We start from the raw sequence: 54,813 nt of genomic DNA, 5'->3' as shown, positions 1-54,813 counted from the left end.
CATGCAACTTGAAAAAGGGGAGTGGGCCCATGGCAAATGCGTTCGGCCTGCGAGACTGGCAGCAAGAATGCCGTGAGCGGTACCATAGCCGTTCAGGCGGCACCGACGGCAACTTCCTCGTCGTCGCAACTCCGGGCGCGGGGAAGACGACCTTTGCCCTCACTCTGGTGCAGGACCTCATCAGCCGCGGTGAGATTTTCAATACGATCGTCGTCGTACCGAGCGCGCACCTACGTCGCCAGTGGTCGGAAGCCGCGTCCCGAATGGGCATCCAACTTGATCACACCTTTGTCAATCGTAACGCTGTCGTAAGCTCGGACTTCGACGGAGTCGCGGTTACCTACCAAGCTGTCGCTACAGAGCCGACGCTCTGGCGCACGTTGTGCTCCCGCAAGAGGACTCTCGTGATCTTCGACGAGATCCACCACGCTGGCGAAGGAGACGAGCAGAGGTGGGGGCCAGCGCTGAAGAGTGCGTTCGAGCCTGCGCACCGTCGACTACTCCTCTCCGGTACCCCTTTTCGCACCGACGGGACACCAATCCCGTTCGTTGAGTACCATGATCGCAAAGCAGTTCCTGGCTACAACTACGACTATGGCATGGCCTTGGCCGACGGAGGCGTAGTCCGGCCCGCCGTCTTTCCATCCATGGACGGCGAGTCCAAGTGGCGCCGTGCGGGCGACAGGGCCATCACATCGATTGCGTTGACTGACACAGATGAGCAGACTGTTCCGCCGGCTCTTCGAGCAGCACTTGACCCGGCCGGCCAATGGATTCCATCCGTCCTACGGGAAGCGAACAACGCGCTGACCAACGCCCGGATTGACACCCATGACGCAGGCGGTCTTGTCGTCGCATTCGACCAAGATGCTGCCAGAGCGTATGCTCAGATTCTTGAACAAATCACAGGCGAGAAGCCCGCAATCGCAACGTCTGACGATCCGACGGCTTCCCAAGTGATCAAGAGTTTCACATCGTCCACAAGCCGATGGATCGTTGCAGTACAGATGGTCGCCGAAGGCGTGGACATCCCAAGGCTCGCGGTCGGGGTTTACGCGTCCCGGGTTCGCACCAAAATGTTCTTCATCCAGGTCGTCGGAAGATTCGTCAGGATGCGGGGAGAGGAGGATGAAACCACTGCCCGCCTGTTCATCCCATCCGTCGAACCTCTTCTGTCACACGCTCGGGAGATTGAGAAGACAGTAGACGCGGTCATCGCCGACCAGGAAAAACGAGTCCGGGAGATACAAGACAGCGACGGAGATACCGCCGCGCAGACCTCCCTTCTACCAGCCTTCGAAACCGTCGGCTCATCCGAGGCGGTCCATCATTCAACCATCGCAAATGGAGAATTCGTTACGCCGGATGAAATGAACTATGCACAAACTGTCATGAGTCGGACGGGCCAGCCACCGCGCGGCATGACCGTCGAGTACGTAGCACTCCTTCTCCGAACCGCCGGAGCACAGCTTCCAGAGCAGAGGAAGGATTCGCGGGTTACGGAGAAGCCCCTAGCCGACCAAAAGCAAGAGGTTCGCCGGCTCCTACAGCGAAAGGTCGGCAAGTACTCAATCACAACGGGCAAGCCACACGAATACATCCATGCAGCCCTCAACCGCCACTTCGGCGACATTGTGAAAACCGCCAAGATGGATACGCTTATGAAGCGTATCCAGTTGATCGATACCTGGCAGAGAGAGGCAGAAGCATGAACACCTCAGACGGCAACGCGGTTCTAGTCAACGCCCTCAGCTCGTCACTACGTTCCACATTGAACGGGCTGGACTCCATACCTGGACTTATCCGACAAGTTCTAGAGGAGGGTTCGTGGCGGAACTTCACAACTCCGCGGGGTGAACAGGTTAGTCACTCAAACTTTGAGTCATTTCTAACAGAAGCCCCCTCAAGAGGGCTCGGCAAGACCGTCAACGAGCTCGTGCGTATTCTTGAAGGGGATATTGAGTCATTGGCCCTCCTGGCAGATGCACTAGGCACATCAGCCACAAGGCTCCCAGCCTCAGACCAGGGCAAAGTTGATCCAATTACTAAAGATGCACAAGATTTCGGCACCTATGCGCGAAACGGAGGATGGATCTTCGGCCTAATGGTCGCCCGTAGCGTTCGGCCTAACAAGCGAAGCGGTCGAAGCAGATCAGGCAAAGACGCAACTGCGACGGAAACTTCGGATACATACAGCAATGAGAAGGTCTCTGCAGGAGAATTCGCCCTCAAAGCCGGATGCTCCCGTGAAAGAGTCATGCGTTTCTACCGTGCCTGGGCTCGTGCTGCGGACGCGCAGGTGGTCCAGCCAGCAGAAGATCTAGTACCGGGTCAGGTTGTCGAACTACCAGATCCGGAGGGATGGGCTGAGTACTTCACGATGTATGAACAGAGCACTGATCGTCGCGAGAACATCGCGCAGCAAGCTGAAGCTTCAGGAACAAGCTACACCGAGGCTTTGAAGGTCACAAAACACCCTTCCGCAATGCGGACAGCAATTCTCGCCGATGCCAAGACCGCAGAAGCAGCCAGAGCAGCCCTCGCCGACCGGATGCAGGATGATTCGGATCTACGAAAAAGCATGGCCATGACTATGGCAAAAAGCCCAGAGTTCCGCAAGGATATTTCTACTCAAACTCGACGAGCGGAGCAAGTAGAATATATCCGCCAAGCAGCTGAACTGGGGAAGGCGAGAACTCCAGGAGGACAATTTATTGAGCTGACCAACGAAGCCAAAAAGGAGGCCACAGAACACCTTTCAAAAGTCAACGACCTGGATATTGCGGAAGAAGAAATAGAAGCCGCCTACGGTGCTGTTCGTGAAATTATTTCTTCGACCATCGAAGCAGATCCAGAAATTCTTACCCGCGAGCAGCGAAGCAAGTTTCGCAAAACTCTCAATAGCGCAGTAAAGAATATTGAATCAATCGACCCTGGCGACCTTATCGTGGTCGCTGACGACGAACTGCGTGCATCAATAGCCGCTGTGCAGAAAAAAATCAACGAGCTTGCCGACTTGCTTGGACACCAACAAGAGAACCACCTACGTGTGATCTAATCCCGCGGAACCCGCAGCAGGCCCCGCAACGCCGCCAGTCAGCCCGTCTAGCAGCCCATACACCGCGCGTTCTCCGCCCGCTGGATGAGCCGGCCTGGTGTTCTTGGTGCGGGGGTGAGCTTCAGAAGCGCTACACCACCCCTGCCCATGACACGACCTGTACTGCATTACTTCACCGTGCCCGAACGTTTGCGATCAACGTGGACGGCGCCCGTTAAGCTTGGACGCCACCCGCAACCGATCAGCCAACCGCCAACCGGTACACATCGCCGATGGGGTAGCCGGGAACATGTGCGATTGGTTGTGATCGCCCCTCGGACACGTACCGTTCCCCCATGGTGGTGATCATGGGTAGGGGCCAACCGATCCGGATCGAGGTTCACTTCGGTCCGGATTTCGTGTTTTCCCAGGTCGTAGGTGAGGCGTAGGGCGAGGCTGCGGTACAGGTCCTGGCGGTCTTGGTGTGCGGAGTCGTGATCGGTTGGTGCGGAGCCTCCAGCCCGCTTGTCGGCGTGGGGTGAGTTCACGTCCGGCTGCCGGTGGTCAGGCGCCGGATCAGGGTGGTCGCCGCCCTCCGGGTGCCGGCCCCAGGCGCAGGGCGAGCATTGACCTGTTTCGGTGGTGGCGCGGGAAGGTCGCGTAGCCAGCGCTCGTAGCGGTTATCGAGCTCGTTGGGCAGGGAGTCCCGGTCATCGCCGGGGGTCGCTTTCCTTGGCTTCGTTGGCCCGCGCGTCGTAGCGGCACTCCGGTAGACGAACTCCACGAACCGGGAGTCGGGTCGGTCGATCTGGCAGATGATCGTGGCGACGACGATGATGTCGATCTCATGACGCCAGTACCGGCGCGGCCCGGACCCCTCACCGCCCTTGTCGGTGCCCATCCGGAAACAGGTCAGCAGTCCTTTGTCCGCCCACCGGGCCAGCGCTGCCACCGACGCCCCTGTCATGACCGACGCTTCTCCCGGGCGCAACCACTTGAACTCCCCAAGCACAAAATCACCACGCATGAGAATCCACGAACTCCTTCCAGAAAAGGGGGGTGAGCCAGGGCCGGACGAGCGCCGGCATGGGGGTCACCTGGAACCGTGCCGGCCGTTCCTGCCGGTTACTCCCTGAGCCGGGCCCACACCCATTTACCCGTGGGCGCGGTGGGCGTGTGGCCGCACTGGTGGGCCAGGGCGGTGATGATGCCCAGGCCGTGGCCGCCGTTGTCATCGAAACGGGCCGGGTCCAGGTCCAGCGCCGCCAAAGACGGCTCGGCCGTCGGCCGGCGGACGGGCACCGCCGGGCTGGCGTCCCATACCGCCAGCAGGACACCGGTCGACTCCCGGTCGATCCTGACCGTGATGCGGCCGCCGGGGGTCGCGGTGACGGCGTTGGTGGACAACTCGCTGACCACCAGCAAGGCGTCCTCGACCAGGGAGTGGGATGCCTTCCAGCGGGTCAGGCGCACCTGGGTGAGGTCACGCACCAACCCGACCGAGGCCGGCACCGCCGCAACACTCCTTTCGAACCGGTACGGGTGATGCGGTCGGGTCATGGGGGTCTGCGTCATGATGGGCCATCACTTCATCGTGGGGACATCTACAGCGGGACCGGTGAACAGCCCGCCCTGGGGGTTCGCTGGCACGCAGCCGTCCGGGTTCATTGCGGTTGCGGCCAGGTCGACCTGGCCGGGGGCACTCACGTGGCTCGAAGGGGCACGCCCAGGAGGCCGGTCTCATCGAGGTGCTTCTCCAGCGCGGTTTGCTTGGTGAGCCGCTGCTTCAGGTCATCTGGGGTGGTGGAGAACAAGGTCTCCTCCAGGCCGTGCTTGTTGTCCTGGACGGTCAGGGGCCGGCCGAGCCGGGTCGCGGCCCATCCGGGGAACTCGCCGTCGAACACGCGGGGCCGCCAGACCTTCCACCCGGGAAACTGCCCGGCCAGGTCACGCAAGGCCTGCGCGGGGTCCAGGGGCAGGTTGATAGCGCGAGAGATCATTTGCTCGGCTCCTTCGGAGCTTTTCGGAGGTGAGGCGCAGCAGGGCCGGAGGCGCAATCCCGGCAGGGAATGCGTCGGGGCTGCGCGGGGACAGCGGAGCTCACTGCCGGATCAGCAGCGGTTTCTTCATGACGCCCTCGCCGGTGAGCACCTGCTCCAGGGCGTCCTGGCCCTTGACCAGGGCCTCCAGGGCGTCGGCGGTATCGGCGTGCACCGTTGAGCGAAGACCGCGGCGGTGTTCCTCGCGGGTGGGAAGCCGCTGGGCACCACCCCGCGTCGCATACCAGGGGACGGCGTCCCCGTCGAACACGAGGGGCAGCCAGAACCGCCAACCGGGCCACCGCTCGACCAAGCCGCGCAAGGCTGCGTCAGGTTCATTGGAGGGAACAGTGTGGTAAGAGGTCATTTTCGGTTGCTTCGTTCAGGAGTTGTCCGGGACGGGACTTGACAGCGTGTAAGCGGTGCCACTGATCCATCACGCGTTCCACCGGTGAGTTGACTGTGAGTGACTACGATCTAACGGCTTCAGCCCGGTGCGGCGCGTCCCCAGGGGACCAAACCGTTTGTCACCCGCCTCGTGGACTCTGACCTGGCCTGATGCCATGAAGGCGATGGAAAGTACTCACGCGGAGCGCTGTGAGACCTCAATGTTCAAGGTAGGGGCGGGTCACACTGGCCAGTAGAAACGCTCTTTGAGCCAGCAGGGGGTACAGATGAGTCCGCCGAAGCCGGGAAGTCGCCCTTACCTCAACCAACTACAGGCGCGCCTTGTCGTACTGGGGTTCGATGATTCGCACATCGCCGAGCAAATCGCCCAGGATCTCATGGTGCGGTGCGGGAAGCGCCCACGTGAAGCATGGCGCCTCGCCTGTGGCCTTACCTTGGAGGCCGTCGCCAGCCGGTTCAACGCCATTCGAGGTGATGATCGCGCAGCAATGCGCAAAAGCCGGATTTGGGACTTCGAGCAATGGCCCCGCAGCGGAGCACGCCCAACGATCATGACCTTGCGCCTTCTGGCGCAGATCTACGGCACGACCTGGGACCGGCTGATCGACCTACATGATCTCGATCAGATGCCCCCCGAAGACCGCGACGCCTACCACGGCGTGCTCGCGGCGCGGCACCGCAATGCCACGTCCCTGGCCGCCAAGCGCGTGCTCGTCCCGGAGCGGGAGCCGGCCTATGAGGAGTCCTCGCGGGAGAGCCTGTTGGAGCAGGCCGCCGAGGAATCGGCCGATCTCGCCGCCTGGGCTGGAACGAGCAACGTCGATGAGGAGATGCTGGCCGAACTCAACCGGCGGCTGCGCTCGCTGGCGCACGCCTACGTCTGCGGGCAGCCGTTCCCGCTGCTGGTACGCACCCGGCAGCTGCGTAATCGCGTCTCGCGGTTACTCCAAGGGCGCCAGAACTGGCAGCACACCCGAGATCTGTACCTGCTCAACGCGCGGTCCTGCACGTTGCTGGCGTGGATGACGGGCGACCTGGGCAACTACCTGGCCGCCGGTGACCATGCCAGCGCGGCGTGGCTGTGCGCCCAGCTGGCCGACCATGACGGAGCCCGAACGTGGGTGCGCGCCACCCAGAGCAAGCTGGCCTACTGGAGCGGGGATTTCGTGGAGTCCGCGCGGCTGGCCGCTGACGGCCTGACCTACCGCAGCTCTGACTCCTCCCAGGTACTGCTCGCGCTTCTCCAGGCGCGGACCAACGCGCGTCTTGGCCGGGTCGCCGAAGCCGAGACGGCCCTCGGCCTGTGGCGTGACGCGCGTGAGCAGGTTCCCGGCCCGGACGAGGTGGGTGGCGTGCTGGGGCTCACCCAGGCGCAACAGCACTATCTCGCCGGGAGCACGCACCTGGAACTCCGTCAGCCGGCCGAAGCCCTCGCCGAAACCACTCGTGCTCTTGAGCTGTTCGAGGGCACCCCGGTGGAAGAGAGGTTCTACGGCGCGGAAGTCCTCGCCCGCATCGACGGCGTGCAGGCGCATCTCCAGGGCGGCGAGCTCGACGGAGCAGCCGACGCGATGGAACCGGTGTTCACCGTGGACCCCGATCAACGCCTCGACACGTTCGTCCAATCCATGAAACAGGTACGGCTCCGCCTCGCGCACCCGCAGTACCGAGGTAGCCCGGCCACCCAGAAACTGCAGGAACGCATCGAGGAATACGCGGTGACCGCCATCGGCCGAAGCCTGGAACTGCCCCGATGACCCATGTCCTCATCGTCGGCGCAGGGATCATCGGTACCGCTCTGGCCGACCGGCTCGCCCCTCATGCGCGCGTCACCGTCATCGACGCGCACCTGCCCGGCCAGGGAACCACCGCCACCAGCCTCGCCTGGTTGAACGCCAACAAGACCATCGACCCTGGTTACTTCGCTTTCCGCATCGAGGCGTTGCGCGCATGGTCCCGCCTGGCGATCGAATTCGGCGACCCGCCGTGGTACGTCCCCACCGGAAACCTCACCTGGGCCCAGACCGAGGAGGCGGTGGCCGAGCTGTCGGCCCGGGTCGAACGCCTGCAAGCACGCCGCTACCCGGCCCGGTTCCTCACTCACGACCAAGCACACTCGATCGAACCCGGGCTGGTGATGCCCGCAGACGCGCTGATCGCCCACTTTCCCGGCGAGGGTTTCGTCCACGGAGCCCAGGCCGCCCACGCCCTCATGGGCCGAGCCCAGGCTTCAGGCGCCCGGCTGCGTACCGGAGACCGTGTCGTGCATATCGTCGGGGACGGAGGCCAGGTGCGCGGTGCGCACCTGGCCTCGGGCGACACCGTCGCCGCCGACATCACCATCTGCGCGGCGGGTTGGCGTACCCCTGACGTGCTCGCCACCGCGAACACCGGTGTCCCGCTGCTGGACGCCAAAGAGCCCGGGTCGGCCGCCCCTTGCCTGGTCGCGACCACCACCCCCATACCCAAGGCGCTGCGCGGAATCGTCCACGCTCCCGGCATCTACGCCCGGCCGGCCTGGGACGGCGGCCTTCTCCTGGAAGCCGGTGACCTGGACGCCATCACAGACATGAACACCCCTCAAGCCGACCTCGACACCAGCGCCGCCGATCTACTCACCCGCGCCCGTGAGATCATCCCCGCCCTCTCCCAAGCCCAGATCTCCCACGCACGTCGCTGCATCAGACCCATGCCCACCGACGGGTTCCCGCTCATCGGCTGGCGCCAAGAAGGGCTCTACGTCGCCGTCACCCACAGCGGCATCACCCTCGCCGCCCACCTCGCCGAACTGATCACCCGCGAAATCCTCCACGGAACCCGCCCCGACGAACTCGCCCCCTACCGGCCGGACAGAACAGCCAAGCTCCCCTGACAGGGAACCCGCCGATTCCTCATCACCTCCAGACCTGGGCACCTCAGAAACTCTCCCTCCAAAGATCCGATTTCATAGAGGCGAAGATGCGCCACCTACTCGCCGCTGAACCGCCCGTTCCCGAAAAGTTGGCTACTTACCAGATCATGTGTCGGATGCCCCGCTATGACACGCACACTCCGTCCGACCTGAATGCGTATTGTCTTCACTCCAACCCGGCCCGGAAACGGGCAGTTAGAGAGTTCACCGATTACATGATCGACCTGATCGGTCTACGGCCTCGTTGACAACAAGAAATCGGCCTGTGGTGGCTCGGCAACATATGCGAACACCCAGTTTCCAGGAGAGCCCCGATGACCCGACTGAGCCAGTCCGTCGACCGCGCCACCACCCTGCTCAAGAGTGCGGATCTCTCGGTCGACGCCACCGTGCGCGAGTTGCTGGCCGAGACCACGCAGCGCCGCGGCCTGGACCTGTCGGACCTGCCTCCGGCCGAACAGGCGGCCCTGATCGCCGCCCGCTCCCAAGAACTCCAGCCCTCCGCCGACGCGCTGGCCGAACGGATCACCAAGGCCGGCGAGCAGGGCCGACGGTTCATCGCCAAGTTCGGCATCGACCCCACCGGGCACGAGGTGCATCTGGGGCACACCGTGCCGATGCTCATCCTCAGCCGCTTCCAGCGGATGGGCCACTAGGTCGTGTTCATCGTCGGCGACATGACCGCCAAGATCGGTGACCCCTCCGGCCGCTCGGACGACCGTCCGGCGCTGACCGACGAGGACATCGCCCGCAACCTCGCCACCTACCGCGAGCAGGTCACCCCGTTCTTCGACTTCGAGCGCGCCCAGTTCCGCCACAACGGCGACTGGCTGCGTGAGATCACCCTGCCGAGGATCATCGAGATCACCGCGCAGATCCCGGTGTCCATGCCGCTGCAGCGCGAGGACTTCCGCAAACGGCTGGACGCCGGACAGGGCCTGTCGCTGGCCGAGCTGATGTACTCGGTGGTCATGGCGCTGGACTCGGTGGAGACCAACTGCGACCTCGAAGTCGGCGGGATCGACCAGTTCCTCAACATGCAGATGTGCCGCAAGGTCATGGACATCTGCGGCCAGGTCCCCGAACTGGTGGTGGCCACCTCGCTCATCGAGGGCACCGACGGCACCGGCGTCAAGATGTCCAAGTCCAAGGGCAACTACGTCCCGCTCACCGCCCCCGCGGCCGAGATCTTCGGCAAGATCATGTCCGTGCCCGACCGGGTGGTGGAGCAGTACTTCCGGGCGCTGTCGGAATGGCTCGACTCGGAGCTGGCGGTCGTCGGCGAGCGGGTGCAGGCCGGATCGCTGCACCCGATGGACCTGAAGAAGGTCCTCGCCGGCGAGGTCACGGCCGCCGTCCACGGCGTCGACGCGGCGATGAAGGCCCGCGAGGAGTTCGTGGCGCGTTTCTCCAAGCGCACCTTCGGCGAGGTCGAAGACCTGCCCACGGTCGCCGACCTCGGGCAGCCCGTGACCGAGGTGGTCAAGGCGCTGGGCTTCGCCAAGAGCAACGGCGAGGTCCGCCGCGTCGCCCAGCAGAACGGCCTGCGCCTGGTGGTCGAATCGGCAGGCGACCAGGAACAGGTGACGCTCAGCGCCGACGAAGCCCGCGAACCGCTGGCGACCGTGGTCAAGGACAAACTCGACGGCCGGACCGGTGAGGTCTACCTCAAGGTCGGCCGCAAACTCGCCCGCATCACGTCCACCTCCTGACCGGCCCGTGGACGCGGTGGTACTCGACCTCTTCGGCACCCTCGTCGCGGCCCCCACACCCCAGGAGCGGGCCCGCGCGGCCGCAAGGTTGGCCGCGGTGGCCGGCTGCGACCCGGCGGCGGTCGAGCGTTACTTCCGCGCCACCTGGCTCGTCCGCCACGACGGAACGCTGCCCACACCGACCGACCTCGCCACCCACCTGATCCGAGCCGTCCACGGACCGGATCAGGCGGTCGGGCCGGTCACAGACGAATTGCTCGCTCTCGGGCAGGCTCGCCTCCGGCCCGCCCCTTCGGTCGTACACGCGTTGGAATCGCTGCGCGGCAGGGGGTTACGGCTCGGCATCCTCAGCGACGCCAGTGCCGAGATCGCCGCCGCCTGGCCGAAAAGCCCGCTGGCCGCGCTAGCGGACGCGGCGGTGTTCAGCTGCCAGGCCAAAGCGACCAAGCCCGACCAGCGGCTCTACAGCCGCATCCGCGCCGAGCTGGGCGTGCCAGCGCATCGAACGCTGTACGTGGGAGACGGCGGCGGAGACGAACTGCATGGCGCGCTCGCGGCGGGCATGGCCGCCGTCGCAGTCCGCCGCAGAGGACCCGCCAACGCCCTCGCCTTCGGAGACACCGACTGGTCCGGCCCCATCCTGGACAGCGCGGAGCACGTGCCCGCCTACCTCGCGGAGCAGGCATGAAGGCATGGGAGATCCGGGCCAGCGAACTGAGCCTGCGGGAAGTCGAACCGGTTCCCCCGGCCGAGGGCGAGACCATGGTCCGCGTCAGCCACACCGGCCTCTGCGGCAGCGACCTACCGAAACTGGTCCATCCCAGCGGCTTCGCCCTGCCAGAACCATGGCGGCCCGGCCACGAGATCGTCGGCACGGACCGCACCGGCCGCGCCGTGGTCGTCGACCCGCTCGTGCCGTGCGGCACTTGTCCGCGCTGCGCGCAGGGCAACACCCACCTCTGCTCCGGCCTACGGCGGCTCGGCTGGGACCTTCCCGGCGGGCTCGCGGAACAGGTGGTCGTGCCCACCACGAACACGCACCCGTTACCGGACGGCCTCGACCGGCTGCACGCCGTGCTCACCGACCCGGCCGCCGTCGCCGTCCACGGCCTGCGCTGCAACCCGATCGGGGCGCCCGGACGACTGGCCGTCATCGGCGCGGGCACGATCGGCCTGCTCACCGCGCTCTACGCCCACCGGCAAGGCTGGGAAGTCACCATCGTGCACCGCGACGGACGCGCACCTCGCCCGGTCGTGGCCGACGCCGTGCCCGCTGCGTTCCGCTCGCCGACGACTCTGCGCACCGACGAGACCTTCGGCGTGGTGGTGGACGCGGCCACCGGAGCCGACCCGGCACCGCTCGACCTCGCCCTGCGAATCGTGGACGACGGCGGAACCATCGTCGTCCAGAACGCCTACCACCCCGGCGTCCGCCTGCCGACACCGCTACGTGATGTCTTCCGCCGATCGATCCAAGTGACCGGCTCGTTCTCCCACTGCCGCCGCGCGCACCCGGACGACTTCACCCTGGCCCTGAACCTGCTACGCGACCACACCTCACAAATGGCGAACCTGGTCACCGAGGCCGGCCGGCTCACCGACCTGCCCACCGTGCTCTGCGGCCGGTCGGCGCACTCCATCCGGCAGGCTCTCGCCGCTCCTACCTCATGATGTTCGGTCCGAATCGGCCCGCTAGACCCGGGGCGATGAGGACCGGGTCCTGGACGCTCAACACTTCGGAGTGACCCATGTTGCGACCCCTCGCAGGGGCGATGAGGACCCGGGGACGAGCCCGCGGACGGGCTGGTGGACCTGTAGTCGATCACGTCGCCGTCGGTGGCCGTGATCCATCGTCCTCATTGCCCCTGCGAGGGGTCGCAACCGCCGGGCGGTTCCCTCACCCTCGTCGTCCGGCGACGTGTCGGGCGGCGAGAAGGTTCCGCAGGAGGACCACTGACCCTGTTGCGCAGCCACCATCCATCACCGTTCTCCTGACCAGAGGCCTTCATGGGACTGTCGCCGCCACCTGATCGTCCGACCGGGGAGCAAGTCGGGGAGCAAGTCTCCGAACGATCCCGGGACCCGCTGCTGGAAGGCGACGACGCCGACGCCTTCGGGTGCGGCGGCCGGAACTCCTATTCGACATCGGTGAACGGCCTGCGGTCTCTTACTGGTTCTTGCTCAGCCACGTCTCCAGGGTCAGCAGCTCCGGGTATCGCTCGCGGAGCATGGCGATATCGGCCTGGTACCCCTTCTCGTTGAACCAGTCGAACATGTTCGCCACCTCCTCGGCCTCGACTCGCAGCTCCTCGATCGGCTGTCGCTCGAAGCGAGTCGGGATGCTGTCGACCTTGGTGAACACCTCGGCGATCTGCCGCGCGGTCAGCTCGTCGCCGGCGATCTCGATCTTCTTGCCGATGAAATCGGCCGGCTTGTCGAACGCGTCCGCGGCGATCCGGCCGATGTCGACCAGCGCGATCATCTGCAGCGAGGTGTCCGCGTCCAGCGCGATCGAACCAACCCGCTCACCGTTCTCCGCTTTCGGCACCATGTACAGCCAGTTCTCCATGAAGAACACCGGCCGCAGCACCGTCGCGGGCACGCCGATGGCATCGATGTGCGCCTCGATCTCCTCCTTGCTCTCGAAGTGCGCGACGCCGGACTCGCACCCGGCGGCGCCAACGGAGCTGTAGACCAGGTGCGCGACGTTCGTGGCTTTGGCCGCGTCGGCGACGTTCTTGCCCCGCAGCACCTCGACTCCGGGGTGTGGGTCGGCCAAGTCGGCGGGCTGCACGCTGAAGACGCCATGCACGCCCTGCGCTGCCGCGCGCAGCGAATCGAGGTCGTCGAGGTCACCGGTGACCAGTTCCGCGCCGAGTGCCTTGACGTCCTTGGCCCCCTGCTTGTCCGGGTCACGGACAAGGGCGCGCACCGCCCAGCCGTCGTCGAGCAGCCTGCGGGCAACGGCGCCGCCCTGGCCGCCAGTCGCGCCCGTGACCAGGATGGTCTCCTTGTTCGACACTGCGAGATCCTTCCGATGATGTCATGGTGAAGCCGGTTCCGTGGGAGCCGACGGATGGGGGCATGCTTCGAGTGAGCCGATCAGAGGACCGCCCCGCGGCGCATCACCCCGGTGACCTCGTGGCCGCGCGACAGTGCCTCGACCACCACTCGGCTGCCCGTGTTCGCGACCGCTCCGAATACGGTGACACGCATAGTTCTCAGCTCCCTCGGCGTTCCAGCGCCCACAGCACGAACATCCCGCAGGCCAGCACTCCCCCTAGGACGCACACTGCCGTCCAGCCGCCACGCACCCACGCCACCGCGGCCAGCGCCGAACCTGCGGCGCCGCCAGCGAAGAAGGCTGTCATCAACGCGGAATTGAGCCGGTTGCGGATCTCCGGGCTCAGCGCGTAGATGACGTTCTGGTTGCTGTTGAGCACCGCCTGGTGCGCCACGTTGAGAACGATCACCCCGCCGAGGAGCCACCCAAGCGAGCCGTCGCCCGCACCGATCAGCAACCAGGACGCGGCCAGCGCGGCGCTGCCGATCCCGGTGACCCATTGCACGTAGCCGCGGTCGGCCAGTCGGCCGGCGACCGTCGTCGCCACCGTGCCCACCACACCCACCAGCCCGAGCAGCCCGATGGCCGCCTCGGACCAGCCGTACCCTGGGCCGGCGAGCAGGAAGGTCACCGCCGTCCACAGCACGTTGAACGATGCGAGCGACAGGGCGGCGATGCCGGCCCGCCACCGCAACACCGGCTCGTGGCGGAACAGCGCGATCGTCGAACGCAGCAGTGCCAGGTACGACAGCCCGAGCGGGGTGTGCAGGGGCGGCAGGAAGCGCCACAGCAGCACTGTCACCCCAGCGACGAGGATCGCGCTCACCCAGTAGACCGTCCGCCAGCCACCGAGTTCGGCGAGGCCTCCCGCGACCGTACGGGACAACAACGCGCCCAGCATCAGCCCGCTCGTCACCGTGCCGATCACCCGGCCGCGCTGCGCCGGTGCCGCGAGCGTGGCGGCGTACGGCACCACGACCTGGGCCGCCACCGAGGTCAATGCGGTGAGCGTGGTCCCGGCCAGCAGCAGGGCACCGTTGGGCGCGGTCGCCGAGACCAGCAGGAACACCGCGGTGGCCGCGTACAGCACGACGGCGAGCCTGCGGCGTTCCACCAGGTCGCCGAGCGGGACCAGCAGGATCAGGCCCAGCCCGTAACCGACCTGCGCGGCCGTCACAATCATTCCGGCCCTCGTGGTGCTGAGCTGCAGCTCCCGGCCGAGCAGGTCCAGCAGTGGCTGGGCGAAGTAGTTGTTCGCGACCGCGAGCCCCGTGGCCGCGGACATCAGGAGCAGCAGCCCGCGGCTCAGCGGCTTGCCGCCGTCCGGCTTCTCGGTGGCCTCGTGGTGCGCCGTAAGGCGCGGAGTGGCTGACCCGGCCGTGTTCGTCATGCCCTCTAGCCTCGGACAGTGACGATCAATGAGTCCAATACATACTTGTCACACCAGCGATCGTGATTCACGATGGACTCGTGGAGCTACAGCAGATGCGCTATGTGGTCGCGGTGGCGGAGACGGCGAACTTCACCCGTGCCGCCGAGCGCTGCCGGGTCGTCCAGTCCGCACTGAGTCACCAGATCGCCCGGTTGGAACGGGAGCTGGGCGCCCGGCTCTTCGACCGCACCAGCCGCCGGGTCAGGCTGACCCCCGCCGGCGAAGCGTTCCTGCCCGCCGCGCGGCAGGCTCTCGACGCCGCCGAACGGGCTCGCGCCGAGGTGGCGGCGGCCTCCGGGGAGCTTCGCGGCCGGCTCGCCATCGGCGCCATCCCCACCGTCACGGCGGTCGACCTGCCGAACGCGCTGAAGAGCTTTCACGTGCGCCATCCGCAGGTGCGCATCACGCTGCGCGTGGGGTCAAGCGACGAGCTGGCCGAACAGGTACGGCAGGGCGCGCTGGACATCGCGTTCCTCGGGCTGCCGCCGAGCGTACAGCCGAAGGGCGTCCAGGGGCGCGCCCTGGCGCGGGGTGAGCTGGTCGCGGTGGTGGCGCCTGGCCATCCGCTGGCCGACATGGCCGGCGTGGATCTGCACCGGCTGGCAAAGGAGGTGTTCGTCGACTTTCCCGCCGGTACGGCCGCGCGCGCTCAGTCGGACGAGGCGTTCGCCGCTGCCGGCGTCAGCCGTGAGGTGGCCTTCGAGATAACGAACGCCGACCTCATGGCGCGACTGGTCCGGCTGGGCCTGGGTATCGCCATGATGCCCGCCGCCTTCGCGCCCGAACTCCGCGACGTGCAGGCCGTCGAGCTCAGTGATCCACCCACCCGGGTAGAGCACCTGATCTGGAGCCGCCTGCGCCCCTCACCGGCCGCCGCCGCGTTCCTAGGTGTCCTGGACATACGGGAAGATCAACTGCCCGAGGGACAAAGGCCGCACGATCGCTCAGCTCTTGAGGGGTAGATCGGGCATCAAGCCGGCCATGCGCGGTCGGGTGCAATCCCCAGGGGCGCGAACCAACCGCACATGTCGACGGGCAGGCATATGCGCTGCTAGACAGCGGGCACGAACGGCAGCACGTCGGCGATGGTAACGGCGTTTGGGGTTTCGGTTTTCGGACACAAAAGTTGTACATATCCGGATGTTTCCGGGCAGGGTCGATCGTCACCCGAGGTCAGCTCCGGCTGAACTCGGGTGTTTGCTTTTCGCGGGTGCGCCTCGCCTCCTCTCACCTAGTGCGTCGTGGTGATTTAACTGGTCTGGCGGTCGACGATGACCCGTGTCGCTCCAGGGAGGTCGGCTCCCAGGGAGCGGGCCTGCGGGTCGTAGACGAGTTCGATGTGGCGGACGCGGAGCCATCCGATGATGTCCTCAATACCGGGCATTGGTGCCTCCGACAGGTCGGCCGGATCTGCGGCCAGGAGCAGGTACAGGGCCGGTAGGCGGGCGAGGAGATGGCCCTCGCGCACATAGAGGTTCTTCGGCCGCCCATCCGGTCGGGAGGCGCTGGTGTGGCCGTGGCGGCGACGGTAGGCGGCCCGGTCGTTGGACCAGCAGGACTCCAGCCGCCGCTCGCACAAACCGCAGCGCAGCAGGCCGGCCAGGAGATAGCGACGGCCGGGATGGCCTCGGCGGGTGCGGAGGTCCTGGACGGCGACGAAATCAGCTTCGCTGACCAGAGCCTCGTGAGCAGGGTGGGCGGAGATCGCCCAGTCCTCGGGCAGGCTCCAGCGCTGCACCTGGCGGTGGCCCAGACCGGTGTTGCCCGGGTCGATCAGGTCGTGGGCGGCGGGCTGGCGGTTCCCTACCTCGCGGCCGGTGTAGCGGGGGTTGGTCAGGATCGACCGGACCGTGGTCACCGTCCACCTCTCGCCGGAGCGGTGCGGGTTGCGCGCTGGATCGGCCGCGGACGGGCAGGGGACCTGCATGTCGTTGAGTGCGCGGGTGATCCGGGCCAGGCTCTTCCCCGCCAGCCGCTGGGCGAACATCCATCGCACGATCGGCGCGGTCTGCGGGTCCGGTTCCAGTCGATGTGCCCGGCGTCCCCACGCTGCATGAGCCCGGTTCGGGTGCGGGCCGGCATCGGCCAGCCGATACCCGTATGGCGGACGACCGCCCTGATAGCGGCCCTGGGCTCTCACCTGGGCGGCCATGGCGGTCATCACCCGCATCCTGGTCCGGGTGATCTCCCGCTTCGATTGCACGCCCAGCGAGACCATCAACTGTTCGTGGCCCTCGGCCTGGAAATCGACCCGGCCTCCCGCCTCCGGCAACCACAACTGAACCCCGTAATGCTCGAACAGCGGAGCCATCAGATCGAACTGGCCGCCGTAGAACGCCCGCTCGTACTCCCCCACCACGATCGCGTCGAACGCCCGATCGGGATCGGCCATCGCCAACACCAACGCCGCCGCCCGAGTACGCCGCGCCCATGGCAGCACCCGGCTCTCCCCCACATCGAAGAACTCCGCCACGATCCGCCCGAGCCCCGCCACCAGCGTCTCGGCCTGACCACGCTGGCGCACCCGGGACGTCACGGGGTCCTGGTAGTCCTCCGTCGAGACCCGACCGTAGAACGCGAACCGCAACCCGCCTCGCCCGCGCAACGGCGCCGGCCGACTCCTCGAACGCTCCACCCACCCCAGCAGCCCACCACCCGCACTCACCTCAGGCAGCACCACGACTTCTCCTTTCGGAGCAAAAGCACCCACCTTCAAGATGACCAGAACAGAAGAAACAAATTCGGTAAAATCACGAAGTTCCACCCATGTCACCACCACGCCACATGGACAACCTGCCATAAATCGCCACATAGATGGTCATATCAATTTTGCGCGTCGCGTCAACGTTTCGGTCACTGCAACTCTTCCTTGGGCAGCGTCATCAAGGTGGCGGTGAAGGCGATGGCGAGTAGGCCGAGTCCGAGCACGGACGGATTGACATAGGCGGGGATGACCGCCTCGATGGTGCGGCCATCGCTGGTGCGGCAACCGAAGTGGAGCGGGATGAACGACGGCTCGTAACCGGTCAGCCGGCCACCGACGGCGGCGCGGCATTCCTGGGCCAGCGCGTAGTCGTCGAGGAGGAACAGGTGCAGAGTTCCCCAGGTGTACATGCCGACCGTCGCGGCCCAGGCCAGGCTGGCCGCGGCCTTGACCATCGGCCTGTCACCCTTCGTCCGGCACGCGCGGATGAGCAGCAACACTCCGTACAGCACCAGGAAACCGGTGGCGATGACGCCGAACCCGATCACCAACAGCAAAACGACGGGATTGTGCGTCGCGTAGGGTTCATCGCCGGACACTGTTCTCCCTAGGCTCAATTCTGTGAGATCGAATTACATTTCTCCATCACATAGTATGGGCCCAGCTGTTTGCGCACTTCGGCGAAAGTGGGCTCAGCGGGTCCTTGATAGCGTCGGAGAACCTGGTAAATCTCGGTGTCGGTGTAGTTTAGACTCGGCCGTCGTAGGGCCGGTGACATGCCTCTCGTCTCGTACATCGTGATCACGAGTTCCCAGGCTGCCTATTTTCGTTTGCAGGAACCGGCCATGCCGGCGACCTGCTCATCAGAGAGAAATTCAAAGGGCATAACCCCAGAACGTACGGGCCCTCACCAGGGCAAACCCGCCCTATCACCGAAACGAAGATCGGCTCCCTACCGCTGATTTCTGCACTCAGCTTCCTTGCGGGCCGTACACGACCACCGACACCGACCTGGCGAACCCATGCGGTCACAGCGCCGGCTCGGCCCCGCACGGCTGCATCAGGCTGGCGGGCCGAGCTCGGCGGTGACCATGTCCGAGAGGCGTTGCGCGGTGGCGAAGTCGGGGGTGAGGCGGTTTTTGGTGACTGCGAACGACGTTCCCGTGGTGGGGTTGGCGTAGGCGTAGCTGCCCCCTCCGCCGGGCCAGCCGAATATGGTCGGCGCCTCGTCCGATGGGGCGCCGACGCGACCAAGCGGGTAGCCCATGGCCAGCCGTGCGGGGTTGCCGGAGACCTGGTCGGTTCCCTCGAAGGCGACCTCCGACAGCTCCGCCAGCTGGTCCGCGGCGATCAGCCGGCCGTCCAGGATCGCCGCGTACACGGTCGCGATCCCCCGTGCGGTGAAGATGCCCACTGACGGGACGTCGGCCTGGAGGAAGTCGGGGCTGTTGCCCATCGACGCCCGGGGTTGCCGTTCCCACGGCGCCAGGATGCGGTCGTGCTCGGCCGGTTCGGCCGGATGCGGCTCGGCGTCCTCCAGCCGGGCGATCCGGGCGAGCTCGGTCGGGGGCACGCCGAAGTACAGCTCACCGGCGATCCCGAGGGGCACGGCGACCCAGTCGTGCAACAGCCGCCGCACCGGCTGCCCGGTGACCCGGCGCGCGATCTCGCCGACCAGGAAGCCGAAGGTGAAGGAGTGGTAGCCGGTCCGGGTGCCGGGTGGCCACCGCGGTTCCGCCCCGGCGATCGCCGCGCAGGCCCGGGGCCAGTCGGTCAGGTCGGTGAGGCCGAGTCCGCCGGGCATCGCCGGCACTCCCACCGTGTGCGTCAGCATCTGCCGCAGGGTCGCGGTCTCCTTGCCGTGCGCCCCGAACTCCGGCCACACCTCCGCCACCGGCGTGTCGTAGCCGATCAGGCCGTTCCTGACCAGCAGGTGGGCGATCAACGCGGCCACGCCCTTGGCGGTAGAGAAGCTGAAGAACAAGGTCTGCGAGGTCACCGGCCGTCCGGTCGTGCCGTCGGCAACGCCGGCGACGACGTCGACGACCCGATGGCCCCGGTGGTGGACGGCGACCTGCAGGCCGGTCTCGGCCCCGGTGGCGACCAGTTCGTCCAGGACGCCCTGGACCCGGTGCTGGAGGGTCATCAGAGCTCACCGCGCAGCACGGCGTGGCCGGTGTCGGCGTCGAAGGGCACCGACGCGTGCTCGTGAACGATCGTCCAGGCGCCGCCCTGCCGGCGGAGGCAGCTCGTCGCGCGCACCCACATGCCGACCTCGGTACCATCCCGCATCGTGCCGCTGATCCGGACCAGGAAGTGGCAGAACGCGAGATCGGCTCCGGCGGTGATTTCCAGGTCGCGGATCTCGTGCCCGATCCCGGTGCGGTACAACGCGATCCACCTCTCCAACCGGCCGGTCGGGTCCTCACCGCAGCGGACGAACGGGCCGACCACGTCGTACAGCACGAGGTCGTCGTCGTAGTCGGCGGCCGCGGTCGCGGCGTCCCGGCGGCCAAGCGCCCGGGTGCGGGTCTTCAGCAGCTCGCGGATCTGCCGGTCGCTGTCCGCCATCATCGCCGGGCCACCTGACAGCCGAGGGCGTCCAGCCAGTTGCCCGTGCCCTGCTCGCGCCACTCGGGCTGTTCCCGGTCGTCCAGGAAGGTGCCCTGTTCGGTGAGCACCAGGCGGGTCCCATCGCCGTCGCGGGCGAACCGCACGGTGGTCAGCGACACGGTCGACAGAATCCCGTCGGTGAACAGGGACGTGGTGTAGACGATGCGCTCGTCGGCGACGATGTCGTGGTATTCGCTCCTCGCGACGAGGTCGACCCCGTCGTCGCCGTGCACGGCCTCGGTGCCGCCGACCCGGAAGTCCAGCGAGTAGCGGCCGTCCTCGGCCGCGAACCACTTCGCCTTCGTGTCGCGGTCGGACCAGGCCGCAAAGACCTCGGCGGGCGAGACGGCGTAGGTCCGCTCCAGTGTGAACGTGCTGTGTTTCACCGAGTGGTCGGTCATGATCCTTGCTCCTTCGTCTGGTCATCGAGGACTGCGCCAAGGCGGTCCAGGCGGTGCTCCCACGCCGTGCGCTGGCGCTGCAACCACGCCTCTGCGTTGCGGAGGCCGGCCGGATCGATCTGGCAGGTGCGAACCCGCCCGACCTTCTCCGACCGCACCAGCTCGCTGTCCTGCAGCACCCGGAGGTGCTGGACCGTCGCGGCGACGGTCACCCCGAGCTGGGCCGCCAGCTCGCTCACGGTGGCCGGGCCGCGGGTCAGGCGCTCGATCACCGCCCGCCGGTTCGCGTCCGCAAGCGCGTGGAACACCCGGTCCGCCGCCCCCACCTCATGCTTAAGCATGCACTTAACTTTAATCGCCGGGCGCACAAAGTCAAGTAGAGACTTAAGTTTCTGGTCCATCCGGTGCCCGCCGCAGCCGGCGCGGCCGCCACCCGCGCTGAGCTTCTGTCGGCCCTGCGCACGCGGGCATGCTCCCTCAGCGATCCCGTACGCGCTCTCCCATGCCTGGTTGGCCCCGTGCGTACGGGTGCTCCCTACTCCCGGGTGATGCCGTCCGGCTTGCCTCTGCCGGGGTCCTCGCCCGGCTCGCGCAGCGGCGGCCTGGCCCGCACGCGGGGATACCCCTCCCGGCCACCACACCGCCCCCGCCTATGGCACGAGCCCGTGTTGCGTCACTTCACCGTGACCGACCATTTGCGATCAGCGCAGACAGTGCCCATCAAGCTCCGACGCCGCCGCAACCGATCAGCCGACCGCCAACCGGTACACGTCACCGATCGGGCACCACGTCGGCCATGTGCGGTCGGGTGCGCTCGCCCTCGGACACGTACCGTTCCCCCATGGTGGTGATCATGGGGTGGTGGCCAGCCGAACCGGATCGAGGTTCATTTCGGTCCGGATTTCGTGTTTCCGGGGTCATAAATTCGGTGTGCTGAATCGTGATCGGTCGATGCGCAATCTCCCACCGCCCCAGCAGCACCATGTGGGTTCATCTCCGTGTGCCGGTGAGCAGGCGCCGGATCAAGATGATCGCCGCCTTCCAGATGCCGGCTGCGGGTGCAAGGCCCCTTGCTGTGGTGGTGGGGGATGCCGCGTAACCAGCACTCGTGCTGATGAGCGGATATCAGAGAGCGTCGATGGTCGAGAGCAGCGGGATCGTCATGGGCACATGGTGGTCGGCACATGCGATCCGCAGTCGATGCTCTGTCTGCTACCGCGAGCGGGTGCGTTCTCTTCCTCGCCGCGGCAGGAGTGGATTCCCCTCGAAGTAGGAGTCCCTGCTGAGGACGACGATCTACCGGAGGCCGGGCATCATTGACCTGAGATCGATCACTTCGATGTTCGCGGCTGTGGTGAACTCGGAGACCGTCATGGTCTCGGTCAGTCCCGGCGCGTCTCGGATTCGAAGTGGGCCCTTCGACAGCGTCTTGACCGCGTTGCGCTTGCTTGTCGTGAGGAAGGCGACCGGCAGCTCGCCAATGACGAAGACCTGGCGTCGCCGATCGGTCGCGTCGAGAGACAGCCCGACAACGTCGGCGAACAGTCCGCGCTGGCGCGTGCCGTCGTGGCCTTTCCACGACGAGAGCTTGAACTCGGCGACTCGATGGGTGGTCTCCAAGTCGAATACGCGTCCGGGGTCGTTGCCTGCACCGAGCGATGGCCGCTTCGTGACCACCTCGTCGTCCTCGAGAATCATCGCCAGCGCCTGAGTGATGACGGCGGCATGGATCAGTGTGTCGAGCATTCCCACCCGCTCACGCACAACGAGCGCGGCGTCAACCAGGTCCTCGTCGAATCCGGTGGTCTGGACGAGATCAGCGGCGGCCGCTTTGCCGATCCCGTCCAGCTTCGCCTCCAGCACTGCGAGCGTCGGTGTCAGGGCGTTCGACGCGAGGAAGAGGTCCAGCCGGCGAAAGGCTTCGAGTGCATCCTCGCCAGTGTGTGGTGTCATTGGGCTTGGGACAACCTGCTGCGGGACCTGCGGGATCTTGCCCGGAATCGAGCTTGTCGCGAATCCTAGGCGCTGAAAGACGCGCAGCGCGAAGTGGCTGATGAAGGGCTCGTCGGTCAGACCAGTGGCGACCCGAAAGGCTTGCTTCGGTGGCCAACGCCGGCCGTCGATCTCGACCCAATGAGTACGAATCGGCTCAGGCAGGTTCGGCCGGACCCGGGCCCGCACGGTAGCGGCATCGAGTTCGACGATCCGGCCGTTGAGAACGAAGTTCATTCGCCATCGTCCCAGTGTCGGAGGTTCTCGGGTAGAGGCAGCCCGTACTTCTCGGCCAGATAGAGGGTCTGGGCGTAGAGGCGAGCCTGATGCACGATGTCGCCAAGGACGTATGCGTTGGTACCTGCTCCGGCGAACACGGCAACCACCGGCATGGCTTTCGTGACTTTTTCGACTGGAACCGCGCGCCCGTTCGCGAACTGTTTCATGAGTTTCTCGACCGCTGCCATCATCTTGTGGTCGTCTCGCAACTTCTGGCTCCATCGCACCCGGTCCTTGGCGGCGTTGAACGCCGCGCCGGCCTTCCGAGCGGCCTCGGCCTTCGGTGCTTGGTTTCGGTAGGCGCGCATGACCATTCGATCGACAAGGTGGCTCATCTCGTCGTCGGTCACATCAAAGCCGTAGGCGTAACAGACGCGCGTCGCGACGGCCGTGCTCAGCACATGCATCGCCACCATGTCCAGGGTGATGGCTGCGAGGCCGCCCGCATACGGGACCATCGCGAGCACACCCATTGCTCCACCTTGAAGCGCCCCGCTTGTGCGCCACTTCAGGGCCATCGTCCGGGTGAAGTCGTCGAGATGTTTGAGGTCGAGCTCCTTGAGATCCTCCAGCTTCGCAACGTCGCGTCCCGCTGCCCGGTGATGCTCTAACACCTTCTCGGGATCCATGAGCTCAGTCGTCCAGTCGGTCACGAGTTCGAGCAGGTGAACTGCTCCCTGGACGGCAGGGGTCAGTGCCGCATCGGTCACCTTCTCCATGCCGTCCTTGATGACCGGAGGCGTTACATTCGAGACAGCCTTGCCGGCCTTCCGGGCGGCATCCTTGACTTGGTCACCGGCTTCACCGAGCGCGGCTCGGGCCTTCGGGGGGAGCAGTTGGCGGCGCTCGGCCTTCTTCGCCCAGTGTCGCTGCAGATCCCCCCAACGCCGCTCCTCGTATGGGGACATCGCGCGGACTTCCTCGGGAATTTCATTCACACCTGCAAAGGCTAGGCGAGAGAGCCGACATTAATCGCCGGTTCGGGCATCACCGCTCGATTTCCCGGGCGAGGTCGGCTCGGGAGAAGGCGTCGGCGTGGTTGGGTAGACGCATCGGTCTGCCAGGTGGCGGAAATCGCCTTACGAATCATTGATCAGGTCACCCTGGACACCCCGCTCCACGGACGTGCGGAGTTGAGTGTGCTGGAGTGGCTCCCCGATGGGGCCGTTCGTAGGGTGAGCGGGTGATTGATACCGATCATGTTCGGTTGGGGCGGATCGAGCGCAAGCTCGCGGTGGCGCGTGCCAGGCCCCTGCCAGCGAATGCCTTCGGTGTGGAAGCGCATGGGTTCGAGCTGGGGGCGCCGCTGCCCGAGGCCGTGGTGGCCGAGTTCGAGGAACGGCACGAGGTGACGCTTCCCCCGGCGTATCGGCTGTTCATCACCGAGCTGGGCAACGACGGTGCCGGGCCGGGCGTCGGGTTGTGCAACCTCAGCAAAGCTTGCCCTGCGCACTGCCGGTCGCCGCACCTGGCCCGGCCGAGTACCTACGTACCCGGACCGCGTTACCTCGACGACTGGGAGCAACGCTACGAGGACCCGCCTGACCCGCGTCGGATCTTCCTGCCGGGCACGCTGGAGATCGCCCATCACGGCTGCACCCTCGTCACCCGGTTGGTCGTGACAGGACCGGCGCGAGGACGGTTGCTCAACCTCGACTGCGACGGGTCGCTCGGCCCGTACGTGGTCGAGGACCCCGACTTCCTGGCCTGGTACGAGCGGTGGCTGGACGAGGCCCTCGCCGGTTACGACATCGGCTGGTTCGGCGAGCAACTCCCGCTACAGGAGCCCGAGCTGGTCGCCGCACTCACCGATGATCCCTCCCCGGAGCGGCGGTCTCGCGCCGGGAAATCGCTGCTGCAGCTACCGGCCCTCGGTGACAACGCCTGGGACGTACTACTCGACGCCATGACCACCGACGCGGACCCCACCGTACGCGCCGAGTTGTGGGACCTGCTGAGATGGAAAAGACACCGGCACCCGCGTCTGCTGGACAACGCCGAAGCGATCGCGGACGAGGTCGCGCGGTACGCCAGGTCATGCACCCCAACGGGAATCACGGCACTCAACATCCTGCGCAGGCTCACCTTCACCGACGTGCTCCCGGAACTGGCGAGCCCCGATCTCGAACGGCGCCGCAGGGCGGCCTACCAGCTGGCCTGGCCCTGGGGGTTCATCGAAAGAGACCTCCCGCAGGATCTGCTCAACGAGGTGACCAGTGCACTCCTGGGGGACGCGGACGCGCTCCTCCGTTCGCACGGCGTCGCCGTCGTCCACCAGTTCGGCCTGACCCGCCTTCGCCCCTTGCTGCGCGAACTGCACAAGACCGAAACCGACCCCTGGGTCCGGCACCGCCTCGGCTGGGACCCGTCCGAGCAACCGAACCCTGTCTGGGACGACCACCTGGCCTCAGCAGCGTGGAACGCAACGGACGACCCCCCGTTCTGAGGCACGCATCCCCAACGTCGGCGCTGAACTCGGCGCGCAGAGAATACGCCCTGACAAAGTCACAGAGGGTCACCTGCGCACACGGATCGCCGTCGCGCCACAGGATCGCAAGTTCATGAAGAAAGCTGGCGGGCAGAGCCGGCCGACGCCGGACACCATGACATTGCGCTCTCCTCTTCGGTCAGGGTGCAGGACGACCATGACCAGGTCGTCCAGGTGCGGTGCGGGGCAGGGTTGGCACGGCGATCGGTCGTGAGCAGGTAGACCTCGCCAGGGCGGTGAGCCGGTTCACGGGGAAGGCTGGATCTCCCAGCCTGCGCCGGTGACGGCGATGGCCTGGTCGTCATTGATCGAGATCATGGGCCATGGCAGGTCGGGCCGGTCGGCCTGCCGGTCGTGCCGTGCGGCGCGTCCCCGGTTGCGGTGGGCCAGCACGACGAACGGCACCAGACCGAGCCCGGCGGTGGAAACGGGCGCTCCCGGATCCTCCTCGTCCTGGAAGGTTCGCAGGTCCGGGCCGGCCAGAGCCGCCCCGGCCGAGAACCCGACGTAGGCCAGGGCACCCTCGCGGACCGCCGATACGGCGAGACGATCGAATCCGCTGCGCCGGACATGCTCCAGCAGGAACATGGCGTAGCCGCCGGCGACGAAAACGACCTGTGCCCGCCCCAGCACTTGCCGGACGTCCTGGTACGCGGCGCCTTCCAGATCCAGGCGATCGACCGCCAGGCCTTCGGCCTCCAGCAGGTCGGCCGCGGCCTGAAGGTAGGGGGCCGACGGGAGAGGGTTGGCCGCCGTGGGGACCAGCACCACCCGGCGTGGCGTAACGGGCAGCGAGGCCAGCCACGAAGGCAGCGCCCCCAACCCTGCAGATCCCAGGAACAGTCGCTGGGGTCCGGGCGTCACGCGCCGAGTCTGCCAGCCGGAGTCTCCGTGGTGTGGCGGTCGGTGCCCTGGCCTTCCGCGCCAGATTGCAGAGGGCCAGTTGACCACGAAGCCGGCGCTGGCGCGGCTGCCCGAGGTCCGCCAGCCGTGGTTGCGGGAGATCTACGACCGCGTGCAAGACTTCTCGCACGCTTCCCCGTTCTAGGTCGTTGATCGGATGCGACCGCCCTCGGACACAAAGGCTGTACATATCCGGATGCTTCCGGGCAGGGTTGGCTGCTCTGCTGCGCCCGTTCCGGTCATACGCCTTCTGTCAAGCCAGGGATCGCGGACGGAGTGGGAGGGGTGAAGGTGCAGGGCAGACGCTTGTATCCGTTGATGAAGCCGGACATGAGCCGGTCGGGCTCCCCTGCGGTGATATCGGGCAGGCGGGTGAACAGCTCACGGAACATCACAGTGATCTCTCGCCGCGCCAGATTGGCGCCCAGGCAGAAGTGCGGGCCGGGGCCACCGAACCCGGCGTGCGGATTCGCTGGACGCGTGATGTCGAAGCGCTCGGGTTCGGTGAAGACCGACTCGTCACGATTGGCGGACCAGTAGAACAGCGTCACCCTGTCGCCCTTGCGGAAGGTGTGACCGTTCATCTCGTAGTCGCGGGTCAGGTTACGGCGCATGAAGATGACCGGGCTGCTGTAGCGCACGATCTCCTCGATGGCCCCTGCGATGCGCCCGTCGAAATCGGCCAGCAACAGTTCGCGCTGCTCGGGGTGATCGGTGAACAGCTTCAGGCCGTGCGCGATCGCGTTACGGGTGGTCTCGTTCCCGGCCACCACCAGCAGCAGGAAGAACGTGGCGAACTCGCGCGGGGTCAGGCGCTCACCATCGACGTTGGCGTTCACCAGCGCCGAGGTCAGGTCACGGGTGGGGGTGGCCCTGCGCTCCCGGCCGAGCCGGGCCGCCAGCCGGTGCAGCCGCCATCCCGCCGACGCCACCGTGCCCAGCATGCGAAGCGTGCCGAGCCGGCCCAGCTTCGGGGTACCGCCGCTGTACTCCACGGTGGCGCCCACGTACTCGGGGTCGCTGTAGCCGACGATGATGTTGGTCAGATTCACCACCCGCTGATGGTGCCGCGCGGGGATGCCCAACATGTCACAGATGACCTCGACCGGCAGCCGTGCCGCGGCCCGGGACACGAAGTCGCCGCCCCCGGCCTCGACCAGTTCGTCCACGATCCGGGCGGCCCGCCGCACGATGTCGTCTTCGGCCTTGGCGAGCATTTTCGGGCTGAACGCCCGGGAGACGATCCGGCGGATCTTGGCGTGCCGCGGATCGTCCATGTCGATCATCGAGTTGAAGTACTTGTCCATCCAGCGCGGCATGTCGGCCGGGCTGGTGGCGCTGGGCTCGCTGCTGAACACCTCCGGGTGGCGGCTGGCCTCCAGCACGTCGGCATGACGGACCAGGGCCCAGGATCCCGGGCTCTGCCCCAGGAAGGGAAGCTTGGGCAGTGTGAAGAACACCGGGCCCGGCTGGGCGCGCAGCACCGCGAACGCCCGTGCCCGTTCCTCCAGTGGCCGAGCCCAGAACCGCAGATCGCTCAGGTCGATGTCCGCCAGCGTCAACGGTGGGGGGTTCTCCATGGCCACCGGACCTCACGCTCCCGTCTCACCTCGACCAAGATTTCTGGTGAACCGACACACCAGAAATTCTGGTGTGTACCGTCTCCAGATTTGTGGGCGAAGTCAAGGGATGCGGCACAATCGGGGCTGTGACGCCGCAGACCCCTCACGCACGCCCCTACCGCGGCGTGCCCGCCGATCAGCGTCGGGCCCGCCGCCGCGCTGCGCTGCTGGCGGCGGGGCTGCAACTACTGGGCACCCAGGGGTGGACGGCCACGACCGTACGGCGGGTGTGCGCCGAGGCCAGGCTCAACGACCGCTACTTCTACGAGAACTTCCCGGACCGGGACGCACTGCTTCTGGCGATCATCGATGACCAGGTCGCCCAGGGCACCGCCGTGATCCTGTCCGCCGCCCGCGAGGCCCCCCGCCACCCACAGGCCCGTACCCGCGCGGTGGTGACCGCCGTGTTCGATTTCCTGACCACGGATCCGCGCCGCGCCCACATCCTCACTCACGCGTTTCCCCTGTCGCCCCTGCTCCAGGAGCGACGAGTCGAAATCATCCGGACCATGGCCGCGATCTTCGCCGCCCAGACTCACGAGACCCTGGACCAGGTCACCCTCTCCGACACCGACCTGGAACTGACCGGTCTGACCCTCACGGCCGGTCTGTGGGAACTGTTCACCACCTGGTTCCGCGGCGATCTGGACATCGATCGCGACCGCCTCATCGACTACACCGTCGCCCTGCTCCTGACCACCACCGAACTGGCCGCGCCTCTTCACCACCGGCTCCGCTGACAAGACAGCCGTTGCCCGACCGAGCGTCCGGGACTACGGGCGCGTCCGGCATCGGCCGCGCGACGCCCGAGACAGCGACATCGACGTGGAGGTCCTGGGTGGCCTCGGCACCCCTGGATCAGTCGACCGTGATGACGAGCTTTCCGGGTGCGTTGCCCGCTGCCAGGTCGCCCACCGCGGTGGGGGCTTCTGCCAGGGGGTACGTGCGTCCGACGGCCGGGCGCACGGACCCGGCCTCGATGAGGTCGCGCAGCGCGTCCAGGTCGGCGGTGCGGGTCAGCACGATCAGTGCGTCCAGGCGGTGGCGGGTGAACGGGGTGATCAGCCGGGCGGCCAGGGGGCGGCCGAGGCCGCCGAACCACCGGCCGCCGCCCTCGCCGCCGACGAGGGCGAGCCGGCCGCGCTCGGTGAGCAGCCCGCGCAGCTGGGTCAGCGGCCGGATGCCCGCGATGTCGATGATCAGGTCGTATGTCCCGGTGAGCGGCTCGCGCGTGTAGTCGATGACGGCCTGGGCGCCCAGCGACCGGACGAGGTCGGCCTTGGCCGTGCTGCACACGCCGGTGACGTGGGCGCCGCCGGCGGCCGCGAGTTGCGTCGCGAAGCTGCCCACTCCGCCGCCGGCGCCGATGACCAGCACCTTCTCGCCGGCGGTGACCTGGCCGACGGCCCGCAGCGCGGTCACCCCTGACACGGGTACGGCCGCCGCTTCGGTGAAGCTCAGGTTGGCGGGCTTGCGGGCGAGCTTGCCCGGGCGGGCGAGCGCGAACTGCGCGTACGTGCCGGTCGCCGCGCCGTACACCTCGTCGCCGGGGCGGAACGCGGTCACTTTGGTGCCGACGGACTCCACGACGCCGGCCACGTCCATGCCCGGCACCCGGTTGCGGGGGCGGCGCAGGCCGAAGCCGAGGCGGCCGATGAGCGGCAGCCCGGTCATGATGTGCCACACGCCGTAGTCGACGCCGGCCGCGTGCACCCGGATCAGCACGTCGCCGGCACCGGGCGTCGGGGTCGGGACCTCGCCGAGGCTCAGCACGTGCGGCGGGCCGTACTCGTCCTGGACGATCGCTTTCATGAGGGGTCTCCTTCGGTGTCGGGGTACTGGAAGACGTCGTCGAGTCCGACCCGGAACACCCGGGCGATGCGGAACGCCATCTCCAGCGAGGGGGAGTAGCGGCCCTGTTCGATCGCGATGATGGTCTGGCGGGTGACGCCGACCCGGTCGGCCAGCTCGGCCTGGGTCATCTCGTCGTGCGCGAACCGGAGGGCCCGGATCACGTTGGTGACCTGCGTCGGCTTCACCACGTCTGGAAGCCGCCCTGGCGGTACGCCATGATCTTGGCGAACGAGCTGAGCACCGCGGACAGCACGAACGCCAGGTAGACGGCGTTGGCGATCCAGAAGTGGTGCAGCTCGGCGATGGCCATGATCAGTACGGCGAGCGCGCCGATGACGACGACCGACTGGCCGATGCGCTCACTGACATGGTTGATCTCACGGTCGCGCTCGTCGGTGCGGTCGGCGCCGTGGCCGCCCGCGATGGCCATCGCGATGTGGGCCACGATCGCGGTGACGATGGCGCCACCGATGGTCCACAGCAGGGCTCCCGCGTAGGCGACGTCGGCGAGCGGGGCGTCGCCGGCCCGGCTCAGGACGGTCGCCACGTAGATCGCGTACGCGCCGACGGTGACCACGATCATCACCCAGGCGCGTTTCTCCTCGAAGGCCATGGCCGCTCCTCATGTAAAACAAAGCTGACATCAACCAATGTAAAGAGCACCGGACACCGTGTCAAAGTTTTTTTACATGATCGGCGACGTCACGGCGCCCGGCGCGGCGGCTGAAGATCTGTGCGCCCAGACATGAGGACGTGTCCTGGGTGGACCGCCCGGATTGGCCGACGGGCGGCGATCCGTGTGTGGCGCAGGCTGTTCGAACCCTGGTCTAGTCGCCCAGAGCCCGGCCTGACCGGAGGCCGGATCCTGGCGTCCGGACGGCGTGGAAGGGCGGCGGACCGCCATCGGCCGCCAGAGCGCCGGGCTGCCTGGGTGCGGGCGCGGCCGGGGCGAGCCAGATCCAGGCGGGGGCGTAGGTTTCCTTGGCGGTGATGGCGATCTGGGTGAAGGCGCCCGGGTCCAGCGGGCCGGGGTTGTCGTCGATGAGCTCCTGGTAGAGGTAGTGGGAAGTGATCAGTCCGAGGTCGGTGGGGTGTTCCTTGAGGATGCTCTTGAACAGGGGTGCGTCCAGGAGCCGGTACAGGTGGATGAGGGCCCGGCCGCAGGCTCCGTGGTCGTCGATGTGGACGTAGCCGGCGTTGACCCCGGCGCGCAGTTGCATCTGTGCGGGAGGGCTGGAAAGGCGGTTGTGGCGGCGGAGCCCGGCGTGCAGATGGGCCGGTAGCGGGCCGAGGAAGAGTTCGGCGCTGACCGAGGCGGGCGCGATCACCAGCAGGCCGTCTCCGCGGTCCTCGTGGTGGCAGGTCGCGAAGGGCACGCCGATGGCGGTGAGGGCGTCGGTGACGATGCGGTAGAGGGCGGCGCGCAGGTGGAGGTGGACGCTGGTGTTCCGGCGGCCGAAGCCGGTGATGTCGATGGCGAACATCGCCCGGTGCAGGGGGCTGGATGCGGGTGCCGCGGGCTGGGGTGAAGCGGGCGGCCAGGTGTCGGGGTCGTGGAAGGCCATGGTGCGGGATTGCCTTTCTGAACGTTGTGGATCCGGTGGTCATCGGCCCAGAAGTCGATCAGCTGTTCGGGGGTCAGCTCGTGGAGCAGCCAGGCTTCGCGCAGGCGGCGACCGCTGATCAGCTTCCACAGGGTGGTCAGCGTGAGGGCCAGGACGACTTCGTCGGCACTTCGCGGGCCGTGGGGACGCGGCCGCCCGATCGTGCGGCTCTGCCGTGGCGTCACCGTGCGGTTCACCTGGACGAGTAATGCGGTCATCAGCTGGCGGCTCCCCGGAGACAGCAGGTCGGTGTGGCGTCTGGGAAACGGTGACGCATCATCGGGCGCCTCTTGACCAGGGGAAACGAAACCGATCAAAGACATCGGGCTTCGGGCGCGGATGATCAGAACACCTCGAAGAGAACCGGCGGACCGCCGTCTGGCGCAACCGGGTTCGTGTTGGTCAGGTTCCCGCAGTTGCGGTGGGTTTCGTTCGCTGATGTTCGCCAAACGTTCAGGGCCCACCGGGACTGCTCTCCGGTGGGCCCTGCGGCCGCCCGGCAAGGGCGAACCGTGACGGTGATCGAACAACTCCTGCCGCCAACAGGTTTCCGTCGTTCGTTCTCACCGCTTCCAGGTGAAGCCGCCCGGTCCTGGACAACCCTCCCGGATAAATCACCACAATATCGACACATGTGTCATGTGACGCGGTGACTCCACACTCGATTATTCCCCGAAACAACTCCTAGCGACTGTTTGTCAGCAGAATCGAACACGGGTGAACATCTCACTGACCCCGCCGATACAGTGACCACCCGGCCAGGGTTGCCATGCAATGGGAACAATTGGATACCGGACAGTGTTCAGTTTCGTACACCCTGCACTGAGTGGGCCCAAACCTCAGGCGCTCACCAGCCCCCATAGGCCATGATTTCTCCGTAAGCCGCCCTCTGACCGCCAATCGTTGGGCTGGCTGTACCCAGATCGTTCCTATCCGCCCGGTCCTGAACCAGAACCGCTCTCGAAAGTGAAGCGACCGCAAATGGACAGCGCCGTCTCCTGCATGCCTGGCTTCCGCACCAGAGCCGCCAGAGCACGACCCACCCATACCGCCGCGCACACCGCCAGCTTCAAGATCGGTTGAGGTGAGTCGCAATGAGGTTGAGGTGGAAAAGCAAGAAAAACGGCAAATCACCCGAAACTGCTCCTATCACCAAGGCTGCCATGGAGAGATTCCTGGAGCTGAATTACCCCGGCCAGGGCACCGAGCGCGAGAAGCTCAAGCTGATCATTTTGTACGTGCTGCTGCACGGCCCCGACCGGGACCAGGTCATCGCGCACGCTCGCCGCTGGGACATCAACCCCCACAAGGCGGAGCAGTTCATGCGCGGGGACGTGGAGTTCGGGTTCCGGTGGTACTCCATCGAGGGCACCCTCACCGACTGCGGAGCCGGGCCGGCCGTCATCGAAGTCGCCAAGAAACTGTTCGACGACTTCTCCCGCAGCGAACCGGCCCAGCAAACCCTCCCCACTCGGGAACCCGACCAGCCCCGCGCCGACGGCGACCCCGGGCACTACCCCGGCCGGCCCGACGAAGACCCGTCAGGAGAGACGGCGACCGAGCCCCGGCCCGGACGTGGCCTCAAACCCGACCCGCTCACCGCCACCACGGCAACCGAACTGATGACCTTGATGAGCGCCTACCGGGTCTGGAAAGGAAAAGCCAGCTACCGCAAGATGGCGAACGCGGTCGGCAACCGGTACGCCGCCTCCACCTTCTCCACCCTCAGCAACCGCCCCACGCTGCCCAGCCTCGACCTCGTGCGCGCCTACATCGAAGGCTGCGGAGCCGACCAGGCCGACCTGGAGATCTGGACACGGGCCTGGCAGCAGATCGCGCTCACCGAACCCGACCAAGCCCACTAGGGCTTGCGAGGTTCCCCGTGTCACGGACGGCCGACCCGAGCACCGGTGCGGTGCCCCCGGTCCCCGGCGACGCGCACGATGCCGCCGGGGCGGGCCGGCGGGTGCACGCCGGTCCCTCCTTCCTGACCGCGCGCCGGCGGCCAGCGTCCCCGGAGCGTCCGGGGAGCACTGGCCGCGTAGCGCCGCGGGCGGTACCGCAGAGCGGATCGTCAGGAGCGTTGGCCGGGCCCGGAGACGAAGGTCGCCTCGAGCAGGGCGCCCCAGCCGATGGTCTGGCCCTGCTTGACGGGCGGCACCCCGGCCTCCCGGTGGTCCTTGATGGCGACGACGCGGAAGCCCATGTAGCCGTAGGACCTGGGGTTGATGATGATTTCACGGCGCAGGTAGCCGTTGTCGACGCGGTAGAGCGTGACGCCCGCGCGACCGGCGACGTCGGTGGCTTTGGCCTCGTAGCGGATGCCGGGGATCTTCGCCGCGGCGCCGTACAGAGCCGCTTGGATCTTGGGTGGCAGCACCGCGTCGCGCATGTAGAGCGTGATGAGTTCGAATGCCCTGGCGTTCCGCTCTTCGGCCGTCGGCGGGATCGGCTTCGACTTCCTCATCAGTTCGTACTTCTCACGTGTCCGGTTCGACGCGTTCGCCGGGATCGGCTTTTTCCAGTTCGCGAAACTCCTGGCGTACTCCGCGTCGACCGTCTTGTAGACCTGGGCGAGCAGCCCGTCAGGCCGGGTCGGCAGGGACAGCAGGTAGGGGTAATCCATGCGGTTCACGCCGGTCGGCAGGGACTTGGAGCCGTTGACGACCCGGAGCCTTCCCCCCTCGGTGAGGGCGAACTGCCTGTCGTCGGTTCGACGCCACATCTCCTGGGTCCGGGTCTTCTTCGGGGCGCCGAACAGCGGCGGGCCGCCACCCTCCTGGGTCGGGACGAAAACGGTCTTCAGGTACGCCCACCGGGTGGGACCGGCCTTCCCGGCGGGCTCGTTCGCCGCCACCAGGGCCGCGTTGTGGGCCAGGTCCTGGGGGGCGGCGACCGGCCGCAGCGTGATGGGCCCGGGACCGCCGCCCTCGCCCGGGTCGCCGCCCTGGGCGGCCACGATGACGCCGGCGGTCAGCGCCGCGGTGAGGCCGACAGGGGCGGCGAGCCGCCATCCCCGTCCGATCTGCGGGCGACGTCGCCCGCGGGCGGGCACGGAACCGGCGTCGTGCGCGGCGGCGAGCAGGCGGCGGCGCCCCGCGACCACGGCCTTCTCGTCCGGCGGCAGTACCTCTGCGTACATACGCTCAAGCTCTTTCATGAACGAACTCCTCATTGATCTCCCGGGGGTCGGCCCCGCCCAGTACGTCGCCTGTTCTCTTCCGGGCCCGGCTCAGCCGGGAATGCACGGTCCCCTTGGCTATGCCGAGAGCCGATGCGATCTCCTCAGTGGTCAGGCCACCGGCCGCGGTGAGCAGCAGCACGTCCCGCTGGCCGCGCGGCAGTTTGGCGAGCGCGGCCGCCAGTTCCCGTCGCAGGCCCTGTGCGCTCACCCGGTCGGCGACCTGGTCGCCGGGGAACTCCACGACGTGATCGACACCGGTCCGCGCGATGAACCGCCAGAACCGGCTCTCCTCGCGGTGATGCTGGCCGACCAGGGTCGTCGCGATGCCGTACAACCAGGGCCGGGCATCCGAACGCGTCAGGTCATAGCGCTCCCGCCGCCGGAAAGCGACCAGGAACGTGTCCGCCATCAGGTCATCGGCCAGATCCCGACCGAGCCGCCGCGCGATGTACCGATGCACCATCTGGTGGTGCCGGTCGTACAGAACCGCGAACCGCTCCGGCTCACGCAAGGAACTCTCGATGAGCTCGGCGTCGGTGGTCGTTCCGCCCCTCACAGACGGTTCGTTTCTGTCATACGGCCCTCTCAAGTGCGGGGGATGTCACCTGTTATCCGCACCGCGCCCCGTCCCGCTTCCCGCGGCCTGCTCGATCGCGCGGCGCCGAGAGCCGGGCGCCTCCGCGGGTGCGTGATTCCTCAGCGGGCGTCGCGTAGCCGGAGGAGGTAGGTCGCGGTCAGCGCGATGGCGCGGTCTTCGTCGTGGGACAGGTCCGCGAGGGCGCGTGACGTCGTGGTTCCCGGGATGTCCGCGAGCGCCTGTGTCAGCCGCCGGCGGGCGGGCGATCCGACGGTGCCGTCGGCGAGGCGGTCGACGAGCCCGGTGGCGATCCGGTCCGCCAGCGCGGGGTCGCTCGCCAGCGCGCCCAGCGCGTCGGCGGCGTCGACGTCGCTCGCCCCCTCGACGATCATGTCGATGAGCGTCGGGACCGCGTCGGCCGTTCCCCGTGCCCCGAGCGCCAGGGCCGCGTGCCTGCGGACCACGAGGTCGGGGTGCGTGAGGGCGTCCCGCAGCAGGGCGGTCGCCGCGCCGTCCGGCATCTCGGCGAGGGACTGGACGGCGCGTTCGCGTACCTCGGCCGCCGGTGCGTCCAGTCCCTCCGCCAGCAGCGCCGATCCGCCCTCGCCCGATCGCGCCAGCGCCCAGCGGAGGGCTCCGGCGACGTTCGGGTCCGCCTCGCTCAGCACCGCCTCGACCAGTGCTTCCACCGGAACCTCCCGGGCCGAGGCCAGGGCCGCGCGCTGGCGTCTCCCGGCGCTCTCCGAGCCCAGGCTCCGCAGGAGCGCGACGATCTGGAGGACGTCCTCCCAGCCGGCGGGTTCCGCGGCACCGATCCGGTGGAGCCGGGTGAGCAGCTCCGTCTCGCCGGCGATGCGTTCTCTCGTCCGGCGGATGAGGTCGTCGACGAGTTCCGCAGGTGCGAAGCCGGGGTCGTCGAGCGCGCGCCCGACTTCACGCAGCGACAGCCCCAGCGACCGCAGGCTCTCGATGTGGAAGATCCGCCGGATGTCCTCGCCGGAGTACTCCCGGTAGCCGGCCCCGGTACGGCCCGTCGGCCGCACCAGGCCGAGCGAGTCGTAGTGCCGGAGCATGCGGGCGCTCACCCCGGACAGCCGAGCCACATCGCCGATCAGCACCGCCTGTCATCCCTCCTGCCCGGTCGTGCCGAGGGCCACGGTGCGCTTCGCCTCCTCGATCGCGAACTCGAATCCGGCGTCCGGGTCGCGCAGCAGCCGTTCCGTGGCGACCGCGTGCCGGCGCACGCGAGGGTCGGGGGCCGTCCTCGCGGCACGCAGGACCGGCATGATCACCTCACCGAGCGCGATCAGCGCCCGGCTGAGGCTCAGCTGCGTCTCGCGCTCGCCGCGGCCGAGCTGTGTCGCCAGCGTTTCCGCCAGCTCGGGTCCTTCCCCGTCGGGCACGAGGACGACCGCCGCCCGCCACGCGCTCCGCGCCACCTCGTCGTCGGCGTCGGTCAGCAGCGCCCGGGTGATCGCCGGCCATGCCCGCCGGTCTCCGATCTTGGACAGCGTGTGCAGCGCCTGGCTGCGTGCCTGTGCCCGCTCCGAGCGGAGTTCGCCGATGAGCCTGGGGACCGTCAGTGCCGCCGGGTGGCGGGTGAGTGCCCACGTGAGCATGTCGCGCACGTAGAAGTCGGGCTCGATCGCGCATCGTTCGACGAGCTTGCCGACGAACCGCGGGTCCGGGGTCGTGCCGACCGCCAGCACCGCCTGGAGCCGCACCGACGAGCTGCTGTTTTCCAGCGCCCGGAGAGCCCGCATCGTGTTCGTGTCCTCTTCCGGCATGGTCATCGGAACCACCTCCTCGGCCACAGTGAAGACCTTGTCACCGTGTCAAGGTCAAGCGGGACCACGGCGGGAGATGGCCGGACGACCTCCACCCATCGGGTCCGGTGCCCGTCACGCCGGACGAATCGACTGGAGCCGGGACCTGCTCGCCGAACCCGAACGGGCGGTCCTGCGCCGGTCGTCCGTCCACGCCGAGGGGTGCGCCGACGTCGGGCCCGACCACCGTCCGCACCGGCTGACCGCCGACCGGTGCACGTCACCGATCGGATACCGGCGGGGAGCGGACCTCGGTCCGCCGGGCGCCCTCCGCGCGGCCCCGCTCGAACTCCGTGCGGTACGCCGGTTCGCCGAGGCCGGCGCGGGCCGCCGCCTCGGCCCGGGCGACGTCGGTCCGCTCGGCGGGCGGAAGGGGTGCGCCGACCGACTCGCGGGCCGCCGCCGCCTTTCCCAGCAGGTACGCCGCCTCGGCCGCCCGGCCCTGGAGCGCGTGCGCCCCGGCGATCCCCTCCAGGGCCAGTGCGATCGCCCTCGGGTCGCCGGTGGCCCGCGCGGCGTCCAGTCCTGCGCGGTGCCTGCGCAGCGCCTCCGCGGCGTCCCCGCGCTGCTCGGCGACGTACCCCAGCTCGGCCAGGGCCGGTGCCACCGCCGCCGGTCCCCGCGCCGTCCCGCCGTGCTCCAGCCAGCCGGACAGGTACCGTTCGGCCTCGTCCAGCCGGCCCTCGCGGCGCGCGCCGAGGGCGAGCCCCAGCTCGGCCAGCCACTCGCCGAACCGGTCGCCCCGCTCGGCCGCCGACCGCCGCGCCCGCTCGTGCAGTTCCGCCGCGGCCCGGTGGTCGCCGGTCAGCAGCGCGACCCGGCCCAGCTCCGACAGCCGGTAGGACATCTCCGACCACAGCCCGAGCTGCTCGGCGAGGTGCAGCCCCTCCCGGTGGTGCCGGGCCGCCGTCGCGTAGTCGCCCCGGATCTGTGCGCGGTGACCGAGCATGGGCAGCGCCTGCAACTGCCCCCACCGGTCGCCGAGCTCGCGGAACAGCTCCAGCCCCTCCCGGGCGTCGGCCTCGAACCGGGTGAGCCGTCCCCTGGCCTGCGCCAGCCACGCGCGGGTGCACAGGGCGGCGGCGACGCCCCACCGGTCGTCGCCCGCGCGGAACGCCGCCAGGGCCGCGGCGAGCAGTTCCTCGCTCAGCGACAGCTCGCCGAACTCCAACGCGGCGCCGGCGAGGAACCACTGCACGTGCGCCCGCCGGGGAGCGGCCGCGCCCGCCAGGAGGTCCGCGGCCTGCCGCGCGGCGGCCACCGGGTCCCGCGGCTCTCCCACCTTCAGCTCCAGGGCCGCCCGCCAGGCGGCGGCCTCCGCGCGCAGCTCCGCCGGCCCACCGTCCAGCGCCAGCGCCGCGCCGAGCGAGCGGTGGGCGTCGCGCAGCTGCCCGCGCAGGCACCGGTGCCACAGCGGGCCGAGCGCCAGCCGCAGGGCGGAGGCCGCGTCGCCGGTCCGCACCGCGTGGTCCAGCGCGACGCGCAGGTTGGCGGCCTCCAGGTCGAGCCGCCGCAGCCAGCGCGGCTGGTCACGGCCGCGCAGGCCGGGTGCGGACCGCTCGGCGAGGTCCCGGTAGAAGCACAGGTGCCGGTGCCGGGTGGCCGCGCCCTCCCCGGACTCGGCCAGCCGTTCGGCGGCGTAGGCGGCGAGGGTTTCCAGCATCCGGTAGCGGACGCCGTCGGGGCCGTCCACAGCGGTCAGCAGCGACCGCTCCACCAGCTGGGACAGGGGGTCCAGGACGCCGCCGGGCAGGTCGTCGCCGCCCGCGACCGCCTCGGCGGCCGCCAGGTCGCACCCCTCGGCGTGGACGGACAGCCTGCGCAGGACCGCCCGTTCGGGTTCGGCGAGCAGGTCCCAGCTCCAGTCGATCACGGCGCGCAGCGTCCGCTGCCGTGGGGCGGCCCCGGCGCCGGCCGCGGTCAGCAACCCGAAACGGTCGTCCAGCCGGGCCGCGAGCTCGTGCACGCCGAGCGCGCGCACCCGGCGGGCGGCCAGTTCCAGCGCCAGGGGCAGGCCGTCCAGCCGACGGCAGACGGCGGCGACCGCCGGGGCGTTGTGCTCGTCCAGGCGGAAGCGCGGCGCCGCCTCCGCCGCGCGGACGGTGAAGAGACGTACCGCGCCGGAGGACGCGGCCGACGCCGCGGAGATCGCCTCGTCCGCCGCCGGGACGTCCAGCGGGGGCACCTCGTAGACGTGTTCGCCGGGTATGCCGAGCGGTTGCCGCCCGGTGGCCAGCACCCGCAGGTGCGGGGCGGTCCGGGTGAGCGTCCGGACGAGTCCGGCGGCCGGGTGGACCACGTGCTCGCAGTTGTCCAGGAGCAGCAGCATGCGGGCGCCGCGCAGCACCTCCGCCAGCCGGTCGGCGGCGGCGCCGGGCTCGTCGTCGCGCAGGCCGAGCACCGCCGCGACCGCCTCGGCGACCCGGGCGGGGCCGGCCCCGCCCGCCGCGGATCCGGCGCCCAGCGCGCCCAGCTCCACCAGCCACAGCCCGTCCGGGAAGTGCTCGCGCAGCCCCGCCGCGGCCTCCAGGGCCAGCCGGGTCTTGCCCACCCCGCCGGGGCCGGTCAGGGTGACCAGGCGCGCCTCCCGCACGAGGGCCCGCACCTCGGCGGTCTCGCCCTCCCTGCCGATGATCTCCGTGAGTTCCGCCGGCAGGTTCGACCGGGACGGGCCGGCGGGCCCGAGGTCCGGGTCCTGCCGCAGGATCGCCTCGTGCAGCCGGGTCACCTCGGGCCCGGGGTCGACGCCCAGGTCCTCGGCGAGGCCCCGCCGCAGCCGCTGGAACGCCGCCAGCGCCTCGGCCTGCCGTCCGGCCCGGTACAGCGCCAGCATCTGCAGGGCCCGCAGCCCCTCGCGCAGCGGGTGCTCGTCGGCCGGGCCCGCCAGTTCCCCGGCCAGCAGGTGGTGCTCGCCGAGGTCGAGGCGGGCGCGGCTCCGCTCCTCCAGCGCGGTCAGCCGCTCCTCCTCCAGCAGCGCGGCGGCCGGGGCGGCGAAGGGGGCGTCGGCGAGGCCGGCCAGGACGGGGCCCCGCCACAGCGCCAGCGCCTCGCCGAGCAGCGCGGCCCGCTCCCGGGGGCCGGCCGCGGCGCGGGCACGCCCGGCCAGGGAGCGGAAGCGCGCGGCGTCCAGGTCGTCCGGCCCGAGGTCGAGCCGGTAGCCGCCGGGGCCGTGGGCGAGCCGGGCGCGGCCACCCGGTTCGGCCTGCTCCAGGACGCCGCGGAGCCGGGACAGCTTCGAGCGCAGCACCCGCTCCGGGCGGGCCGGCGGGGCGGCGCCCCACAGGTCCTCGACGAGGGTGTCCGCCGGGACGGGGCGGCCCTCGCGCACCAGCAGCGCAGCGAGGAGAGCGCGCACCTTGGCCTCGGGGATCCGGATCGGCCCGCCGTCGGCCCGCCACAGTTCCAGCGGGCCCAGCACCCCGAAGCGCATGGGCCTCAGGGTAGTGCAGCGCCTCCCGCCGGCCCGGGCCCGAACGGCGCCGGAACCTTTCCGGAACCCCCGCGCCGCAGGGTGGCGAGGACACCTCGCGGGCCGCTCGCCGTCCCGTCCAACGAAAGACCGGAAAGGAGCACCGCCCATGGCCTCCGCCGCCCCCAGGGCCGGGACGCGCGAATGGATCGGGCTCGCCGTCCTGGCGCTGCCCACGATCCTGCTCGCGCTCGACTTCACCGTGCTGCACCTGGCGCTGCCGCAGCTGTCCGCCGACCTGGGGCCCAGCAGCACCCAGCAGCTGTGGATCCTGGACGTCTACGGCTTCATGATCGCCGGTTTCCTCATCACGATGGGGACGCTGGGCGACCGGATCGGCCGCCGCCGGCTACTCATGATCGGTGCCGCGGCCTTCGGCCTGGCCTCCGTCGCCGCGGCCTACGCGTCCGACCCGGCGATGCTGATCGCGACCCGCGCCCTGCTCGGCGTCGCGGGCGCCACCCTGATGCCGTCCACCCTGGCTTTGATCACCAACATGTTCCTCGACCCGAGGCAGCGCGGGTTCGCCGTCGCCGTCTGGCTGAGCTGCTTCTCCGCGGGCGGTGCGGTCGGGCCCCTGATCGGCGGGGTGGTCCTCGAATGGTTCTGGTGGGGGGCGGTGTTCCTGATGGGCGTGCCGGTGATGGTGCTCCTGCTGGTCGCCGCACCGTTCCTGCTGCCCGAGTACCGGGACCCCCGGCCGGGCCGGCTCGACCTCTTCAGCGTCGCCCTGTCCCTGGCCACGATCCTGCCCGCCATCTGGGCTTTCAAGAAGGCCGCGGAGGACGGGTGGAGCGCGGCCGTGCTCGTCGCGCTCGCCGCGGGCGCGGTGTTCGGCTGGGTCTTCGTCCGCCGCCAGCGCACCCTGACCAGCCCGCTGATGGACCTCGGCCTGTTCCGGTTCCGCGCCTTCAGCATCGGCCTGGGCGCCCTGCTCCTGGGCACGCTCACCCTGGGCGCCTTCGTCCTCCTGTTCGCGCAGTACCTGCAGCTGGTCCTGGAGCTGTCCCCGGCCCGGGCCGGGTTGTGGATGGCGCCCTACGCGCTGGCCAACATCGCGGGCGCGATGGTCGCGCCGGTGCTGACGGCCCGGATCTCCAAGCCCCGCGTCATCGCGGGCGGCCTGCTCGTCGCCGCCGCCGGCTACGGCGTGTTCTCCCTGGTGGGCGTCGAGACGGGACTGCTGCCGGCGGTACTGGGCAGCGTGCTGATCACCGTCGGGCTGAGCCCGCTGATGGTCCTGGTCATCGACCTGGTGATCTCCTCCGCGCCCAAGGAGAAGAGCGGTTCGGCCTCCTCCCTGTCGGAGACCTGCAGCGAGCTGGGCATGGCGCTCGGCGTCGCCACGCTGGGCGCGGTCGGCACCGCCGTCTACCGCCACACCGTCACCGGCGACCTGCCGTCCGGGCTGCCGGACGAGCTCCGTACCGCCGCGCGGGACAGCCTGGCCTCCGCCGCGGCCGCCGCGGAGCCGGCGCGCAACGGCGCCGCGGCCGGAGCGCTGGAGACGGCCAAGGACGCCTTCGCCACCGGCTTGGTCTCGGTGAGCCTGCTCAGCATGGCGGTCGTGCTCGTACTGGCCGCCGTCGTGGCGCTGTTCCTCGGCCCCGACGGCGAGGCGGTTCCCCCGGAGGGCGACTCCGCCGCCGAGGCCGCACACGGCTCACCCGGGTGACGGCCGCGGCCCGGGCGGCCGGGCGGTCAGGTAGCGCACGAGCATGGCGACCAGTTCGTTCTCGAACGCGTCGACGTTCTCCAGCCCGGCGTCGGCGGTGAAACGATGCACCTGGGATTCGATGGACGTCACCACGAGGCGGGCCGCCATGGGGATGTCGGCCACGGTGACCTGCGGGTCGGCGCCCAGCAGTTCCTCGGCGGCCTCGGTGGCGCGCAGTTGCGCCGCGTGCAGGAAGTCCAGCAGTTCCGGCGAGCGCGGCGCCTCCTCGAACAGCACGCGGTGCAGGGCCGGGTCGTCCCGGTGGTTGTCGATGGCCGCGCGGACGAACAGCCTGATCTTGTCCTCCAGGCGGTCCGGCAGTGCCCCGCCGTCCAGGAGCCGCTCGACGGCGGCGATCCCGGCCCGGGCGTGGGCGGTGGACAGCTCCACCAGAATGGCGTCCTTGTTGGGGAAGTACTGGTACAGCGACCCGATCGAGTGCCCGGCGGCCTCGGCGATCCGATTGGTCGTGCCCCTGCGGTAACCGTGTTCGGAGAAAACGCGAGCAGCCGCGTCCAGCAGCCGCTGCCGGGTCTCGACGGCCCGCTGCTGACCTGGACTTTTCCTGGGCCGCAGGCGTTTGTCCGGCACGAGCACGACCTCCTGAAAAGCGAGTAGCCGCCGCATTGGGCCGCCACCCACAATCGTTGTTAGGTCACCCTAATCCCCAGCCTGGAGGCGGCGTGAAGACCGTCCACATCCATACCGAACTGCCCACCACCGCCGACCGGGTCTGGGCGGCGATGCAGCACCCCTCGTCGTTCCTGTTCGTCACGCGAGGGCTGATCGGCTTTCCCGCCCTGGTCGGCCGCACCGACCCCTTCCAGGAGGGTGAGTGCGGGACCGGATGGATCCTGCTGTTCCATCTGGTCCCGCTGTCGCGCCACACCATCCACCTGGTCGAGATCGACCCGGCCACCCGGAGCCTGCGCTCGCGCGAGCACGGCGGCTTCCTGCGGGCCTGGAACCACACCCTGCATGTCGAGCCGACCGGTGAGCGCACGTGCCGCTACAGCGACACCGTCGATATCGATGCCGGTCCGCTCACCGGTCTCGTCGCCCTCGCGGCCACCGGGATCTACCGCTACCGCCAGCGGCGCTGGCGCAGGCTCGTCCGCCGGCACCTGCTCCTCACCGGCCCTCACTACGCCCATCCGGCACCCGCCTGACAGGCCACGGCACGGGCTTCCGGCGGGGCGTCACCTCAGGGTTTCCCGTCCCGGGTGGCGGGACGGGAGCCGTAGGGCAGCAGCGCCATCTCGCGGGCGTTCTTGATGGCCCTGGCCAGCTGTTTCTGCTGCTGGACGGTCACCCCGGTGACGCGGCGGCTGCGGATCTTGCCGCGGTCGGAGATGAAGCGCCGCAGCAGCCCGACGTCCTTGTAGTCGATGTACGTGACGCCGTGCAGGGGGTTCGGCTTGCGGCGCCGATCGACGCGGCGGGAGGTGCGCATGCGCGCGTTCCTTTCTCTGTGTTCGGCCGGTGGCGCGGGGGCCGCGCAGGGCGCGGCCCCCGCGCCGCCCGGTCACGCCTCGTCGGTCAGCAGACCGTCCTGGTAGGCCCGGACGAGGTAGCGCGGGACGAGCGTGCGCTTTCCGTCGACGGTGATGGGCACCAGGTCCGGGCGGGACGCCTTCCACTGCGCCCGGCGCTTGCGGGTGTTGCTCCTGGACATCTTGCGTTTGGGGACGGCCATGGGTGCTCCTACCAGCTCGACTTGGTGATGCCCGGGAGTTCACCGCGGTGCGCCAGGTCGCGGAAGCGCACCCGGGACAGCCCGAACTTGCGCAGGTGCCCGCGGGGGCGGCCGTCCACGGCGTCGCGGTTGCGGATCCGGGTGGCGCTGGCGTCGCGCGGCTGGCGGCGCAGTTCGCGGACGGCCGCCGCGCGGGCGTCCTCGGCGGTGTGCGGGCTGCGGATCAGGCGCTTGAGTTCGGCGCGGCGCTCCGCGTGGCGGGCCACGACCTCCTTGCGGCGCTCGTTGGCGGCGATCTTGCTCTTCTTGGCCATCAGACCTTCTCTCCTCGGGCTCGGATGCGCGCGACGGCCGACTCGATGCCGATCTTGTCGATCGTCTTGATCGCGCGGGCGGACAGCCGCAGCCGGACGTACCGGCGTTCGCCCGGCAGCCAGTACCGCTTGGTCTGGATGTTGGGGTCGAACCGTCGTGAGGTGCGCCGGTGCGAGTGCGACACCTTCTTGCCGAACGACGGCTCGGCGCCGGTCAGCTGGCAGCGACGGGACATCTGAACTCCTTCCGGTCAGGGAGCGTGCGGGGACGATCGGGCTCGTTCCACCGGTTCCGGGAGCCGTGTACGCGGCTGGTCTCGCCGCGCACCGCGGCCCAGCGTCCGGTGGCAACGCGTCGTGGGCGCCCCTTCGGCATGCAATGATAGCGATAACCGTTTTCATTTGCAGAGGGGGTCCGATGTCCGTTCCCGTCGTGCTGGTGGCCGGGCTGCACGCCACGGCCCGCACCGCAGTCGTCGACCGGCTCCTGCGCGAGCACCCCGGCGCCCTGGCGATCCACCACGACCTCCGCGACTCCGCGGACGGCTTCGTGACGCGCACCGTCCGGGACGCCGGCACGACGCACGACCGGTCCCTGCTCCGGCTCGACGGCGACTGCGTGACCTGCACCGTCCGCAACGACCTGGTCCGCGAGGCGCTACGGCACGCGAGCCTGGCCCCGCTGCTGGTCCTGGACCTGTGGGACTGCGTCGAGCCCCGGTCGATCGCCGAGGCGCTCCCCGTCCGGGACGGCGACCTGCGGCTGACCGGCGTGCTGACCGCGGTGGACGCCGAACTGATGCCCACCGACATCTGCCGGGGCGAACTACTGGCCGAACTCGGCAAACCGGGCACCTCCGGCGACCAGCGCTACCTGGCCGAGGTGCTGGCCCACCAGATCGAGTACGCCACCGCGCTCGTCGTCGCGGACCCCCTGCCCGCGCCACTGCCCCCGATCGACGAGGACGATCTCCAGCTGTGCCGGGAACTACTCGGGCACCTGGCACCGATGACCCCCGTCACCATGCCCGGCGAACCGCTCCCCCCGGTCACCGGCCCCGGCTGGTGCACCCGGGAACTCGCGGCCCGCGTCGACCCGGCCACCGCCCAACTCCCCTGCCCCACGCACACCCCCGCGGCGGACACCGTGGTCTGGCACCGCACCGCCCCCCTGCACCCGGCCCGGTTCTTCGACGCCATGGACACCCTCGCCACCGAGTCCGTGCGCAGCCGGGGCCGGTTCTGGCTCGCGAACCGGCCCGACCGAATGCTGGCCTGGGACGCCGTCGCCGGAATCGTCACCGTCGCCGACACCGGCCCCTGGCTGGCCGCCCTCCCCGAAACCGGCTGGGACGCGGCCCCACCCGCCCGCAGGCTGGCCGCCGCGCTGGACTGGTCCCCCGACCACGGCGACCGCGTCCAGCACCTGGTGCTCACCGGCCCCCAACTGGACCAGGACCGGATCGGCGCGCTGCTCGACTCGTGCCTGCTCGGCCGCGACGAGCCCACCACCGGCCTGGACGACCCCTTCGCCGACTTCCTGGACCTCGACCCGACGACCTGAGCCCGCCCTCGGCGCACCGCCCCTGGACCCGACCCGACCCGACCGCATGAGCCCGCCCCCGGCCCGCCGCCTCCCGAACCCCGACTCGACCGCATGAGCCCACCCTCGGCGCGCCGTCTCCCGGGCCTCGGCCCGGACGGCATGAGCGCGTCCGCGCCTCACCCGCACTCGCGGGCGCGCCGGTGGCGGCCGATCGGCGGGAGGAGGCCGTTCACGGCACCTCCAGCGGCGGTTCCGGCGGCAGGCCCAGTTGCGCCCAGACCGTGTGGCCGCCGACCGGGTCCCCGTTGTAGCCGGTGGCCAGGGCCAGCTCGGCGACCGCGGGCAGGCCCCGGCCGTTCTCGCGCAGCCCGTTCACCGAGCCCGCGGGCACCACCGCGGACGGGGTCCTCCTGCCGCCCAGGTCGCGGACGCTGATCCAGGCGTGCATCGCGAGGGAGACCTCGACGCCGAACCAGCCGCGCCGCGCGCCCGACAGGGTGTGCAGGATGGCGTTGGAGGCCAGCTCGGAGACGATGAACTCCGCGTCCTCGCACCGGCCGGTCCCGGCGAGCATGGAGCGCACGAACCGCCGGGCGTGCGTCACCTGGTCGGCCCGGCCCGGGTAGATGCGCCGCCAGGTCAGGGCGCTCTGGTACAGCCACCGATCGGACGGGGTGCACAGGTCCGTCCATTCACCCATCGTTCCGGTCACCTCCTGGAATCGGTGCGGGCACGGGGCGCCTCCCCGGGCGGGACCGTCCGGCCGTCTCCGCCCGGGGAGCGGCGGCGCGGCCCGTCAGCCGGGTGATGCGGCAGAGGCGGGACAGCGCGTACCTGGCGGCGGGCCGGTACAGCTCCCAGACGGCGATCGTGCAGGCCATCCCCAGGAACACCACCGCGACGGCCTGCCCCGCCAGGGCTTCGAGGCCGGGCATCACATCGCGTCCGCGGCCAGGACCCGCTCGATCGCCCGCACGGCGGCGGGCACGTCCCGGGCGGGACCGAGGTCGTCCCCCCAGGACCAGGTGAACCGGTGCCCCCCTCCCCCGGCCCGGCAGCCGATCTCCTCGGCCAGGTGCCCCGCGCCGGGGTTGACCACCCGCAGGACCGGCCCGCCGCAGTCGCCGGGCCGCTCGGCCACCCGGGCCCGGAGGGCGGTGCCCGCCTGGACCGCCGCGCACAGTGCCCGGAGGTGGGAGAGCGCCGGCTCGTCCGCGCCCTCCGGTCTGCCCTTTCCCGGGGCCGGGAGCGAACGGTGGGTCGGTTCCGCGGCCGGCATGGGGGCCTTGCGGGGGTTTGTGGACTGCATCGGTTCCGCCTTGTCAGGGAGCTTGTCGAAGTGCCCTCCCATCCTCGGCAGGGCTGGTTACTCTCGGCCACAAGTCCGTCTCCACACGTGAATCGGACCTCGCACACCCCCCAGTGCAGAGAGGAAGGCGACCCCGATGCCTCCCGCACGACCCGACGAATCCGTCCGCGGCTTCTTCGCCTACCACCTCAAGCAGCAACGCGAGAAGGCCAAACTGTCCCAGCCCGCCCTCGGCCAGCTGCTGCACGTCTCCGGCAGCCTGATCAGCGGCATCGAAACCTGCACCCGCACCCCCGGCTTCCGCCTCTGCCAGGCCATGGACGGCGTCTTCGGCCTGGACATGTTCTTCGAATGCCTGCACCCGCGCCTCATCGAGGAAACCGGCCTACCGGCCAGCTTCCCGGAATTCACCGACGCCGAAGCGAACGCCACCATGGTCCGCCTCTACGAGAATTTCGTGATCACCGGACTGTTCCAGACCGTGGACTACGCCCGGGCGGTCCTGCGCGCCGGACAGCGCGCCGACAAACTCGAGGAACTGGTCACCGCGCGCATGGACCGGCAGGAGATCCTCACGCGGGAAGAGCCACCGATGATCGTCGCTCTGCTGGACGAGTTCGCCGTACGACGATGGTTCGGCGACCGCGACATCATGCGCGCCCAACTGGAACACCTGCTGGAACTGGCACGCAGGCCCAACATCACCATCCACATCGTGCCGGACCGCGCCCAGATCTGCCCCGAGGGCGCGTTCACCATCCTGAGCTTCCCCACCGAGCCCGACGTCGCCTACATCGAAAGCATCGGCGGCTGGGGCCGGATGATCGACACAGGTACGCGAGTCGCCGAGCTTGGCGTAAAGTTCGAACGCATCCGATCCCTCACCCTCTCGGCCTCAGACTCCGAGAAGCTGATCCAAGACATCCTGGAGAGCCTGTGAACAGGATCGACCTCCCCACCACCTGGCGCAAGAGCAGCCACAGCGGCGGCCAGAGCGGTGACTGCGTCGAAGTCGCCCAAGCACCCGGCGTCGTCGGCCTCCGCGACAGCAAAAACCCCGCCGGCCCCATCCTCATCGTCCACCGGGCATCATTCGGGACGCTGATCCAGCAGGTCAAGACCGGAGAACTCGACCTGCCGTAACCCCCCTCCTCCCTGGAGAGCCTGTGCACACCAACAGCGTTTCCTCCACCACCTGGCGCAAAAGCAGCCACAGCGGCGGCCAGTCCGGACAGTGCATCGAAGTCGCCCAACTACCAGACGCCATCGGCCTCCGCGACAGCAAGAACCCCACCAACACCGCCCTTTCCATCGACCAACCGGCTTTCAGACACCTGATCCACCAAATCAAAGCCGGAAAACTCGACCTGGCGTAGACCCGCCCTACCCCGCTCCCTGAGGTGCTCCGGATCTTCCGGAGCACCTCAGCCCTTTCATCCGCCCAAGACACAAACGAAGTTACGTCCTCTCCAGGGATAATCCGCGACCCGGCCGCCGGCGCGTTCATGTTCCGGGTCACCTTCAGGTTGCTATCCCTCCAGGGATGATCTGCGACCATCCGGGAGCAGGACGCCCACCGCCTCACCCTGGCGTTGCTATCCCTCCAGGGATGATCTGCGACCCGAGGGTAAAATCCCAGGTCGAGGCCCGGTTCGGCAAGCCGCTGGAGCTGATTTTTGCAGCAGTCCGGCGGTAGTGCATCACCGCAGGTCAAAGCGGTGCGGTTTCGGCTCCTCCTATGGCCTGTTCCGCAGCAAGGCCAAAGCCTCCCTGTAGTACCGGTACCGCTTGCGCTTCCCCCTCGGGGCCTCAGCCGACTTGATCCTTCAGCATCCGAGGCGCTAGAGCGCACTAAAAGCTGAAGGATCTGTGAGTGTGTGGTTGGCGCTGCTGCTGGTAGGGGCCCTCAGGAGGGTGGGCGCAGTTGGTGCCGATGCCGTGGGGAGGCTGTTTACCTTGCTTCGAGACATGCCTTAGCGTCACGTGCGCTCCGCCACGCCGACACCCCGGGACGGTCGACCATGTGGGATCACCTCGCACGCCTGCACTCCGGCTTCCTGGCCGGCATCGACGAACAGACCCGCATCATGAAGATCGCCGAGGAGTTCGGCGAAGCCGTGCAGGCCTACATCGGTGTCACCGGCCAGAACCCCCGCAAAGGCGTCCACGGCACCCGTGACGACGTGCAGAAGGAACTCGCCGACGTGATCATCACCGCCGGAATCGCCATGATCGCCATAGCCGGAGGCGACACCGAGGACGCCCGTGCGCACCTCGAAAAGCGCCTCGACACCGTGATCGAACGCGCCGGCGGATGAGAAAGAGCGGCAACGAGGCATCCGGCGGCTCACGTGCGGCGATCACTTCGGCCGCTACCCGAGCGAGCAGAGGAGAAGCCTCGGCGGGGACATAGGGGCGAGCGAGGGCGGCGACGGTCAGGCCGAGAAGACCGCGCAGACCCGGGCCGGGTAGTGCGACCCAGCCGGTACAAGGTCTGCTCGACGAGCTGACGTGCCCGTTCGTATGCCCTTTGAGCCTGGTCGGGGTGCTACGACGGGTCCATCACGATGAACTGCAGATCCTGGGTGGTCTCTATGCCCTCCGGGTCAAACGAGGCGTTGTGACGTCGACAACGCGATCGACTGCGCCGTGGCGCTCTACCTGTTTCTATGCCCTTCAAGTCGGGCGGGGCGTCGTGACCTGTACACGCTGGACGCCCATCTGAACGGCCACACGTTTCTATGCCCTCGGGTCGGGCGGGACGTTGTGACACGTGACGGCCTCGTACGACGGGTTCGAGAACCACGGGTTTCCATGCCCTCCGAGTCGGGCGGGGCGTTGCGACGAGCCGATCACCAACGAGCGGCTCTGGAACGAGGAGTTCGTTTCTATGCCCTTCGAGTCGGGCGGGGCGTTGTGACGGGGGGCATCTACAAGGCCAACAGCGAGGGCCTCGTCTTGTTTCTATGCCCTTCGAGTCGGGCGGGGCGTTGCGACGGGTCGGGGTTCTTCGGGGTGCTGACCTGGGGTTTCGGTGTCCGTTCCGCCATCCTCGGCCGTAGCCGGGTTCGAGCATAACTGCCGAGTGATGCGGCCACGAGGAAACCCGCTCTGACCTGATGATTCACCGCCGCGCCGACCGGGGCGTTCTCCGACCGATCCGGTGACCGCTGTACCGGCTGCCGGGCGCCGGGTGGTCAGGCCGGGGAGGCCGGCCTGTGCAGGGTGGCGGTGGTGGCGCCGAAGCCGTGGGTGGTGCGGGCGCCGGTGCCGCTGTAGGGGGCGAAGCTCAGCAGGGCGGTGAAGGCGGCGCGCAGTTCGGTGGGGGCGTCGGGGGTCAGGGCGAGGGCCATGTGGCCGGTGAAGCCGGTCACGGGGTGGCCGTGGCCGCCGTCGCGGCGGACGGTGCGCAGGTCGTAGCCGGTGAGTTCGACGGCGCGGTGCAGTTCCCGGCCCAGTTCGTCGTCCAGGTGCAGCGGGGAGCCGGTGGGGAGATGTTCGTTCCAGCGGCGCCGGTACCCGCCGAGGACGAGCCGCAGGTCCGGGGTGACGGTGCGCCGTCCGTTGGCGGCGAAGTAGGCCGGGGAGCGGAAGGTCAGTTCCGCGGTGGACGCCGGTGCGGTGGTGGCCAGGCGGGCGCGGGAGGTCCGCACGACGTCGGCGGCGGCCACGGGGCACCGGCGTGACCCGAACCGGACCTCGGTGAGCCGGTCGGGGTCGAACGGCAGGGGTTCCTCGGCCAGCCAGCTCGCCCGTAGCAGCAGGCCGGTGTCCGGGTCGACGGGGTCGGGCGCCACCGGCCAGACGGTGAAGGGTTTGCGCTGCGCGCGGTGGTCGGTGGAATTCTCGAACAGCGCGCACGCCAGCCCGTGGAGCTGCCTGGTGTCGGGCCGGGCGGGGCGGTCGGGCACCAGCCGGAGGGTCAGGGCGGCCGGCATCGTCAGCCGCCGGGCCGGCGGAAACCGCGGCGGCTCACCAGGTGGGTGTTCGTCACTGCACCGGCTCGTTTCCATGCCCTTTGGTCGGGCGGGACGTTGCGACGGGGCCACCGACACCAATTGGTTCCGTCAGCACATGGGACCGTTTCCATGCCCTTCGGATCGGGCGGGGCGGTGCGACCGGAGTCAGCGTCAAGGGCCTGCTGGGGACCACCGTCATCTGGTTTCCATGCTCTTCGAGTCGGGCGGAGCGTTGCGACGCGCCCTAGAAACAGGCGAAACGCCAAGGGGCTTCTATGCCCTTCGAGTCGGGCGAGGCATTGCGGCGGGTCCACTTTTCGGGGGGCGTGACCTGCGGTTTCGATGTCCGTTCCGCCATTCTGGCGTTCGGGACACGCCCAGGATAACGCCGGGCAGGCCCGGATCCGCTGCTGCCAGGGCGGTTCTCAGCCGGCCGTGGCCGATCCGGTGCCGTCGGCGTTGCGGATGTTGGGGCCGGGGCCGTCGATGTTCCAGGCGATGATCCGGCGGGGGTGGACGCGGATCACGTCGCGGCTGAAGCCCGGCAGGAGTTCGTCCTCCAGGACGAGCAGTTCGGCGGTGCCGCGGATCTCCAGGCCGCGGCCGGTCTGGCCGCCGGGGCCCACGGGCTCTTCGGCTTCGTCGTCGAGAGCGAAGGAGACCCTGGGGTCGGCCTGGATGTTGCGGTACTTCCGCGAATCGGTCAGGTTCGGCCCGCCGATGTCGATGGCGTCGCCGGTCAGGATGTAGGCGATGGGTTTGACCTGCGGTGCTCCGCCGGGCCCGATGGTGGCCAGGTGCCCGCGCCGGTGGATGCCCAGGTAGTCGCGCTCGGCTGCTGTGAAGACCATGCCACCACTCTGGGACCTCAACTCGACTCGAGGTCAAGAGGCCGCCGGAGCGGACGCCGCGCCGGACATCGAATGCCCGCCCGGCGAAGCCGCCCAGCCCTCCTGGTGGTGGTCGTTCGACGAGTTCTGTCAGTGCACCGGTCTAGGTTCGTGCCGGCACGGACCGGAGCGCGAGGAGAACCCCATGGGCACCATCCACATCGACCTGTTCGCGACGCTCGACCTGGTCGGCCAGGCGCCGGGGAGCCCCGAGGAGGACCCGGACGGCTTTCCGTTCGGGGGGTGGCAGGCGCCCCTGTTCGACGAGACGGTCGGCCGGCACGTCGGTGCCGGAATGGAGGGCATGGACGCCCTGCTGCTGGGCCGCAGGACCTACGACATCTTCGCCGCGCACTGGCCGAACCAGGCCGACGGCGTCGACGGCGGGATCGCCACGCTGTTCAACAGCATCCCCAAGTACGTCGCCTCACGCGGCAACCCGGACCTGGGCTGGGCGGGCTCGACCCAGCTCGGCCCCGACCTGGTGGGCGCCGTGCGCGAGCTGCGCGACAAGCACGAGCACGTCCACGTGATCGGGAGCCTGAACCTGGTGCAGACCCTCCTGCGCGAGCGCCTCTTCGACCGGCTCGACCTGTGGGTCTTCCCCCTCGTGCTCGGCGTCGGCAAGAAGGTCTTCGACGGTGGTGCGGTCCCCGCCAACCTGGAACTCCTCGAACCGCCCGTCGCCTCCGCCAAGGGCGCCGTGCTCCTGCGTTACGGCCTGGGCGCGGGAACCCCCGGCACGGGGGACATGGCACGCGAGGACCGCGGCGCCGGTCCGAGCTGAAGTCCGACCCGCGATCGCCGGTCGTGGCGGGCCGATGTTCTCCGAGGTGGCCGGACGGCGGGCGCTGACGTCACGCAGTACCAGGTCCCGCCTGTCCGGCATCGTCGCCGTGATCCCGGCTGGGCGGCCCGCTTCGTGCGGGCACGTGGACGCCGACGACCGCAAGAGCCAAACGGTCTTCGTGTGCACGGCCTGCGACCACGCCGACCTGAACATCCTCAGCGCCGCAGGACATGCGGCGCCGGCCTGTGGAGACCTCGCCGTCAGGCGGTCCGCGAAACAGGGACCCCGCGAGGCCGTACCGGCCCAACCCGCTCTCAAGCCGGTGGTAATCCCCCGGCTCAGCCATGGGAGGAAGTCAACAGGTGGGAACCTGGCGGGTGTCCGGCCGCGCCCCGGCCGCCGCTCCACCGAAGGGAACGCCGCGATGCCGCCACAACGCTGGGAGCATGTGATCGACACCTACAATCCCCACCAGCCGGACTCCTGGTCCTCCCCTGACGAGCTGCTGGACGCCTACTCCGCCGACGGCTGGGAACTGGTCAGCCATTCGGAGAACGGCCAGACGCTGACCTTCGTGTTCAAGCGGCCGGCGTCCGCCAAGCGCTCCTCCCGGCGGTCCGGATGAACTCACCCGCGCCGTGGCCGGAGAGCACGCGTCCGTCCGCGCCGCGAAGGACGTCTTCGCCACCGGCCTGGTCCCGGTGAGCCCGTCCGGCGTGGCGGTCGTGCGTCATCCACCACGGGCCGCTCGCCCGCCCCGGACCCGGCGCCGCGTCCCGGCATCGCCGGGGCGGTACTCCGCAGTGTTTAACCTGGGAGAATGACCAGGTCCATCATGCGGGTCGTGCCCAGGCCTCGATGCGTGGTCGTAGGCGTCGATGGTTCGGCCAACTCCATCGCCGCGCTTCGCCGCGCCGCCACCGAGGCCCAGCGGCGCCACGCCGTGCTCGACGTGATCCATGTCCTCGACTCCCGCGGTACCGTCCCGCGTCCGGTGCGCGCCGTCATCGAATGGTTGCGCCTGCGGCGGCTGGCCGCACGTGTCGTCCCGCGCTCCCGGCATCTCACCACCCGGCTGCGGGTCGTCTTCGGTGATCCCGGCCAGGTGCTGGCCGCCGCGGGCGAGCGTGCCGAACTGATGGTCGTCGGCGCGCGCAGGCATTCCGAGCACGGCAACCCGCTCGGCGGCGACACCGTGCCGGTGGTGCTGCGGGACGCCGGCTGCGAGGTGGCGGTCTGCGCCGACCACGCCACGGACCGCCGGACGCCCTGACTTCTCCGCGGCGAGCGCCAGGATCTGGTGCCCCACCCGGCCGGCGGATCCCGCCTCCGCCCGGCACGATCATTGAGGATGGGTGGGGCCCAGCCGGTGGCCATCACCGTCGTCCAGAACGCCATCGGGGTGATCGTTGAGGATAGGTGGGGCCCCAGCCCCACCTATCCTCAACGATCACCGGCGTGGGTACTGGTGGGCCTCTGGTCAGGTCAGCGGGGTGAGCCGGGGCGGTATCGGCGGCACGTCACCTGCAGGACACACCCCGCCAGGGCGGCCGGGCCTGCGTGAGCGAACCAGGACCATCGGCACCCGGCGCACCCGGAATTCGAGGCACGGCCTAATGGTCGGCTCGTTGCCACCAGAGGGCGGTGGTGGCGATGCCGGCCGCGGCCGTCGCGGCGACGGTCGCCAGGCCGAGGGGCGGGAGGGACGGTGTGCCGGTGAGTCCGCCCAGGGCGGCCGGGACCGCCCAGGGGAACCAGGTGGCTCCGCCGGTGGTGGCGGTGGCGACGCCGGAGACCAGGAGGGCGACGGTGGCGGCGACGCCGGGGAGGTAGCCGCGGCCGGCGCTGGCGGCGAGGGCGACCGGGAGGGTGAGGGCGACGGTGAGGGCGAGCAGCAGGAGCAGGTCGGGCAGGCCCTCTCGGACCGCTCCGGGGCCGCCGGGCAGGTCGAGGAGCGTCCCGGTGGCGAGCCACGCGGCCGTCTGGAGGGCGCCGAGCAGGAGCAGCCAGGTCGTGGTGACGGTGAACTTGGCCAGGACGATCGCCGTGCGGGAGGTGGGGAGGGCGAGCAGGTCCAGGAAGGTGCGGTCGCTGAACTCGCGGCCGAACATCCAGGTGACCAGGACGCCGAAGAGCAGGAACCCGCCCGCGGCGTCGATCTGCAGGAGCGCGGTGTGGAAGCCGGGCCAGTCGGGGGTGATCCCCAGGGCCTGGGACTTGCCGGCCAGGGTCGCGTCGTCAGAGGCCGTCACGAACAGCGCGGCAAGCAGGACTGGGAGCAGGAAGGCCACGCCCGTCGCCCAGGGCGCCCGGGAGCGCAGGAACTTGACGGTCTCGGTCCACAGCGCGGCGCTCATGCCGCCGCCTCCGGCCGGTGGTCGGTGAGCAGTCGGAGGAAGACGTCCTCCAGGTTCTCGGTGCCGCAGGTGCAGCGGGGCAGGTCGGTTGCGGGGAACTCGGTGAGCAGGCGGCC

General features: G+C 69.1%; 58 protein-coding genes and 2 pseudogenes (2 of these 60 cut by a window edge). 22 read left to right on the top strand and 38 right to left on the bottom strand.

The annotated features are described in order from the left end of the window. The 3 genes and pseudogenes from DPM19_RS37090 to DPM19_RS34935 form a co-directional block, all read left to right on the top strand. Positions 1-11 (top strand): annotated as a pseudogene (locus DPM19_RS37090) (HNH endonuclease signature motif containing protein); its annotated part reaches 592 nt to the left of the window's first position; the annotation flags it as partial. Between the two features lie 18 nt (positions 12-29). Next, the gene (locus tag DPM19_RS23375; RefSeq protein ID WP_233510663.1) at positions 30-1,712 is read left to right on the top strand and encodes a DEAD/DEAH box helicase; all 1,683 of its coding nucleotides are present in this window, start codon (positions 30-32) and stop codon (positions 1,710-1,712) included. Beyond that, a complete protein-coding gene (locus DPM19_RS34935; RefSeq protein ID WP_146778968.1) occupies positions 1,709-3,058 on the top strand; it encodes a hypothetical protein in 1,350 nt (449 codons plus the stop codon). Before DPM19_RS23375 ends, DPM19_RS34935 begins: the two co-directional genes overlap by 4 nt. Before the next feature lie 523 nt (positions 3,059-3,581). Here the strand turns inward: DPM19_RS34935 and DPM19_RS23370 are convergent. From DPM19_RS23370 to DPM19_RS34930, 4 genes are all read right to left on the bottom strand, one after another. Then, positions 3,582-4,004, bottom strand: a complete 423-nt coding sequence (locus tag DPM19_RS23370; RefSeq protein WP_146778967.1) for a hypothetical protein — start codon at positions 4,002-4,004, stop codon at positions 3,582-3,584. A gap of 158 nt (positions 4,005-4,162) precedes the next feature. Further along, positions 4,163-4,549, bottom strand: a complete 387-nt coding sequence (locus DPM19_RS23365) for an ATP-binding protein (RefSeq protein WP_158566864.1) — start codon at positions 4,547-4,549, stop codon at positions 4,163-4,165. 191 nt (positions 4,550-4,740) lie between these two features. Continuing rightward, a complete protein-coding gene (locus tag DPM19_RS23360; RefSeq protein ID WP_111870134.1) occupies positions 4,741-5,037 on the bottom strand; it encodes a hypothetical protein in 297 nt (98 codons plus the stop codon). Positions 5,038-5,137: 100 nt separating this feature from the next. Next, positions 5,138-5,398 carry a hypothetical protein gene (locus tag DPM19_RS34930; RefSeq protein ID WP_158566863.1) on the bottom strand — a complete coding sequence of 87 codons (261 nt, stop codon included), beginning with the start codon at positions 5,396-5,398 and terminating at the stop codon, positions 5,138-5,140. A gap of 352 nt (positions 5,399-5,750) precedes the next feature. Between DPM19_RS34930 and DPM19_RS23355 the strand changes: the two genes are divergently transcribed. The 5 genes and pseudogenes from DPM19_RS23355 (at position 5,751) to DPM19_RS23335 (ending at position 11,778) form a co-directional block, all read left to right on the top strand. After that, positions 5,751-7,241: a hypothetical protein gene (locus DPM19_RS23355; protein WP_146778965.1), complete on the top strand. Its 1,491-nt coding sequence runs from the start codon at positions 5,751-5,753 to the stop codon at positions 7,239-7,241. Then, a complete protein-coding gene (locus DPM19_RS23350) occupies positions 7,238-8,356 on the top strand; it encodes an NAD(P)/FAD-dependent oxidoreductase (RefSeq protein ID WP_111870132.1) in 1,119 nt (372 codons plus the stop codon). The genes DPM19_RS23355 and DPM19_RS23350 overlap by 4 nt, the downstream gene beginning before the upstream one ends. Before the next feature lie 353 nt (positions 8,357-8,709). Then, positions 8,710-10,107, top strand: a pseudogene (tyrS, locus tag DPM19_RS23345) (tyrosine--tRNA ligase). Positions 10,108-10,114: 7 nt separating this feature from the next. Further along, positions 10,115-10,795 carry an HAD family hydrolase gene (locus DPM19_RS23340; RefSeq protein ID WP_158566862.1) on the top strand — a complete coding sequence of 227 codons (681 nt, stop codon included), beginning with the start codon at positions 10,115-10,117 and terminating at the stop codon, positions 10,793-10,795. Then, on the top strand, positions 10,792-11,778 hold the full coding sequence (locus tag DPM19_RS23335) for a zinc-dependent alcohol dehydrogenase (protein WP_111870130.1): 987 nt from the start codon (positions 10,792-10,794) through the stop codon (positions 11,776-11,778). The genes DPM19_RS23340 and DPM19_RS23335 overlap by 4 nt, the downstream gene beginning before the upstream one ends. Before the next feature lie 496 nt (positions 11,779-12,274). Here DPM19_RS23335 and DPM19_RS23330 read toward each other — a convergent pair whose 3' ends face one another. Next, positions 12,275-13,129: an NmrA/HSCARG family protein gene (locus tag DPM19_RS23330; protein ID WP_111870129.1), complete on the bottom strand. Its 855-nt coding sequence runs from the start codon at positions 13,127-13,129 to the stop codon at positions 12,275-12,277. 199 nt (positions 13,130-13,328) lie between these two features. Beyond that, a complete protein-coding gene (locus DPM19_RS23320) occupies positions 13,329-14,561 on the bottom strand; it encodes an MFS transporter (RefSeq protein WP_111870128.1) in 1,233 nt (410 codons plus the stop codon). 80 nt (positions 14,562-14,641) lie between these two features. Between DPM19_RS23320 and DPM19_RS23315 the strand changes: the two genes are divergently transcribed. Further along, positions 14,642-15,565, top strand: a complete 924-nt coding sequence (locus DPM19_RS23315; protein WP_111870172.1) for a LysR family transcriptional regulator — start codon at positions 14,642-14,644, stop codon at positions 15,563-15,565. Positions 15,566-15,852: 287 nt separating this feature from the next. Here the strand turns inward: DPM19_RS23315 and DPM19_RS23310 are convergent, their stop codons facing one another. The 9 genes from DPM19_RS23310 to DPM19_RS23270 form a co-directional block, all read right to left on the bottom strand. After that, entirely contained in the window at positions 15,853-17,367 is a 1,515-nt protein-coding gene (locus DPM19_RS23310) for a recombinase family protein (protein WP_199485237.1), read from the bottom strand. 89 nt (positions 17,368-17,456) lie between these two features. Then, entirely contained in the window at positions 17,457-17,906 is a 450-nt protein-coding gene (locus DPM19_RS23305) for a hypothetical protein (RefSeq protein WP_111870126.1), read from the bottom strand. Positions 17,907-18,367: 461 nt separating this feature from the next. Next, a complete protein-coding gene (locus DPM19_RS23295) occupies positions 18,368-19,453 on the bottom strand; it encodes a serine hydrolase domain-containing protein (protein ID WP_111870124.1) in 1,086 nt (361 codons plus the stop codon). Then, complete coding sequence (locus DPM19_RS23290) at positions 19,453-19,881, bottom strand: YybH family protein (protein WP_111870123.1); 429 nt, start codon at positions 19,879-19,881, stop codon at positions 19,453-19,455. Before DPM19_RS23290 ends, DPM19_RS23295 begins: the two co-directional genes overlap by 1 nt. Further along, complete coding sequence (locus DPM19_RS23285; RefSeq protein ID WP_111870122.1) at positions 19,878-20,321, bottom strand: SRPBCC domain-containing protein; 444 nt, start codon at positions 20,319-20,321, stop codon at positions 19,878-19,880. Before DPM19_RS23285 ends, DPM19_RS23290 begins: the two co-directional genes overlap by 4 nt. Further along, positions 20,318-20,662, bottom strand: coding sequence for an ArsR/SmtB family transcription factor (locus DPM19_RS23280; RefSeq protein ID WP_111870121.1), 345 nt, complete (start codon positions 20,660-20,662; stop codon positions 20,318-20,320). The genes DPM19_RS23285 and DPM19_RS23280 overlap by 4 nt, the downstream gene beginning before the upstream one ends. Positions 20,663-21,092: 430 nt before the next feature. Continuing rightward, the gene (locus DPM19_RS34925) at positions 21,093-21,305 is read right to left on the bottom strand and encodes a hypothetical protein (protein WP_146778964.1); all 213 of its coding nucleotides are present in this window, start codon (positions 21,303-21,305) and stop codon (positions 21,093-21,095) included. Between the two features lie 312 nt (positions 21,306-21,617). Then, positions 21,618-22,550 carry a hypothetical protein gene (locus tag DPM19_RS23275; protein WP_111870120.1) on the bottom strand — a complete coding sequence of 311 codons (933 nt, stop codon included), beginning with the start codon at positions 22,548-22,550 and terminating at the stop codon, positions 21,618-21,620. Then, the gene (locus DPM19_RS23270) at positions 22,547-23,530 is read right to left on the bottom strand and encodes an EcsC family protein (protein ID WP_146778963.1); all 984 of its coding nucleotides are present in this window, start codon (positions 23,528-23,530) and stop codon (positions 22,547-22,549) included. Before DPM19_RS23270 ends, DPM19_RS23275 begins: the two co-directional genes overlap by 4 nt. A gap of 335 nt (positions 23,531-23,865) precedes the next feature. On the opposite strand from DPM19_RS23270, the gene DPM19_RS23265 reads away from it, so the two are divergent. Next, a complete protein-coding gene (locus DPM19_RS23265; RefSeq protein ID WP_111870118.1) occupies positions 23,866-25,038 on the top strand; it encodes a hypothetical protein in 1,173 nt (390 codons plus the stop codon). Positions 25,039-25,326: 288 nt separating this feature from the next. Here DPM19_RS23265 and DPM19_RS23260 read toward each other — a convergent pair whose 3' ends face one another. Next, positions 25,327-25,944, bottom strand: coding sequence for a Type 1 glutamine amidotransferase-like domain-containing protein (locus DPM19_RS23260; protein WP_158566861.1), 618 nt, complete (start codon positions 25,942-25,944; stop codon positions 25,327-25,329). 278 nt (positions 25,945-26,222) lie between these two features. Next, complete coding sequence (locus DPM19_RS23255) at positions 26,223-27,563, bottom strand: cytochrome P450 (RefSeq protein WP_111870116.1); 1,341 nt, start codon at positions 27,561-27,563, stop codon at positions 26,223-26,225. Positions 27,564-27,691: 128 nt separating this feature from the next. Between DPM19_RS23255 and DPM19_RS23250 the strand changes: the two genes are divergently transcribed. Next, complete coding sequence (locus DPM19_RS23250; protein WP_158566860.1) at positions 27,692-28,345, top strand: TetR/AcrR family transcriptional regulator; 654 nt, start codon at positions 27,692-27,694, stop codon at positions 28,343-28,345. 118 nt (positions 28,346-28,463) lie between these two features. Here the strand turns inward: DPM19_RS23250 and DPM19_RS23245 are convergent, their stop codons facing one another. The 4 genes from DPM19_RS23245 to DPM19_RS23230 all read right to left on the bottom strand — a co-directional run bounded on the left by DPM19_RS23245 (position 28,464) and on the right by DPM19_RS23230 (position 31,024). Further along, a complete protein-coding gene (locus DPM19_RS23245) occupies positions 28,464-29,417 on the bottom strand; it encodes an NAD(P)-dependent alcohol dehydrogenase (protein ID WP_111870114.1) in 954 nt (317 codons plus the stop codon). Next, positions 29,414-29,647, bottom strand: a complete 234-nt coding sequence (locus DPM19_RS23240; RefSeq protein ID WP_111870113.1) for a helix-turn-helix transcriptional regulator — start codon at positions 29,645-29,647, stop codon at positions 29,414-29,416. Before DPM19_RS23240 ends, DPM19_RS23245 begins: the two co-directional genes overlap by 4 nt. Continuing rightward, positions 29,641-30,072: a hypothetical protein gene (locus tag DPM19_RS23235; RefSeq protein WP_111870112.1), complete on the bottom strand. Its 432-nt coding sequence runs from the start codon at positions 30,070-30,072 to the stop codon at positions 29,641-29,643. The genes DPM19_RS23240 and DPM19_RS23235 overlap by 7 nt, the downstream gene beginning before the upstream one ends. A 214-nt stretch (positions 30,073-30,286) precedes the next feature. After that, on the bottom strand, positions 30,287-31,024 hold the full coding sequence (locus tag DPM19_RS23230; RefSeq protein ID WP_111870111.1) for a hypothetical protein: 738 nt from the start codon (positions 31,022-31,024) through the stop codon (positions 30,287-30,289). Positions 31,025-32,226: 1,202 nt separating this feature from the next. Between DPM19_RS23230 and DPM19_RS23220 the strand changes: the two genes are divergently transcribed. Beyond that, positions 32,227-32,928, top strand: coding sequence for a hypothetical protein (locus DPM19_RS23220; RefSeq protein ID WP_111870109.1), 702 nt, complete (start codon positions 32,227-32,229; stop codon positions 32,926-32,928). Positions 32,929-33,137: 209 nt separating this feature from the next. On the opposite strand, the gene DPM19_RS23215 is transcribed toward DPM19_RS23220, so the two are convergent. The 5 genes from DPM19_RS23215 to DPM19_RS23195 all read right to left on the bottom strand — a co-directional run bounded on the left by DPM19_RS23215 (position 33,138) and on the right by DPM19_RS23195 (position 40,080). Beyond that, on the bottom strand, positions 33,138-34,223 hold the full coding sequence (locus DPM19_RS23215; RefSeq protein WP_146778962.1) for a hypothetical protein: 1,086 nt from the start codon (positions 34,221-34,223) through the stop codon (positions 33,138-33,140). Beyond that, positions 34,210-34,803: an RNA polymerase sigma factor gene (locus DPM19_RS23210; protein ID WP_233510662.1), complete on the bottom strand. Its 594-nt coding sequence runs from the start codon at positions 34,801-34,803 to the stop codon at positions 34,210-34,212. The genes DPM19_RS23215 and DPM19_RS23210 overlap by 14 nt, the downstream gene beginning before the upstream one ends. 140 nt (positions 34,804-34,943) lie before the next feature. After that, positions 34,944-35,942 (bottom strand): MerR family transcriptional regulator, encoded by a 999-nt coding sequence (locus tag DPM19_RS23205; protein ID WP_111870106.1) that lies wholly within the window; start codon positions 35,940-35,942, stop codon positions 34,944-34,946. A gap of 6 nt (positions 35,943-35,948) precedes the next feature. Next, positions 35,949-36,617, bottom strand: a complete 669-nt coding sequence (locus tag DPM19_RS23200) for a HEAT repeat domain-containing protein (RefSeq protein ID WP_111870105.1) — start codon at positions 36,615-36,617, stop codon at positions 35,949-35,951. A gap of 253 nt (positions 36,618-36,870) precedes the next feature. Next, the gene (locus DPM19_RS23195; RefSeq protein WP_111870104.1) at positions 36,871-40,080 is read right to left on the bottom strand and encodes an AfsR/SARP family transcriptional regulator; all 3,210 of its coding nucleotides are present in this window, start codon (positions 40,078-40,080) and stop codon (positions 36,871-36,873) included. A gap of 148 nt (positions 40,081-40,228) precedes the next feature. Between DPM19_RS23195 and DPM19_RS23190 the strand changes: the two genes are divergently transcribed. Next, positions 40,229-41,794: an MFS transporter gene (locus tag DPM19_RS23190; RefSeq protein ID WP_111870103.1), complete on the top strand. Its 1,566-nt coding sequence runs from the start codon at positions 40,229-40,231 to the stop codon at positions 41,792-41,794. Here the strand turns inward: DPM19_RS23190 and DPM19_RS23185 are convergent. Continuing rightward, positions 41,783-42,427: a TetR/AcrR family transcriptional regulator gene (locus DPM19_RS23185; protein WP_233510661.1), complete on the bottom strand. Its 645-nt coding sequence runs from the start codon at positions 42,425-42,427 to the stop codon at positions 41,783-41,785. The two genes, DPM19_RS23190 and DPM19_RS23185, sit on opposite strands and share 12 nt — an antisense overlap. 92 nt (positions 42,428-42,519) lie before the next feature. On the opposite strand from DPM19_RS23185, the gene DPM19_RS23180 reads away from it, so the two are divergent. After that, positions 42,520-43,005, top strand: coding sequence for an SRPBCC family protein (locus DPM19_RS23180; RefSeq protein ID WP_111870101.1), 486 nt, complete (start codon positions 42,520-42,522; stop codon positions 43,003-43,005). Between the two features lie 35 nt (positions 43,006-43,040). On the opposite strand, the gene rpsR is transcribed toward DPM19_RS23180, so the two are convergent. The 4 genes from rpsR to rpmB form a co-directional block, all read right to left on the bottom strand. After that, positions 43,041-43,289: a 30S ribosomal protein S18 gene (gene rpsR / locus DPM19_RS23175; protein WP_111870100.1), complete on the bottom strand. Its 249-nt coding sequence runs from the start codon at positions 43,287-43,289 to the stop codon at positions 43,041-43,043. 72 nt (positions 43,290-43,361) lie between these two features. Then, positions 43,362-43,532, bottom strand: a complete 171-nt coding sequence (gene rpmF / locus DPM19_RS23170; protein WP_111870099.1) for a 50S ribosomal protein L32 — start codon at positions 43,530-43,532, stop codon at positions 43,362-43,364. An 8-nt stretch (positions 43,533-43,540) separates the two neighbouring features. Continuing rightward, the gene (gene rpsN, locus DPM19_RS23165; protein ID WP_111870098.1) at positions 43,541-43,846 is read right to left on the bottom strand and encodes a 30S ribosomal protein S14; all 306 of its coding nucleotides are present in this window, start codon (positions 43,844-43,846) and stop codon (positions 43,541-43,543) included. Further along, positions 43,846-44,082 (bottom strand): 50S ribosomal protein L28, encoded by a 237-nt coding sequence (rpmB, locus tag DPM19_RS23160; RefSeq protein ID WP_111870097.1) that lies wholly within the window; start codon positions 44,080-44,082, stop codon positions 43,846-43,848. The genes rpsN and rpmB overlap by 1 nt, the downstream gene beginning before the upstream one ends. Positions 44,083-44,264: 182 nt before the next feature. Here rpmB and DPM19_RS23155 point away from each other — a divergent pair, with 182 nt between their 5' ends. Next, positions 44,265-45,410 (top strand): GTP-binding protein, encoded by a 1,146-nt coding sequence (locus tag DPM19_RS23155; RefSeq protein WP_111870096.1) that lies wholly within the window; start codon positions 44,265-44,267, stop codon positions 45,408-45,410. Between the two features lie 211 nt (positions 45,411-45,621). Here the strand turns inward: DPM19_RS23155 and DPM19_RS23150 are convergent, their stop codons facing one another. The 3 genes from DPM19_RS23150 to DPM19_RS23140 are packed head-to-tail and all read right to left on the bottom strand — an operon-like array spanning position 45,622 to position 46,701. Next, positions 45,622-46,092 (bottom strand): ATP-binding protein, encoded by a 471-nt coding sequence (locus DPM19_RS23150; RefSeq protein ID WP_111870095.1) that lies wholly within the window; start codon positions 46,090-46,092, stop codon positions 45,622-45,624. Continuing rightward, positions 46,085-46,327: a hypothetical protein gene (locus DPM19_RS23145; protein WP_111870094.1), complete on the bottom strand. Its 243-nt coding sequence runs from the start codon at positions 46,325-46,327 to the stop codon at positions 46,085-46,087. Before DPM19_RS23145 ends, DPM19_RS23150 begins: the two co-directional genes overlap by 8 nt. Beyond that, entirely contained in the window at positions 46,327-46,701 is a 375-nt protein-coding gene (locus DPM19_RS23140) for a hypothetical protein (protein WP_146778961.1), read from the bottom strand. The genes DPM19_RS23145 and DPM19_RS23140 overlap by 1 nt, the downstream gene beginning before the upstream one ends. 136 nt (positions 46,702-46,837) lie before the next feature. Between DPM19_RS23140 and DPM19_RS36450 the strand changes: the two genes are divergently transcribed. The 4 genes from DPM19_RS36450 to DPM19_RS23125 all read left to right on the top strand — a co-directional run bounded on the left by DPM19_RS36450 (position 46,838) and on the right by DPM19_RS23125 (position 49,019). After that, positions 46,838-47,641: a helix-turn-helix domain-containing protein gene (locus DPM19_RS36450; RefSeq protein ID WP_233510660.1), complete on the top strand. Its 804-nt coding sequence runs from the start codon at positions 46,838-46,840 to the stop codon at positions 47,639-47,641. Further along, positions 47,638-47,844 (top strand): DUF397 domain-containing protein, encoded by a 207-nt coding sequence (locus tag DPM19_RS36445; protein ID WP_233510659.1) that lies wholly within the window; start codon positions 47,638-47,640, stop codon positions 47,842-47,844. Before DPM19_RS36450 ends, DPM19_RS36445 begins: the two co-directional genes overlap by 4 nt. A 23-nt stretch (positions 47,845-47,867) precedes the next feature. Continuing rightward, a complete protein-coding gene (locus DPM19_RS23130) occupies positions 47,868-48,077 on the top strand; it encodes a DUF397 domain-containing protein (RefSeq protein ID WP_111870092.1) in 210 nt (69 codons plus the stop codon). Positions 48,078-48,788: 711 nt separating this feature from the next. Then, complete coding sequence (locus tag DPM19_RS23125; protein ID WP_146778960.1) at positions 48,789-49,019, top strand: MazG-like family protein; 231 nt, start codon at positions 48,789-48,791, stop codon at positions 49,017-49,019. 879 nt (positions 49,020-49,898) lie between these two features. Here the strand turns inward: DPM19_RS23125 and cas6 are convergent. Both cas6 and DPM19_RS23115 read right to left on the bottom strand, forming a co-directional pair. Next, a complete protein-coding gene (gene cas6, locus DPM19_RS23120; RefSeq protein ID WP_158566859.1) occupies positions 49,899-50,639 on the bottom strand; it encodes a CRISPR system precrRNA processing endoribonuclease RAMP protein Cas6 in 741 nt (246 codons plus the stop codon). A gap of 446 nt (positions 50,640-51,085) precedes the next feature. Next, the gene (locus DPM19_RS23115) at positions 51,086-51,511 is read right to left on the bottom strand and encodes a PPOX class F420-dependent oxidoreductase (RefSeq protein WP_111870089.1); all 426 of its coding nucleotides are present in this window, start codon (positions 51,509-51,511) and stop codon (positions 51,086-51,088) included. A 184-nt stretch (positions 51,512-51,695) separates the two neighbouring features. On the opposite strand from DPM19_RS23115, the gene DPM19_RS23110 reads away from it, so the two are divergent. The 3 genes from DPM19_RS23110 to DPM19_RS23105 all read left to right on the top strand — a co-directional run bounded on the left by DPM19_RS23110 (position 51,696) and on the right by DPM19_RS23105 (position 53,613). Next, on the top strand, positions 51,696-52,337 hold the full coding sequence (locus tag DPM19_RS23110; protein ID WP_111870088.1) for a dihydrofolate reductase family protein: 642 nt from the start codon (positions 51,696-51,698) through the stop codon (positions 52,335-52,337). A 427-nt stretch (positions 52,338-52,764) separates the two neighbouring features. Further along, the gene (locus tag DPM19_RS34920; protein ID WP_146778959.1) at positions 52,765-52,965 is read left to right on the top strand and encodes a hypothetical protein; all 201 of its coding nucleotides are present in this window, start codon (positions 52,765-52,767) and stop codon (positions 52,963-52,965) included. A gap of 195 nt (positions 52,966-53,160) precedes the next feature. Continuing rightward, positions 53,161-53,613, top strand: a complete 453-nt coding sequence (locus DPM19_RS23105) for a universal stress protein (RefSeq protein WP_111870087.1) — start codon at positions 53,161-53,163, stop codon at positions 53,611-53,613. 340 nt (positions 53,614-53,953) lie between these two features. On the opposite strand, the gene DPM19_RS23100 is transcribed toward DPM19_RS23105, so the two are convergent. Together DPM19_RS23100 and DPM19_RS23095 are read right to left on the bottom strand one after the other, a co-directional pair. After that, positions 53,954-54,697: an ABC transporter permease gene (locus tag DPM19_RS23100; protein ID WP_111870086.1), complete on the bottom strand. Its 744-nt coding sequence runs from the start codon at positions 54,695-54,697 to the stop codon at positions 53,954-53,956. Next, a protein-coding gene (locus tag DPM19_RS23095) for an ABC transporter ATP-binding protein (RefSeq protein WP_111870085.1) crosses the window boundary here: on the bottom strand, positions 54,694-54,813 show its final stretch. It continues 600 nt past the right edge of the window; 120 of the gene's 720 nt are visible here — the last part of the coding sequence; its start codon lies beyond the right edge, outside the window; its stop codon occupies positions 54,694-54,696. Before DPM19_RS23095 ends, DPM19_RS23100 begins: the two co-directional genes overlap by 4 nt.

Source organism: Actinomadura craniellae (genome assembly GCF_003289645.1).
Classification (GTDB): Bacteria; Actinomycetota; Actinomycetes; order Streptosporangiales; family Streptosporangiaceae; genus Actinomadura_D; species Actinomadura_D craniellae.
The sequence above is the reverse complement of the archived record's forward strand: the minus strand, read 5'-3'. Positions and strand labels throughout refer to the sequence as shown.

What these genes read in the sequence shown, in the direction of transcription:
- DPM19_RS23155 (WP_111870096.1), top strand. Translation starts at nt 44,265, where the DNA reads ATGTCCGTTCCCGTCGTGCTGGTGGCCGGGCTGCACGCCACGGCCCGC.
- DPM19_RS23145 (WP_111870094.1), bottom strand. Translation starts at nt 46,327, where the DNA reads ATGCCCGGCCTCGAAGCCCTGGCGGGGCAGGCCGTCGCGGTGGTGTTC.
- DPM19_RS34920 (WP_146778959.1), top strand. Translation starts at nt 52,765, where the DNA reads ATGCCGCCACAACGCTGGGAGCATGTGATCGACACCTACAATCCCCAC.
- DPM19_RS23360 (WP_111870134.1), bottom strand. Translation starts at nt 5,037, where the DNA reads ATGATCTCTCGCGCTATCAACCTGCCCCTGGACCCCGCGCAGGCCTTG.
- DPM19_RS23100 (WP_111870086.1), bottom strand. Translation starts at nt 54,697, where the DNA reads ATGAGCGCCGCGCTGTGGACCGAGACCGTCAAGTTCCTGCGCTCCCGG.
- DPM19_RS23355 (WP_146778965.1), top strand. Translation starts at nt 5,751, where the DNA reads ATGAGTCCGCCGAAGCCGGGAAGTCGCCCTTACCTCAACCAACTACAG.
- DPM19_RS23230 (WP_111870111.1), bottom strand. Translation starts at nt 31,024, where the DNA reads ATGGCCTTCCACGACCCCGACACCTGGCCGCCCGCTTCACCCCAGCCC.
- DPM19_RS23350 (WP_111870132.1), top strand. Translation starts at nt 7,238, where the DNA reads ATGACCCATGTCCTCATCGTCGGCGCAGGGATCATCGGTACCGCTCTG.
- DPM19_RS23290 (WP_111870123.1), bottom strand. Translation starts at nt 19,881, where the DNA reads ATGATGGCGGACAGCGACCGGCAGATCCGCGAGCTGCTGAAGACCCGC.
- rpmF (WP_111870099.1), bottom strand. Translation starts at nt 43,532, where the DNA reads ATGGCCGTCCCCAAACGCAAGATGTCCAGGAGCAACACCCGCAAGCGC.
- DPM19_RS36450 (WP_233510660.1), top strand. Translation starts at nt 46,838, where the DNA reads ATGCCTCCCGCACGACCCGACGAATCCGTCCGCGGCTTCTTCGCCTAC.
- DPM19_RS23280 (WP_111870121.1), bottom strand. Translation starts at nt 20,662, where the DNA reads ATGCTTAAGCATGAGGTGGGGGCGGCGGACCGGGTGTTCCACGCGCTT.
- DPM19_RS23285 (WP_111870122.1), bottom strand. Translation starts at nt 20,321, where the DNA reads ATGACCGACCACTCGGTGAAACACAGCACGTTCACACTGGAGCGGACC.
- DPM19_RS23275 (WP_111870120.1), bottom strand. Translation starts at nt 22,550, where the DNA reads ATGAACTTCGTTCTCAACGGCCGGATCGTCGAACTCGATGCCGCTACC.
- DPM19_RS23295 (WP_111870124.1), bottom strand. Translation starts at nt 19,453, where the DNA reads ATGACCCTCCAGCACCGGGTCCAGGGCGTCCTGGACGAACTGGTCGCC.
- DPM19_RS23375 (WP_233510663.1), top strand. Translation starts at nt 30, where the DNA reads ATGGCAAATGCGTTCGGCCTGCGAGACTGGCAGCAAGAATGCCGTGAG.
- DPM19_RS23235 (WP_111870112.1), bottom strand. Translation starts at nt 30,072, where the DNA reads ATGGCCTTCGAGGAGAAACGCGCCTGGGTGATGATCGTGGTCACCGTC.
- rpsN (WP_111870098.1), bottom strand. Translation starts at nt 43,846, where the DNA reads ATGGCCAAGAAGAGCAAGATCGCCGCCAACGAGCGCCGCAAGGAGGTC.
- DPM19_RS34925 (WP_146778964.1), bottom strand. Translation starts at nt 21,305, where the DNA reads ATGGTGCTGCTGGGGCGGTGGGAGATTGCGCATCGACCGATCACGATT.
- DPM19_RS23255 (WP_111870116.1), bottom strand. Translation starts at nt 27,563, where the DNA reads ATGGAGAACCCCCCACCGTTGACGCTGGCGGACATCGACCTGAGCGAT.
- DPM19_RS23190 (WP_111870103.1), top strand. Translation starts at nt 40,229, where the DNA reads ATGGCCTCCGCCGCCCCCAGGGCCGGGACGCGCGAATGGATCGGGCTC.
- rpsR (WP_111870100.1), bottom strand. Translation starts at nt 43,289, where the DNA reads ATGCGCACCTCCCGCCGCGTCGATCGGCGCCGCAAGCCGAACCCCCTG.
- cas6 (WP_158566859.1), bottom strand. Translation starts at nt 50,639, where the DNA reads ATGCCGGCCGCCCTGACCCTCCGGCTGGTGCCCGACCGCCCCGCCCGG.
- DPM19_RS23115 (WP_111870089.1), bottom strand. Translation starts at nt 51,511, where the DNA reads ATGGTCTTCACAGCAGCCGAGCGCGACTACCTGGGCATCCACCGGCGC.
- DPM19_RS23320 (WP_111870128.1), bottom strand. Translation starts at nt 14,561, where the DNA reads ATGACGAACACGGCCGGGTCAGCCACTCCGCGCCTTACGGCGCACCAC.
- DPM19_RS23140 (WP_146778961.1), bottom strand. Translation starts at nt 46,701, where the DNA reads ATGCAGTCCACAAACCCCCGCAAGGCCCCCATGCCGGCCGCGGAACCG.
- DPM19_RS34935 (WP_146778968.1), top strand. Translation starts at nt 1,709, where the DNA reads ATGAACACCTCAGACGGCAACGCGGTTCTAGTCAACGCCCTCAGCTCG.
- DPM19_RS23200 (WP_111870105.1), bottom strand. Translation starts at nt 36,617, where the DNA reads ATGACCATGCCGGAAGAGGACACGAACACGATGCGGGCTCTCCGGGCG.
- DPM19_RS23370 (WP_146778967.1), bottom strand. Translation starts at nt 4,004, where the DNA reads ATGACAGGGGCGTCGGTGGCAGCGCTGGCCCGGTGGGCGGACAAAGGA.
- DPM19_RS23195 (WP_111870104.1), bottom strand. Translation starts at nt 40,080, where the DNA reads ATGCGCTTCGGGGTGCTGGGCCCGCTGGAACTGTGGCGGGCCGACGGC.
- DPM19_RS23150 (WP_111870095.1), bottom strand. Translation starts at nt 46,092, where the DNA reads ATGGGTGAATGGACGGACCTGTGCACCCCGTCCGATCGGTGGCTGTAC.
- DPM19_RS23335 (WP_111870130.1), top strand. Translation starts at nt 10,792, where the DNA reads ATGAAGGCATGGGAGATCCGGGCCAGCGAACTGAGCCTGCGGGAAGTC.
- DPM19_RS23105 (WP_111870087.1), top strand. Translation starts at nt 53,161, where the DNA reads ATGACCAGGTCCATCATGCGGGTCGTGCCCAGGCCTCGATGCGTGGTC.
- DPM19_RS23110 (WP_111870088.1), top strand. Translation starts at nt 51,696, where the DNA reads ATGGGCACCATCCACATCGACCTGTTCGCGACGCTCGACCTGGTCGGC.
- rpmB (WP_111870097.1), bottom strand. Translation starts at nt 44,082, where the DNA reads ATGTCCCGTCGCTGCCAGCTGACCGGCGCCGAGCCGTCGTTCGGCAAG.
- DPM19_RS23220 (WP_111870109.1), top strand. Translation starts at nt 32,227, where the DNA reads ATGGAGAGATTCCTGGAGCTGAATTACCCCGGCCAGGGCACCGAGCGC.
- DPM19_RS23215 (WP_146778962.1), bottom strand. Translation starts at nt 34,223, where the DNA reads ATGAAAGAGCTTGAGCGTATGTACGCAGAGGTACTGCCGCCGGACGAG.
- DPM19_RS23125 (WP_146778960.1), top strand. Translation starts at nt 48,789, where the DNA reads ATGAAGATCGCCGAGGAGTTCGGCGAAGCCGTGCAGGCCTACATCGGT.
- DPM19_RS23245 (WP_111870114.1), bottom strand. Translation starts at nt 29,417, where the DNA reads ATGAAAGCGATCGTCCAGGACGAGTACGGCCCGCCGCACGTGCTGAGC.